Origin of the sequence: Peribacillus frigoritolerans (genome assembly GCF_004358755.1) — a bacterium.
In the GTDB taxonomy this organism is placed as follows: domain Bacteria; phylum Bacillota; class Bacilli; order Bacillales; family Bacillaceae; genus Bacillus_P.
Genome location: NZ_SMZY01000005.1, coordinates 115,344 through 173,014, shown reverse-complemented (window position 1 = coordinate 173,014; position 57,671 = coordinate 115,344). Strand labels below are relative to the sequence as shown.

50 protein-coding genes, 1 pseudogene and 1 other annotated feature (2 of these 52 cut by a window edge) are annotated in these 57,671 nt (G+C 39.0%); of the genes and pseudogenes, 12 read left to right on the top strand and 39 right to left on the bottom strand.

From position 1 onward, the window contains the following. The 3 genes and pseudogenes from E2R53_RS20230 to E2R53_RS20220 all read right to left on the bottom strand — a co-directional run. On the bottom strand, positions 1 to 130 hold the 5' portion of the coding sequence (locus E2R53_RS20230; RefSeq protein ID WP_286166330.1) for a DUF6440 family protein. The gene continues 80 nt to the left of window position 1, outside the view; the window shows 130 of its 210 coding nt (coding positions 1-130); it begins with the start codon at positions 128 to 130; its stop codon lies beyond the left edge, outside the window. A gap of 145 nt (positions 131 to 275) precedes the next feature. Then, entirely contained in the window at positions 276 to 764 is a 489-nt protein-coding gene (locus E2R53_RS20225; RefSeq protein ID WP_133313538.1) for a cyclophilin-like fold protein, read from the bottom strand. Positions 765 to 803: 39 nt separating this feature from the next. Then, positions 804 to 1,380, bottom strand: a pseudogene (locus E2R53_RS20220) (sugar O-acetyltransferase). A 224-nt stretch (positions 1,381 to 1,604) separates the two neighbouring features. Between E2R53_RS20220 and E2R53_RS20215 the strand changes: the two are divergent. Next, on the top strand, positions 1,605 to 2,000 hold the full coding sequence (locus E2R53_RS20215; RefSeq protein ID WP_133313537.1) for a MerR family transcriptional regulator: 396 nt from the start codon (positions 1,605 to 1,607) through the stop codon (positions 1,998 to 2,000). A gap of 84 nt (positions 2,001 to 2,084) precedes the next feature. Here the strand turns inward: E2R53_RS20215 and E2R53_RS20210 are convergent, their stop codons facing one another. Both E2R53_RS20210 and tyrS read right to left on the bottom strand, forming a co-directional pair. After that, on the bottom strand, positions 2,085 to 2,303 hold the full coding sequence (locus tag E2R53_RS20210; RefSeq protein WP_133313536.1) for a hypothetical protein: 219 nt from the start codon (positions 2,301 to 2,303) through the stop codon (positions 2,085 to 2,087). 126 nt (positions 2,304 to 2,429) lie between these two features. Continuing rightward, a complete protein-coding gene (tyrS, locus tag E2R53_RS20205; protein WP_133313535.1) occupies positions 2,430 to 3,695 on the bottom strand; it encodes a tyrosine--tRNA ligase in 1,266 nt (421 codons plus the stop codon). A gap of 50 nt (positions 3,696 to 3,745) precedes the next feature. Further along, positions 3,746 to 3,974: a binding site (T-box leader), on the bottom strand. A 132-nt stretch (positions 3,975 to 4,106) separates the two neighbouring features. Here tyrS and E2R53_RS20200 point away from each other — a divergent pair. Further along, positions 4,107 to 7,028: a transglycosylase domain-containing protein gene (locus E2R53_RS20200; protein ID WP_133313534.1), complete on the top strand. Its 2,922-nt coding sequence runs from the start codon at positions 4,107 to 4,109 to the stop codon at positions 7,026 to 7,028. A gap of 92 nt (positions 7,029 to 7,120) precedes the next feature. Here the strand turns inward: E2R53_RS20200 and acsA are convergent, their stop codons facing one another. Continuing rightward, a complete protein-coding gene (gene acsA, locus E2R53_RS20195; protein ID WP_133313533.1) occupies positions 7,121 to 8,839 on the bottom strand; it encodes an acetate--CoA ligase in 1,719 nt (572 codons plus the stop codon). Positions 8,840 to 9,002: 163 nt separating this feature from the next. Here acsA and E2R53_RS20190 point away from each other — a divergent pair, with 163 nt between their 5' ends. From E2R53_RS20190 to E2R53_RS20180, 3 genes are read left to right on the top strand one after another with little or no spacing between them, the layout of a single operon-like run. Beyond that, positions 9,003 to 9,635 (top strand): GNAT family N-acetyltransferase, encoded by a 633-nt coding sequence (locus tag E2R53_RS20190; RefSeq protein WP_133313532.1) that lies wholly within the window; start codon positions 9,003 to 9,005, stop codon positions 9,633 to 9,635. A 40-nt stretch (positions 9,636 to 9,675) separates the two neighbouring features. Beyond that, positions 9,676 to 10,320: an acetoin utilization AcuB family protein gene (locus E2R53_RS20185; protein ID WP_133313531.1), complete on the top strand. Its 645-nt coding sequence runs from the start codon at positions 9,676 to 9,678 to the stop codon at positions 10,318 to 10,320. Beyond that, on the top strand, positions 10,314 to 11,492 hold the full coding sequence (locus E2R53_RS20180) for an acetoin utilization protein AcuC (protein WP_133313530.1): 1,179 nt from the start codon (positions 10,314 to 10,316) through the stop codon (positions 11,490 to 11,492). Before E2R53_RS20185 ends, E2R53_RS20180 begins: the two co-directional genes overlap by 7 nt. A gap of 103 nt (positions 11,493 to 11,595) precedes the next feature. Here E2R53_RS20180 and ccpA read toward each other — a convergent pair whose 3' ends face one another. From ccpA to E2R53_RS23805, 28 genes are all read right to left on the bottom strand, one after another. Beyond that, positions 11,596 to 12,600 carry a catabolite control protein A gene (gene ccpA / locus E2R53_RS20175; protein WP_133313529.1) on the bottom strand — a complete coding sequence of 335 codons (1,005 nt, stop codon included), beginning with the start codon at positions 12,598 to 12,600 and terminating at the stop codon, positions 11,596 to 11,598. 575 nt (positions 12,601 to 13,175) lie between these two features. Then, the gene (locus E2R53_RS23385; protein WP_206197414.1) at positions 13,176 to 15,077 is read right to left on the bottom strand and encodes a PQQ-dependent sugar dehydrogenase; all 1,902 of its coding nucleotides are present in this window, start codon (positions 15,075 to 15,077) and stop codon (positions 13,176 to 13,178) included. Between the two features lie 287 nt (positions 15,078 to 15,364). Next, the gene (locus E2R53_RS20165) at positions 15,365 to 16,405 is read right to left on the bottom strand and encodes a GNAT family N-acetyltransferase (protein ID WP_133313528.1); all 1,041 of its coding nucleotides are present in this window, start codon (positions 16,403 to 16,405) and stop codon (positions 15,365 to 15,367) included. 318 nt (positions 16,406 to 16,723) lie between these two features. Continuing rightward, positions 16,724 to 17,512 (bottom strand): GNAT family N-acetyltransferase, encoded by a 789-nt coding sequence (locus E2R53_RS20160; RefSeq protein WP_133313527.1) that lies wholly within the window; start codon positions 17,510 to 17,512, stop codon positions 16,724 to 16,726. Further along, positions 17,481 to 18,089 carry a sugar transferase gene (locus E2R53_RS20155; protein WP_286166328.1) on the bottom strand — a complete coding sequence of 203 codons (609 nt, stop codon included), beginning with the start codon at positions 18,087 to 18,089 and terminating at the stop codon, positions 17,481 to 17,483. Before E2R53_RS20155 ends, E2R53_RS20160 begins: the two co-directional genes overlap by 32 nt. A 59-nt stretch (positions 18,090 to 18,148) precedes the next feature. Further along, complete coding sequence (locus tag E2R53_RS20150) at positions 18,149 to 18,850, bottom strand: cytidylyltransferase domain-containing protein (RefSeq protein WP_133313526.1); 702 nt, start codon at positions 18,848 to 18,850, stop codon at positions 18,149 to 18,151. Continuing rightward, the gene (locus E2R53_RS20145) at positions 18,843 to 19,502 is read right to left on the bottom strand and encodes an acetyltransferase (RefSeq protein WP_133313525.1); all 660 of its coding nucleotides are present in this window, start codon (positions 19,500 to 19,502) and stop codon (positions 18,843 to 18,845) included. Before E2R53_RS20145 ends, E2R53_RS20150 begins: the two co-directional genes overlap by 8 nt. After that, on the bottom strand, positions 19,499 to 20,578 hold the full coding sequence (gene neuB, locus E2R53_RS20140) for an N-acetylneuraminate synthase (protein WP_133313524.1): 1,080 nt from the start codon (positions 20,576 to 20,578) through the stop codon (positions 19,499 to 19,501). Before neuB ends, E2R53_RS20145 begins: the two co-directional genes overlap by 4 nt. Then, positions 20,579 to 21,247, bottom strand: a complete 669-nt coding sequence (locus E2R53_RS20135; RefSeq protein WP_133313523.1) for a PIG-L deacetylase family protein — start codon at positions 21,245 to 21,247, stop codon at positions 20,579 to 20,581. It lies immediately after the preceding gene. Next, positions 21,244 to 22,149, bottom strand: coding sequence for a methionyl-tRNA formyltransferase (locus E2R53_RS20130; RefSeq protein WP_133313522.1), 906 nt, complete (start codon positions 22,147 to 22,149; stop codon positions 21,244 to 21,246). The genes E2R53_RS20135 and E2R53_RS20130 overlap by 4 nt, the downstream gene beginning before the upstream one ends. Beyond that, positions 22,146 to 23,318 (bottom strand): UDP-N-acetylglucosamine 2-epimerase, encoded by a 1,173-nt coding sequence (gene neuC, locus E2R53_RS20125; RefSeq protein ID WP_286166327.1) that lies wholly within the window; start codon positions 23,316 to 23,318, stop codon positions 22,146 to 22,148. Before neuC ends, E2R53_RS20130 begins: the two co-directional genes overlap by 4 nt. A gap of 66 nt (positions 23,319 to 23,384) precedes the next feature. After that, entirely contained in the window at positions 23,385 to 24,005 is a 621-nt protein-coding gene (locus E2R53_RS20120) for a YveK family protein (protein ID WP_133313520.1), read from the bottom strand. Positions 24,006 to 24,107: 102 nt separating this feature from the next. Beyond that, complete coding sequence (locus tag E2R53_RS20115) at positions 24,108 to 25,694, bottom strand: glycosyltransferase family 39 protein (protein WP_133313519.1); 1,587 nt, start codon at positions 25,692 to 25,694, stop codon at positions 24,108 to 24,110. Positions 25,695 to 25,909: 215 nt separating this feature from the next. Continuing rightward, positions 25,910 to 26,332, bottom strand: coding sequence for a divergent PAP2 family protein (locus tag E2R53_RS20110; protein ID WP_133313518.1), 423 nt, complete (start codon positions 26,330 to 26,332; stop codon positions 25,910 to 25,912). Positions 26,333 to 26,348: 16 nt separating this feature from the next. Further along, positions 26,349 to 27,311, bottom strand: coding sequence for a lysylphosphatidylglycerol synthase transmembrane domain-containing protein (locus tag E2R53_RS20105; RefSeq protein WP_133313517.1), 963 nt, complete (start codon positions 27,309 to 27,311; stop codon positions 26,349 to 26,351). Between the two features lie 13 nt (positions 27,312 to 27,324). Then, positions 27,325 to 28,065, bottom strand: coding sequence for an SDR family oxidoreductase (locus E2R53_RS20100; protein WP_133313516.1), 741 nt, complete (start codon positions 28,063 to 28,065; stop codon positions 27,325 to 27,327). Beyond that, complete coding sequence (locus E2R53_RS20095) at positions 28,062 to 29,417, bottom strand: FAD-binding protein (RefSeq protein WP_133313515.1); 1,356 nt, start codon at positions 29,415 to 29,417, stop codon at positions 28,062 to 28,064. Before E2R53_RS20095 ends, E2R53_RS20100 begins: the two co-directional genes overlap by 4 nt. Before the next feature lie 109 nt (positions 29,418 to 29,526). Further along, entirely contained in the window at positions 29,527 to 30,402 is an 876-nt protein-coding gene (locus E2R53_RS20090; protein WP_286166325.1) for a decaprenyl-phosphate phosphoribosyltransferase, read from the bottom strand. A 124-nt stretch (positions 30,403 to 30,526) separates the two neighbouring features. Further along, entirely contained in the window at positions 30,527 to 31,996 is a 1,470-nt protein-coding gene (locus tag E2R53_RS20085; protein WP_133313513.1) for a GMC family oxidoreductase, read from the bottom strand. Then, positions 31,989 to 32,360, bottom strand: coding sequence for a hypothetical protein (locus E2R53_RS20080; RefSeq protein ID WP_133313512.1), 372 nt, complete (start codon positions 32,358 to 32,360; stop codon positions 31,989 to 31,991). Before E2R53_RS20080 ends, E2R53_RS20085 begins: the two co-directional genes overlap by 8 nt. A gap of 47 nt (positions 32,361 to 32,407) precedes the next feature. Further along, complete coding sequence (locus E2R53_RS20075; protein ID WP_133313511.1) at positions 32,408 to 33,175, bottom strand: metallophosphoesterase; 768 nt, start codon at positions 33,173 to 33,175, stop codon at positions 32,408 to 32,410. A gap of 37 nt (positions 33,176 to 33,212) precedes the next feature. Continuing rightward, positions 33,213 to 34,346 carry a glycosyltransferase family 52 gene (locus E2R53_RS20070; protein ID WP_165971049.1) on the bottom strand — a complete coding sequence of 378 codons (1,134 nt, stop codon included), beginning with the start codon at positions 34,344 to 34,346 and terminating at the stop codon, positions 33,213 to 33,215. A 44-nt stretch (positions 34,347 to 34,390) separates the two neighbouring features. Further along, positions 34,391 to 35,641 (bottom strand): lipopolysaccharide biosynthesis protein, encoded by a 1,251-nt coding sequence (locus E2R53_RS20065; protein ID WP_133313509.1) that lies wholly within the window; start codon positions 35,639 to 35,641, stop codon positions 34,391 to 34,393. A gap of 27 nt (positions 35,642 to 35,668) precedes the next feature. Continuing rightward, positions 35,669 to 36,826: a DegT/DnrJ/EryC1/StrS family aminotransferase gene (locus E2R53_RS20060; protein WP_133313508.1), complete on the bottom strand. Its 1,158-nt coding sequence runs from the start codon at positions 36,824 to 36,826 to the stop codon at positions 35,669 to 35,671. A gap of 86 nt (positions 36,827 to 36,912) precedes the next feature. Beyond that, entirely contained in the window at positions 36,913 to 38,172 is a 1,260-nt protein-coding gene (locus E2R53_RS20055; RefSeq protein ID WP_286166336.1) for an O-antigen ligase family protein, read from the bottom strand. A 14-nt stretch (positions 38,173 to 38,186) separates the two neighbouring features. Then, positions 38,187 to 40,133, bottom strand: a complete 1,947-nt coding sequence (asnB, locus tag E2R53_RS20050; protein WP_133313506.1) for an asparagine synthase (glutamine-hydrolyzing) — start codon at positions 40,131 to 40,133, stop codon at positions 38,187 to 38,189. A 96-nt stretch (positions 40,134 to 40,229) separates the two neighbouring features. Continuing rightward, positions 40,230 to 41,375 (bottom strand): glycosyltransferase family 4 protein, encoded by a 1,146-nt coding sequence (locus E2R53_RS20045; RefSeq protein WP_133313505.1) that lies wholly within the window; start codon positions 41,373 to 41,375, stop codon positions 40,230 to 40,232. Between the two features lie 2 nt (positions 41,376 to 41,377). Then, positions 41,378 to 43,732, bottom strand: a complete 2,355-nt coding sequence (locus E2R53_RS23805) for a nucleotide sugar dehydrogenase (protein WP_353653490.1) — start codon at positions 43,730 to 43,732, stop codon at positions 41,378 to 41,380. 276 nt (positions 43,733 to 44,008) lie between these two features. Between E2R53_RS23805 and E2R53_RS20035 the strand changes: the two genes are divergently transcribed. The 6 genes from E2R53_RS20035 to E2R53_RS20010 all read left to right on the top strand — a co-directional run bounded on the left by E2R53_RS20035 (position 44,009) and on the right by E2R53_RS20010 (position 51,151). Next, positions 44,009 to 45,850: a polysaccharide biosynthesis protein gene (locus tag E2R53_RS20035; protein WP_133313504.1), complete on the top strand. Its 1,842-nt coding sequence runs from the start codon at positions 44,009 to 44,011 to the stop codon at positions 45,848 to 45,850. 65 nt (positions 45,851 to 45,915) lie between these two features. Beyond that, positions 45,916 to 46,503, top strand: a complete 588-nt coding sequence (locus E2R53_RS20030; RefSeq protein WP_133313503.1) for an acyltransferase — start codon at positions 45,916 to 45,918, stop codon at positions 46,501 to 46,503. 249 nt (positions 46,504 to 46,752) lie between these two features. Next, on the top strand, positions 46,753 to 47,802 hold the full coding sequence (locus tag E2R53_RS20025; protein WP_133313502.1) for a nucleotidyltransferase family protein: 1,050 nt from the start codon (positions 46,753 to 46,755) through the stop codon (positions 47,800 to 47,802). Between the two features lie 111 nt (positions 47,803 to 47,913). Beyond that, positions 47,914 to 48,924: an NAD-dependent 4,6-dehydratase LegB gene (locus E2R53_RS20020; RefSeq protein ID WP_133313501.1), complete on the top strand. Its 1,011-nt coding sequence runs from the start codon at positions 47,914 to 47,916 to the stop codon at positions 48,922 to 48,924. Between the two features lie 465 nt (positions 48,925 to 49,389). Further along, positions 49,390 to 50,412, top strand: coding sequence for a polysaccharide deacetylase family protein (locus E2R53_RS20015; RefSeq protein ID WP_133313500.1), 1,023 nt, complete (start codon positions 49,390 to 49,392; stop codon positions 50,410 to 50,412). After that, the gene (locus E2R53_RS20010) at positions 50,399 to 51,151 is read left to right on the top strand and encodes a formyl transferase (RefSeq protein ID WP_133313499.1); all 753 of its coding nucleotides are present in this window, start codon (positions 50,399 to 50,401) and stop codon (positions 51,149 to 51,151) included. Before E2R53_RS20015 ends, E2R53_RS20010 begins: the two co-directional genes overlap by 14 nt. A gap of 417 nt (positions 51,152 to 51,568) precedes the next feature. Here E2R53_RS20010 and E2R53_RS20005 read toward each other — a convergent pair whose 3' ends face one another. Continuing rightward, a complete protein-coding gene (locus E2R53_RS20005; protein ID WP_133313498.1) occupies positions 51,569 to 52,645 on the bottom strand; it encodes a bifunctional 3-deoxy-7-phosphoheptulonate synthase/chorismate mutase in 1,077 nt (358 codons plus the stop codon). A 309-nt stretch (positions 52,646 to 52,954) separates the two neighbouring features. Between E2R53_RS20005 and pilM the strand changes: the two genes are divergently transcribed. Next, a complete protein-coding gene (gene pilM / locus E2R53_RS20000) occupies positions 52,955 to 55,075 on the top strand; it encodes a pilus assembly protein PilM (protein ID WP_133313497.1) in 2,121 nt (706 codons plus the stop codon). Positions 55,076 to 55,565: 490 nt separating this feature from the next. Here the strand turns inward: pilM and E2R53_RS19995 are convergent, their stop codons facing one another. From E2R53_RS19995 to E2R53_RS19980, 4 genes are all read right to left on the bottom strand, one after another. Further along, positions 55,566 to 56,174 carry a methyltransferase gene (locus tag E2R53_RS19995; protein WP_133313496.1) on the bottom strand — a complete coding sequence of 203 codons (609 nt, stop codon included), beginning with the start codon at positions 56,172 to 56,174 and terminating at the stop codon, positions 55,566 to 55,568. Positions 56,175 to 56,257: 83 nt separating this feature from the next. Beyond that, entirely contained in the window at positions 56,258 to 56,584 is a 327-nt protein-coding gene (gene ytxJ, locus E2R53_RS19990; protein ID WP_133313495.1) for a bacillithiol system redox-active protein YtxJ, read from the bottom strand. Positions 56,585 to 56,688: 104 nt separating this feature from the next. Then, entirely contained in the window at positions 56,689 to 57,207 is a 519-nt protein-coding gene (locus E2R53_RS19985) for a YtxH domain-containing protein (RefSeq protein ID WP_133313494.1), read from the bottom strand. A gap of 51 nt (positions 57,208 to 57,258) precedes the next feature. Beyond that, positions 57,259 to 57,671: the 3' portion of a DUF948 domain-containing protein gene (locus tag E2R53_RS19980; RefSeq protein WP_070876543.1), read on the bottom strand. Its footprint extends 34 nt past the window's final position; only the last 413 of its 447 coding nucleotides appear in the window; its start codon lies off the right edge, out of view; its stop codon occupies positions 57,259 to 57,261.

The following is a 57,671-nucleotide window of genomic DNA, read 5'->3' as shown; positions in this document are numbered from 1 at the left end:
ATGTGTATAAATAGTTAACACCTGTTTGACGATCAACCCATATAGATATTAGGCTCCCCTGCTGAGAAGTTTGTATCAACTTTTCATCAAAACGTTTATTAGCTTTTTTATCTTTTTTATTGAACATCATTTACTCCTTATAAATACTTTTAAATACTTAATCTAATTTCTCCTTTATTGATTAAATAATACTGCATGTCCACTCTGTTCTATCCAGTAAATTTTTTTCCTGCAGTTAACTATCTAATCCATTTTTCTTCTTTTATCCATGCATGTTACTTCCTGTTTTCAGCCAGATCAAAAGCAACAGTTACACCTCCCGCTCCTGCAGCTTGAGCAAAACGCTCTGCGTCCTCAATAAATCCCATTCTTGTATAGCGATAAGTACTTGAGAAACTTTCATAGAACAGCACAAGACAGTTATCTCCATACAGCATAATATCTCCTGCGTGAATCTCCCCTGGCCTTACGGAATCTTCAGGGAGCGCATATGGAAAGTTGTAGAATTTTTCATTGCGATTATGATCGTTCATATTAATACTCAGGGGCAGTTTCTCGACGAATGCCAGGGCCGTTTGATGATGATAAAGCTTTGCAGAAAATACCTGGTCGCCAATTTTCAGTGTCACATCTATCATTTGATCTGTCATGTCACTTTTCCCTGTTTCCTGAAGTGAATTTTCTCGGCTAAGCTCCCTTTCACTGCCGGTACAGGCAGTCAGGGCAAAGCTGCAGAGAAACAAAAAGAAGAATGCGATTCTCATATTCCGGCACCCCATATAGAAGAATTTCACAGGTCTGATTTAATCATGATCAGGTTCTATTTTCTTTATCCTTTTCGCAGGCACCGCCTGCAATTATATTTGGCGGAACATCCTTTGTTACAACTGCACCAGCAGCAATAATTGCGCCATCGCCTATGGTTACACCTGGAAGGATTGCAGCATTTGCACCTATCCAGACGTTGGTGCCAATTGTAATTGGAGCAGGATGCAAAGTGCTGCGTTTTCCGGGATCGATGTCGTGATTAAGAGTAGCCAGCACAACATTATGCCCAATTAGAGCCCCATCCCCAATAGTAATTCCTCCCTGATCCTGAAAGCGGCAGCCTGAGTTGATAAAAACGTTCTTGCCCACATGAATGTTTTTCCCGAAATCCGTATAAAATGGCGGGAACAATGCAAATGAAGGATCCACCGGTTTACCAATCAACTGCGAAAACAGTTCCTGAACTTCTTGGGGAGTACGGTAACCTCCGTTTAACTCAGTTGTTATCTTCATTGCGTCCTGAGAAAATGTATGCATCAGCTGATACATCTCAGATTGTCCCTCCACCGCTTCTCTCCGGTTTAAGTGCGCCAGAAAATCATGAATGTCCATTATAATCCTCCTTGTCAATACAATTGAATACGTTACGACTTCCTTATTTCTCCCCTGCTGTCTTCATGTTAATCCTTATAGTTAACTCTAGGTCAAGAGTAAAATATAGATCTGCACTGCACAATTAAATGACTTCTTTGACACACAAAACAGCTCGTGATACGATTCAATTCACAAATCTCAAGTTAACTATAGGTTTAAATTTATACTGGAGGAGATAAAGTATGAATACTTATTCCATTGGAGAAGCAGCACAGAAATTAAACCTTACCGTATATACTTTGCGCTATTATGACAAGGAAGGCCTGATGCCCTTTGTAGAACGAACACCCGGCGGTACAAGAGTGTTTAAGGAATCAGATATTGAAGCTTTAAGAATTATTGAATGCCTGAAATCTACTGGAATGCCCATAAAAGAAATTAAAGCTTTTATAGATTGGTGTTCTGAGGGAGATTCTACGTTAAAACAGAGGTATGAAATGTTTATGGAACGTAAAGCAAGTGTAGAGGCTCAAATGGAAGAACTGAAAAAGACAATGGTAATCATTCATCATAAATGCTGGTATTACAAGACTGCGATGGACGCAGGAACAGAGAATATTCATAAAGAGAAAGACTAGGTTTGCCTGAAAACTATCTTTATTTTATCTATTATTAAGATGGAACAAAGGCAGTTTTTGTTTGATTCGCCACCCGGTTTTTTTCTACGCAAAATTCACTCGTTTCCCCTTCACACCGGCGGACAAAATGTTTTCTATTTTAAAGATCCTCACCTGCTGCTTTGAAAAACAGTACGCCTTCACATAGCTGCCGCGAATTTCCCTAACAGCAATTGTTCTCTGGGTCAGAGCACCTTTTTCAGAAAGATAAATAAATTCAATCGGAAGCTTCTGATTTATCGACCTCTCAAATAATCCTTTCATGTTGTCAGCTCCTTTTCTCTCCCTATATTATATGCAAACACATGTTCGTTTACAACTTTTCGGGTGAGGATTTGGAGTGTAATTTTTGGAAAGAAAAAAAGCCCCTATAAAATAGAGGCTTTCTCATTATTTATACTGAATCAGCGTGTACTTCTTCTTCCCTCTGCGGATGACGGTGAATTTACCGTCAATACGGTCTTCGGCTCCGAGAACTTTGTCAGTTTCCTGAACACGTTCGCCGTTAATGTAAACCGCTCCATTTGACACGTCTTCTCTCGCCTGGCGTTTGGAAGGTGAAATTTTGGCGCTGACTAAAAGGTCAATCAGTCCGATTTCGTTCTCTTCTACTGTAAAGGCAGGAACGTCTTTGAAGCCCTGTTCAATTTCGTCGCCAGTCAGCTCTTTGATGTTGCCGCTGAACAGCGCCTGTGAAATCTTAATCGCCTGGTCGAGTGATTTCTCACCATGCACAAGCTTTGTCATTTCTTCAGCGAGTGCTTTTTGTGCTGCGCGTTTTTCCGGCGCATCTGTCAGCTGCTGCTCCAGTGAATCGATTTCTTCATGAGAAAGGAATGTGAAGAATTTGATGTATTTGATGACGTCGCGGTCATCTGTATTGATCCAGAACTGGTAGAACTCGTAAGGAGTTGTTTTTTCTTTATCCAGCCAGATGGCGCCGCCTTCTGTTTTGCCGAATTTCGTGCCGTCTGATTTTGTTACAAGCGGTACAGTTAAACCGAATGCTTTTGCATTTTCTTCTGATTTGCGGATCAGCTCAAGGCCTGCTGTGATGTTTCCCCACTGATCGCTTCCTCCAACCTGAAGTCTGCAGCCTTCTGTTCTGTAAAGGTTCAAAAAGTCGTATGATTGCAGAATCATGTAGCTGAATTCTGTGTATGAGATACCGGATTCAATTCTTGATGCAACCGTATCTTTAGCAAGCATGTAGTTAATGCCGAAGTTTTTGCCCACATCTCTCAGGAATGTAATCAGATCCATAGAACCAATCCAGTCGAAGTTGTTTGCAAGAACGGCAGGATTTTTGCCTGAAGGATCAAAATCAAGGAAACGTGACAGCTGGTTTTTAATTTTATCTGACCATTCTTTGACGATATCAGATGTATTCAGCGTACGTTCTGCTTTTTTGCCGGAAGGATCTCCAATCATCCCTGTTGCTCCCCCTACCAGAGCAATCGGACGGTGCCCTGCCTGCTGGAAACGGCGAAGAGTTAAGATTGGAAGCAGATGGCCGATATGCAGGCTGTCTGCTGTCGGGTCAAATCCGGTATATAATTTTACAGACTCCTCATCAAGAACCTTTTTCAGGCCTTCTTCGTCTGTCATTTGATTAATTAGTCCTCTGAACTGAAGATCCTTCAGTAATTCACTCATTCTGACACTCTCCTTTTTTTCATAAATATACAAAAACGCCCCTTCATAAATGAAGGGGCGTGATTACGCGGTACCACCCTACTTAGGAAAAAGACATACTGATTCCTATCTCGGCATATATAACGGCATTCTGACCGTCTTTCGCTATTTGGCCTTTCAGCCTTTCACAAAAGAAGCTCCTGGAGGTAATTCATGATTCATCTTTGTACTGATTTTCATCGGCCATCAGCTTTCTAAAACAGGGAGATGTTCACTACTTATTCCATTCAAAGCATTTAAAATTCTAATAAATCTTTTTTACCATATAGAATTACACTTGTCAAACGATTCATCAATATCTGACATAATCATACAAAAGTACTGTTTTTATATGATATAATTGAGAGGATTGTATAGGGGGATGATACATAAATGGATAAATTCAAAACTTGGTACAGCAAATTTATGCCTTACAAACATAGAACAGTTAAAGGGTTTAATATTACATACGGTGTCGTCTGGAACCTGATGCTGATCTTTTTTGTCATCGGTTTAATTGCCGCATCATTTGGCGGCGGAATCGGCGCAGGTTATTTTGCATCGCTTGTTAAAGATGAACCTCTCCGCACTTATAGTTCCATGAAAAAAGATATTTATAATTTTGAAGAAACCTCACAGATCTATTTTTCCGATTCTGTGTATTTAGGGAAGCTCCGTGCGGATATTGAACGGCAGGAAGTAAAGATTGATGATATTTCAAAGCATGTAAAAAATGCTGTCATCGCTACAGAGGACGAGTTTTTCTACGAACATGACGGGGTTGTCCCTAAAGCGATAATGCGTGCCCTTTTTCAAGAAGTAACAAATTCCTCCAACCGTTCCGGGGGAAGCACGCTCACTCAGCAGCTGATAAAAAATCAAATTCTTACAGATGAAGTTTCTTTTGACCGCAAAGCCAAAGAAATCCTGCTTGCTCTCAGACTTGAGCGCTTCTTTGAAAAAGAGGAAATTTTGGAGGCTTATCTGAATGTAGCAGACTTAGGAAGAAACGCTTCCGGCAGAAATATTGCCGGTGTACAGGCCGCTGCACAAGGGATATTTGGTGTGGATGCGAAGGATTTATCCCTTCCCCAATCCGCTTTTATTGCAGGACTTCCTCAGAGTCCATTCGGCTATACTCCATTTACAAACAGAGGTGAAATAAAGGAAAACCTCGATGCCGGCACATCCAGAATGAAAACGGTTCTTAGACGCATGTATGCAAAAGGCTTCATCACGCAAGCAGAATACGACGAAGCAAGCAAATTTGATTTAAGAAAAAGCCTGGCCAAAGCCAAGCCTTCCTCTATTGAACAATATCCTTGGCTGACTTATGAAATCGAAGAGCGCGCTACTGATATTATTTTAACGCAGCTTGCCGAATCAGACGGCCATAAAATGGATGAACTGAAAGAAAACAAAGAATTATACGCAGAATACAAAGCACTTGCTGACCGTAACTTAAGGCAAAACGGCTATAAAATCCATACAACTATTCAAAAAGATATCTACGACAAAATGAAAACCATCGCTGAATCGTATGAATACTACGGCAGCGATAAACCTGAAGTGAAAATAGACAAAGATACGGGGAAGAAAATACAAGTTCAGGAGCCCGTTGAGGTTGGTGCTGTTTTAATTGAGAATAAAACAGGAAAAATCATCAGTTTCGTCGGGGGAAGAAATCATAAAAGAGAACAGGTTAATCACGCGATGGATACGCCGAGATCGAATGGATCAACGATGAAGCCGCTGCTTGCCTATGCTCCAGCAATGGAAACCGGCGCCATCCAGCCTGGATCTGTTCTTGCAGATGTACCGATGCAAATCGGCGAATGGAACCCTAAGAATTTTGACGGCCGCTTCCACGGATTTACAAGTGCCCGCTATGCACTTGAAAAGTCATATAATATACCTGCCATCAAGTCATATATAAAAGTGATGGATCAGAATCCTCTCAACTATTTAAAGAAAATGGGAGTCACAACTATCTCTAAAGCCGACGGCGGTCCAGCTACTTCAATCGGGGGCTTGACTAATGGCATTACCGTCGAAGAAAACGTAAACGCCTATGCAACATTTGCAAATGGCGGAAAGTTTATCGATGCTTATCTCATTGAAAAAATTGAGACAAAATCAGGTGAAGTCATTTATCAGCACAAATCAAAAGCAGTAGATGTATTTACTCCTCAAACATCCTATTTAACAATCGACATGATGCGCGATGTTATCAAACAAGGAACGGGTTCATCCGCAAAGAACTACCTGTCATTCAGCGCAGACTGGGCAGGAAAAACAGGAACCAGCCAAGATTATAAGGATATATGGTTTGTAGGCACAAATCCGAATGTTTCATTTGGAACTTGGATCGGATACGATACTCCCAAATCTGTTCAAAAAGATTATAAGGGCATGTCTTACAGCCGCCGAAACATACTTTTATGGTCAAAACTGATGAATGCAGCTCATGATGTGAATCCGGGGCTCATCGCACCGAAAGAAACCTTTAAAATGCCCGGCGGAATCGTTCAAAAATCGTACTGCGCTCTCTCTGGAGATCTGCCGTCTAAAATGTGCCAGCAAGCAGGGCTAGTTGCAACAGACCTCTTTAATGCGAAGTTTGTTCCAACAAAAAACGATGACAGCTTAACATCAGGGAAATACGTATTTGTAAAAGACAGAGCTTATAAGGTACCTCCTTCTGCTCCTTCAGAATTCGTTCAGCAAGGTGTGATGCTGAAAAAAGAAATTCTGCAAAAGCATAATTTGAGCAGCTTCAGCGATTTAAAAGAATTGCTGCCAAATAAAACAAATTGGGGCAATATTGTTGTTACAGATGGAAATGAAATTCGGGACAACGGATCTGCTCCATCACAAGTATCCGGAGTAAGAATCGGCAGCGGCCGCCTGAACTGGAATTCAAGCGGTGATTCTGATGTTGTAGGCTACCGCGTTTATGCTGCTGGAAACTTCTCTAAGAACTTCAAAAAAGTAGCGAGCATTCCTGCTTCAAAAAGTCTTTCTGCATCAATAGGAGGTTCACCTGCTGCCTACTATGTAGTGGCAGTAGATGTAGCGGGAAGAGAATCACCTGCATCTGCTACTGTAACGAGCGGATCTTATCAAGCTCAAAAGCCCAAAGCATTGCCTGCTGATTCTAAACCTAAAGATCCGAAACCGGCTGAACCAAAGCCAGCGGATCCTAAGCCAAAAGATCCAAAACCAGCCGATCCGAAACCGGACCCTAAACCTCCGGAGAAGCCGGCGGATAATGAGGAAGAAACTCCTCCAAAAGAAGAAAAACCAAATGGCTGACCTGCAGAAACATCCTGAATCAGATTAAGAATGAAAGTGACCTATACTAAAAAAGCTTGCAGATATCTGCAAGCTTTTTTCATCTTATTCTATTAATCTTCCATTGTCGACAAATCGCCAGTCGGCAAATCGAGCTCCCACGCTTTTAAGACGCGGCGCATAATTTTTCCGCTTCGTGTTTTTGGCAGTTTATCGCGGAATTCAATTTCACGCGGTGCTGCATGAGCAGCAAGCCCCTTTTTAACAAAATTGCGGATTTCCTCTTTAAGTTCATCTGTCGCTTCGTACCCGTCCCGAAGCGCAACGAACGCTTTAATAATTTCACCGCGGACAGGATCCGGCTTTCCGATTACTCCAGCTTCAGCAATCGCAGGATGCTCGACAAGCTTGCTTTCAACCTCAAATGGACCAACGCGCTCACCTGATGTCATGATGACATCATCAATTCTGCCCTGGAACCAGAAATAGCCGTCCTCATCCTTGTAGGCTGAGTCCCCGGACACATACCAGTCTCCTGGCATAAAATAAGATTCGTACTTTTCTTTGTTGTTCCAGATAGTATGCATCATGGAAGGCCAGCCTTTTTTAATCGCCAGATTTCCCATGCGGTATGGCGGAACTTCATTGCCCTGGTCATCAACAATTGCAGCCTGGATGCCCGGAATTGGTTTACCCATTGACCCTGGCTTGATTTCCATGGACGGATAGTTGCAGATTACCTGTGCTCCCGTTTCTGTCATCCACCATGTATCATGAATACGGTTGTCAAAGACTTTTACGCCCCATCTGACAACTTCAGGATTTAACGGTTCCCCAACGCTCAAGATGTGTCTCAATGAACTGAGGTCAAACTGTTTCACAAGCTCGTCTCCAGCACCCATCAGCATCCTGAAAGCAGTTGGTGCACTGTACCAAACTGTTACTCCATAATTTTGAATTGTTTCATACCACTGTTCAGGCTTAAATCTGCCCCCTACGATAACGTTTGACGCTCCGTGCAGCCAAGGTCCAAAGATCCCGTAAACGGTCCCTGTGACCCATCCTGGATCGGCTGTGCACCAATAAACATCATCTTCTTTTAAATCAAGGACCCAGCTGCCTGTCTGATAATGCTGAATCATCGCCTGATGAACATGCAGAACCCCTTTCGGCTTGCCGGTTGAACCGGATGTATAATGGAGCAGCAGGCCATCTGTTTTTTCTACCCATTCTATTTCAAGCTTATTGCTTGCTGTCTTCATTCTTGTCAAGAAATCTATGTATGGACCATCTTCATGAACATTCTCCCCTACAAGCACAACATGCTTGAGAGCCGGAAGATCATTAAACGGAACTCTATCAAGAAGCTCTGGAGTTGTTACAATGACTTTAGCTTCGCTGTCCTGAAGGCGGTCGCTCACAGCTCCCTCCATAAACGCTTCAAATAAAGGACCGACAATGGCTCCGAGCTTTATCGCACCAAGCACCGTAAAATACAATTCAGGAGTTCTTGGCATAAAGACGAAAACACGGTCGCCTTTTTCTACATCTGCACATTGACGAAGAATGTTTCCTGCTTTATTTGAGTAATCTTTCATCTCTTTAAACGTATACTTTTCTTCTCTTTCAGGGTCACGGTAATACAAGGCAACCTTGTTTTTCCGAAAAGATTCTGCATGTTTGTCAATTGCTTCGTATGCAGCATTAATTCTTCCTGTTTCAGACCACGATAAATGCTTTTCTGCTTCTGCCCAATCAAAATTTTCATAGGCTTTTGCATAGTCTTCGAGATTGTGGTTCCCCTTTGCTGCTGGCAGCGCTTCCAACTTCATCTTTAACTCCCCCTTGTTCAGTATATACATTCTCTATTATAGAACAGATTCTATCTTTTCTCAATTTTTAAAAAAATCACAGTTTTTAAATGTAACCGCTTCATTCACCTGATTTTCTAGTATAATAGATTTAAATCCAGCATCAATAGAAGGCGGTGAATGAATGGAACATCCTAAAACCTATAACGCAAAAGAGATTAAAACTCCTTATGGGCCGCTCATTATCGAAGGTCCAATAAAAGCCGAGAAACTGGCAGGTCTTGAATTTCATCATGATCTGGTAGCTTTCAGGCAGCCAGAGCAGCAGCACAAAGCTTTGATTGAAATAGCTGCTCTTCCCGAAGGACGAATTATTATAGCAAGAAATCGCCATACCATTGTCGGGTATGTTACATATTTATATCCAGATCCACTGGAGAGATGGTCAGAAGGCAAGATGGAAAACCTAATTGAACTTGGCGCAATCGAGGTTATTCCTGAATACCGCGGTTATTCTGTCGGAAAAACCCTCCTCAGGGTCTCCATGATGGATGATGCAATGGAAGACTATATTACCATCACCACAGAATATTATTGGCACTGGGATTTAAAAGGCACAGGACTTAATGTGTGGGAATACCGGAAAGTGATGGAGAAAATGATGAATGCCGGCGGCTTGGAGTGGTATGCAACAGATGAACCCGAAATCAGCTCCCACCCCGCAAATTGCCTAATGGCTAAAATCGGAAAAAGAGTGAATCAGGATTCAATTCAGCAGTTTGATCAGCTCAGATTTAAAAACCGGTTTATGTACTGATCTTCTTTCGTTCACGTTTTAAAACAAAGGGGTTTTATGTATGATAGTTGAACAAATCATGAAAAAAGATATTGTGACACTGACACCTGATGCAACCATTGCAGAAGCAATTAATAAAATGGCTGAACACCGAATCCGCCATATCCCGATCGTAGCTGAAAATGACCTGCTGGCGGGGATTGTGTCCGACCGTGACATTAAAGATGCAAGTCCTTCAATCTTTCAGCTGAGTGAAAATAAAGACACCTTGAATAAACCAATAAAATCAATCATGAAAACAGATGCTATTACTGGTCATCCTCTTGATTTTGTCGAAGAGATTTCTTCTATTTTTTATGAGCACAAAATTGGCTGCCTGCCTATTATTAAGCACGGGAAACTTGTGGGAATTGTCACAGAAACAGATCTGCTCCATACCTTCGTTCAGCTGACAGGAGCGAATCAGCCCGGCTCACAAATCGAGGTCAAGGTCCCGAATGTTGCCGGCATGCTGTCTGAGGTATCTGATGTTTTCAGAAAAAGCAAAGTAAACATTGCCAGTGTTCTTGTTTATCCTGACAAAGACGAGCGGTTCAAAGTTCTCGTATTCAGAGTGCAGACAATGAACCCCATGGCCCTGATCGATGAGCTTAATAAAGAAGGATATACCGTTTTATGGCCTAACATCCCGGGGATTTCATCATGAAAGAAAATATTTTCATCTATTCTCCTCTTTTTCAGCAATATAAATTCAGCCAGGATCACCCGTTCAATCAGCTCCGGGTGGAATTAACATATGACCTTCTGAAAAAGATGAACGCATTGTCAGATGATGAACTGGCTGCACCAAGAATGGCGACGGATGAAGAACTTGCTCTTGTTCACGATAAAAAGTACATAGACGCTGTCAAAAAAGCAGGGTCTGGAGAACTGGATCCAAAAGAAGCGCTTAATTACGGCATCGGCACCGAGGATACACCTATTTTTAAAAACATGCACGAAGCAAGCGCACTGCTTGTCGGAGGCACTCTTACTGCAGTCGAACAAGTAATGGAAGGTAAAGCTAAACGTGCTCTTAATCTCGGAGGCGGTCTTCACCACGGCTTCCGCGGAAAAGCTTCAGGCTTTTGCATTTACAATGACAGCTCTGTCGCCATCAAGTTTATTCAGGAAAAATATCAGGCAAAAGTTTTGTACATTGACACAGATGCTCATCATGGGGATGGCGTGCAATGGACGTTTTATGATGATCCAAGCGTCTGCACGTTATCCATTCACGAAACCGGCCGCTATTTATTTCCTGGGACAGGCAATGTGACCGAACGGGGTGCGGGACAGGGATACGGCTACTCTTTTAACATTCCGCTTGATGCTTTTACAGAAGATGAATCATGGATCGATGCCTACAGACAGTCCATTAGGGAGATTGCAGCGTTCTTCAAGCCTGATGTCATTATTACTCAAAATGGAGCAGATGCGCATTTCTATGATCCACTGACCCATTTTGCAACGACAACAGCGATTTTCAAGGAAATTCCTAAAATCGCTCAGGAAGTCGCAGATCAGTACTGCGGCGGGAAATGGATTGCAGTTGGTGGGGGAGGCTATGATATCTGGAGAGTCGTCCCGAGAGCCTGGGCGATGATCTGGCTGCAGATGAAACAGCAGACTGCAGCCGGACCGCTTCCTGAGGAATGGATCAAACGCTGGCAGCCGGAAGCACCCGTTACCCTCCCCTCTGTCTGGGAAGACAGCAAGGATCAATATAAAGCCATTCCCAGGAAACTTGAAATCGAAGAAAAAAACGCTCAAACTGTGGCGAAAGCTCTTTATCCTCTCAGGCAAAATCAGGGAAAAGACAGAAAGAGCCTATCTTAAAGAGAAAGCATGGACCGAAAAAATCGATGCTTTTACTATTTGTATGGTTTTTTTGAAACATAACAAAAAGAGCATCGGCTAAGCCAATGCTCTTTTTGTGTTATTATGCTTTAGTTGATTGTCTGATTTCAATGCGGTGCGGAAGCTCAACAATATGATTTTCCACTTCTTCTTTGTTCATCAGCTTAGTCAGAAGACGCATAGCAACAGCGCCAATATCGTATGTCGGCTGAACAACTGTTGTTAATTGAGGACGAACCATCGTTGCTAATTTTGTATTATCAAACCCGATGATCTCAATATCATTCGGAATCACATAGCCATTATCCTGAGCTGCATGTACAACACCCAATGCCATTTCATCTGTGCCGGCAAAAATAGCTGTTGGTTTATCTGTTAATTCGTTTATCTTTTCGAATGCTTCAAGACCTGAATCATAAGTATAGTCGCCTTCAGTAATTAAATCTTCATCCACGTCAATGCCTGCTTCTGTAAGTGCGCGGCGGTATCCGTTCATCTTCATCTCTTTGTTGATTGGCTCTTCCATAGGACCGGTCACATATCCGATGCGTTTATGCCCTTTTTCAATCAGCATGGAAACAGCATCAAACGTTGCCTGTTCATAATTAATATTGACAGATGGAGTTACCTCATTCACATCAACTGAAGCTGCAAGCACAATAGGTACAGGAGAACGTTTAAATTCTTCTACATGCTCATCGGTAATATTTCCGCCCATGAAAACTATGCCGTCTACTTGTTTGCCGAGCATTGTATTAAGCAAGTGCAATTCTTTATCACGATTTTGATCAGAATTGCTCAAAATGATGTTGTACTTGTACATTGTGGCAATGTCTTCAATACCCCGTGCAAGCTCAGCATAAAAAGTGCTTGAAATATCAGGAATAATAACGCCTACTGTTGTCGTTTTTTTACTTGCAAGTCCGCGAGCAACTGCATTCGGGCGATAGCCGAGGCGATCAATTGCTTCTGATACTTTCTTCCGTGTTGTCGGTTTTACATTCGGATTGCCGTTTACAACCCGGGAGACAGTAGCCATTGAAACATTTGCTTCACGGGCTACATCATAAATTGTAATATTATTCATTTTATTACACTCCTTCAAATTCCTATCTATGTATAATTAGCATTTACAATTTTCAAAGTAAAATGTCACCAATTTTCAATTTATCCCGTAATTACGGGCAATAAACTCTCATCACAAAAGCTATGCATGTACATAATGATACGATACTATGAAAACGTAAGCAATCTATTTACAGGCTATTTACATATGTTTTCATAAGTTGTTTCATTTTTGTTCATAACTGAGCAATCAATACACAAACAGATTGACTGTATTTTATCTTAAAGAAGATTGATGGAAAGTGCAAGCTGTTTACACGCCGGTCAATAATTCCTCCAGACGATTTAACAAAAAAACAGACAATCCTAATCAAACATTCCGCTCTCCTATTAATCTTCTGCAGATAAAAATTCACTTCTTTTTAAAAAGACAATCTTCTAATTCTGATGTTGTCTGCTATAAAACAAAAAGCGAAACACGGTTTCGCTCTTTTCTACTTGCTGAAGATTAATACTATCAACTAAGGCTTAAAAAATGGAGCCATACTAGAACCATATGAACATGATTCTTTATTTTTTACCCCAAACCCATTTCATCTATAATCGATCTGTTGAAATTAACCAGTCATCACTTTTTCCGCTTTCAATACGATTATTGGTTAACACGTATGCCGTGTTACCTTTAAATGTGATGTTCCTTAGCCTGCCTAATCCGCTTAAAACAATTGACTCTTGTTTACTCAAGAGGTTAAATTTTCGGATTTGAGCTCCTCTTAGACCTGCCACATACAGACTTCCATTATGATAGGCAAGCCCTGATGGAGCCCATGTACTGTCGCCGGATTGAAATAACGGACTTTCCATCCCCGCTCTCTGCTGATCTCCAAAAATCAATGGCCAGCCATAATTTTTCCCAGGCAGGATTTTATTTATTTCATCATGTCCCCGCCAGCCGTTTTCTCCAGACGGTCCATGTTCAGAACTATACAATTGTCCATTATGATCCCAGGCTAAACCTTGCGGATTCCGATGTCCGTATGAATAAATATAAGATTCGGGAAAAGGGTTATCTGCAGGGATCGTTCCATCAAGGTTCATCCGTAAAATCTTGCCTCCCAGACTGTTTAAATCCTGAGCTAGTGCCCGAACTCCCGCTTCTCCAGTCGTGACATAAAGTCTTTCATCAGGTCCGATAGCGATTCTTCCCCCATTATGAGTTGATCCGCCGGGGATTCCTGCCAGAAGCTCTTTTTGCTCAATCCAGGCAGTACCGCTTAATTTCACTGAAATCACGCGATTATAAATCTTCCCTTGCACTTCATAAGTGTGATACAAATAAGCGGTTTGGTTTGTCACAAAATTGGGACCTAATACAAAACCTAATAAGCCGCCCTCACCAATAACCCTTATCGGTTTTGATAAAGCCAGTGATTGCCGTGTCACTGTTCCCCCCTTTATGGCTGCCAGTTTTCCAGGTCTTTCTGTCACATAAAAGGTATCGTTGTAAATCTCTAAAGCCCATGGAATAGTCAACCCTCTCGCTGCAATTTGATAGGGAGATTGACTTTGTTCAGAAACTGCAATTGGTATTGGTGTAATCCCTATTCCAATTGGACCTCCTTCAACCGGGATCGGACTTCCTGTTTTGATATTGGTTTTCGTATCGATCACTGAAACTGTATCGTCTAAACGATTCGTCACATAAGCAAATCTTCCATTTCTTGTTATCGCGATTGCGCCAGGACCGGCACCAACCGTTATCGGGCTCCCCACTACTGTGTTGGTCCTCGTATCGATTACTGAAACTGTATCGTCTAAATTGTTAGCCACATACGCAAATCTTCCGCTCGGGATGATTGCGATCGCACCAGGCCCAGCACCAACCGTTATCGGGTTCCCCACTGCTTTGTTGCTTCTTGTGTCGATCACTGAAATTGTATCGTCTAAACTGTTGGCCACATACACAAATCTTCCGCTCGGGGTGATTGCGATCGCACCAGGGCCAGCACCAACGGTTATCGGACTCCCTATTATGATGTTGGTTCTCGTATCTATCACTGAAACCGTATTGTCTAAACTGTTCGTCACATAGGCTCTTCCATTCGGGGCGATTGCGATTGCACTAGGTCCAGTCCCAACCCCTATAGGACTCCCCACTACGGTGTTTGTTTTCATTTGGATCACTGAAACCGTATCATCTAAACTATTTGTTACATAAGTAAACAATCCATTCGGTGTGATAGCTATTCCAACGGGACCATTACCAACCTCTATGGACCTCACTGCCAGGGTGTTTGTTTTCGTGTCGATGACAGAAACTGTATCATCACTAAAATTTGCCACATATACAAATTTTCCATTTCGTGTAATAGCAATCCCCTTAGGGTCGGAACCAACGGTTATCGGACTGCCCACAACTGTATTATTTTTCGTTTCAACCACAGAAACCGTATCATCAATCTCATTTGCTACATATGCTACATATGCATAGAACGCCATTCTCATTTCTCCTTTTATAAATTTCACAAGTACGAAGATCATTTAATGATTTGATTCAATCTTCTAACTGCTTTATAACAAAAAATAGACATAATCTTTTCCATAAACATAGACCATGTCTCACTGAATAAAAGAGGGTAAGTTTATAAGCTTATGCTATATAGTATTGAGAAAAGGGAAAAAAGGGTTGTGTGTTTTTAGGAGTTAATTAGCGGAAAATGAAAGAAAAAGAAGAAATGGACCCTATGCCGGAAAGATAGTCTTGAATAAAAGAATCAGTATCCGTATCAATTTTTCCTTCTATAAAGAGGGAAATAACTGCTATCGCTGATTGGCGAAAGGTTCTTTGCTGCAATTTGAGATAACTCTTTATAAATTTTTTCATTTAATATGTTTTTACCTAGAAAATAATTATAATTGTTATTATTTGTAAATGAAGTTTTGAATTTAAAGAGACTATCATTTTCTTGATATCCCCCTCCTAAATGCAGTAATTTTGATCCACATGACTTAGAGAACTCTATCATCGCGTCAAACAGCAAATTATTTGGCCTTAAAGATAAATATTCTGTTTTCGAAGCTCCTAAATGATAATGGGCATATTCATTGCCAATTAGTAATAATATTCCTCCTATTATTTGATTTTTATACTCTGCAAGTAAGAGATAGGGTTTACAAAGCAGCATTTCTTCCATCTGACGGTAAAAATAAGATCTATCGAAATAGTAATAACTTAAGCTGTTATTTCGATTCATTGTTTCATAGTATAAATCAATAAAAATATCTATATCTTTTTTATGATTGTTTGAAATAAAAACGTTAACTCCTTCCTTATTTGCTTTTTTGATATTCCTTTTATTGTTAGATGTGTAATTTTTTCTGATTTCTTCTAATGAAAGAGTTAAGTCTACTGCAGTTGTTTTTCTAATATATTCCACATGCATGACATCCTTCATATATGCATCATTTTTTAGTAAAGGATGTAATCTAACGGTCTCTGTAATGATTTTGTTATCTGTGCAATATTCATTAAATTGGCGATAAAACATTTTAATTGCATTTTGATCCCCCTCTAATACGGGGCCCCCATAACCATAAGGAGTTACGATATCTAAATACTCTTCATTTAAATCAATTTTCCTCTTAATATACGGATAGAATATTTTCCCATCATCGTTTTCATAAAAAACGGCTTCTGCAGCACCGTTTTCAATAGCAGAAGATAAATTACTGTATTCCTGTGAATAATACACATCTAACGTTGAAAATTGTTCAATAAATTTGTTCCAATTATCGTTTAAACTTAATTTCACCATCTTGGCAGACACCAGTGCTTCACCACCTAAGGTAATTTTTCATTGGTTACTAAAAAATAGAGTAATGATACAACAGTACTATTCTATGCACGTCCTGATTATATGTAAGCGCCATGTCCCAAATTCATACACACATTTTCATCATCTTGATTAATGATCTAATACAAAAACAGCAGGGATAACAGAGCTGCAGAAAATTCCAATGTGAGACAAAAATAAAAAAACGCCTTGTATTGCGATGATTAATTTAACCTTTATTAGGGAGAGGTGTGAAGTGGGGCCTAACGATTTAGTAAATGGACAAGTTTGATAGTTTTTGCCCCAGAAGCTTCACAAGCTCTGCGACATTCGCATAACACTTGCAATGAAAGATAAACCTCCTAGATCTTTTGGAATTTTATGCTCCTTATCTGCCACAATTAAGTAATCTCTTGTTGGATCTATGACAGATAGAGCATTTATTAAGCAGTTATCCAGTAAGGCATCAAATCCTTGAATTCTATAATATTGGCTCCCTAGCCTTCCGATCGAATATTGACCATTTTTTGCAGAAATTTCTAAACGGGAAAAACCGTAATCTTTATGCATACATTTGGCTTCGGGTAAATTATAAACATAAAACTCCTCTTGTATATCCACTTTATTTAGTGATTTTTTTATATACCAATTATCCGTTTTTATTGGTTTAAACCCTAAATTTACATACCACTTCATTGCTTTTTCATTCCAGCTAAATACATCTAATTCTATTCTGCACGCTTCATAGTTAGTTAATAAATACTGCTTCGTATTAATTAATTTCTTGCCAATTCCAAAACTTCTGTAGCCTGGCAGGATATAAATGTTATTCAAAAAAAGAACATCCTCAAGTTTTCTCCATTCAACGAATCCAACCAGTTTATTGTCGATATATGCTCCGTAAAATGAATAAGGCGAATAATTTGGCGCTTCAAGTAACGAATTAATAAATAAATCATATCCATGGCATGAACTTATTGTTAATGAAAAGATATTCTCGGGCATACCCTCTCTAATAATTTCCCCAAGCCTTTTACTATCAGCAGGTTTTAAACACCGAATATCCATATTAATCCTTAAGCATCTCCTTTCTTTCTTCATTTAAATCTTTCATTAAAGCTCTTGGATCAACCACTATATCCTCTCTGAGAAATACTTTAAGGATTGTCTTAAAAAGGATCTTAAAATCTAGCACTAAATCTTGTTCCTCAACGTATTTTGCATCCAATTCCAATCTTTCATCCCAGGTTAATTTATTTCTCCCTGAAATCTGTGCCAACCCAGTTAAACCAGGTTTGACTGTATGTCTTAGACGTTCTCTTTTAGAATAATAAGGTAAATACTGTTTTATAAGAGGTCTTGGTCCTACCAGGCTCATTTCTCCCTTTAAAATATTTACTAGCTGCGGTAATTCATCTAAACTTAATTTTCTAAGGACTGAACCGACTTTTGTCAGTCTATGGCTATCAGGAGCCAGCACTCCATTCTCGTTATGAGAAGTTTTCATTGTTCGAAATTTATATAATATAAATATCTTCTCATTTAATCCCACTCTTTCTTGTTTAAAAATGATCGGTCTTCCTAAGCTGAAAAATATGATGACAGAAATAATCAGCATAATAGGACTAGCTGCTATGATCATCAGTAAAGAAAAGGAAAAGTCGATAATCCGTTTCAAAAGAAATCACCCTATACGTTCTTTAATAGTTTTGATTATTTTTTAGTTATAGTTTGCTTTTACTCTTCCCCTATGTTTTGATCATTTTTTATAAGGGACGCTAATCTAAAATCCCACTCTGTATCGATATCTAACGAACGCTCCTTAGGCATTTTAAATCCAATTGTCTTCTTTGAAAGAAAACTTTTATTCCTTTTAAACCATTTACATTTAGCTAAATAAATGGCTCCATTTACGGAGAATACGTCCGGCAATTCTTGACGGTTCATTGCTGTTTTATTAGAATCAATTACTTTTTTTAATTTTGCATCCTGATCCATAAAATACATCCAAAAAGGGCTTTTTTCGGTTTCAGTTACAGATAAGCAAGCATCAGCCTTTTTCTTGATACAATATTCAATACATTGATCAATATCGTTTGCTGAACGGAACGGAGAAGTCGGCTGAAGCTGCATAACCCAATCGTATCCATCTAGATGCTGAAGGGAATGCAAAATAACATCAGCATTTGAAGATTGATCTAATGCCAGTTCTTTCGGCCGAATAAACGGGACTTCACACCCGTATTTTCTGGCTGCTTCAATGATTTCGCTATCTTCTGAAGATAACACCAGCCTGTCTATATACCTTGATTTTTTAGCTTCTTCAATTGTCCATGCCAATAGAGGCTTCCCTGCTAAAGGCCGTATATTTTTACCTGGAATTCCCTTTGAACCGCCCCTTGCCGGTATAATTGCCAATATACGTTCACCATTAATCATGTGGTTCCTCCTGATATCGAATTCCTTTAGCTCCTTCCTTTGCCGGTACTCCAATAACCTTTGTTCCTTTCTTTACATTTTTATTCACAAGAGCCCCTGCTCCGATTAACGCAGCTTCTCCAATATGAATTCCTTGAATAACGGTTGCTCCTGTTCCTACATGACATCGTCTTTCAACATGAACGTTTCCTGATAACGTAACACCCGGCGCCAAATGGACATGTTTTCCAATTACACAATCATGGTCAACGGACGTTTTCGTATTGATGATTGAATTCTCCCCAATAAACACACCCGGCTGAATGACTGTGCCTGCCATAATTTGCCCTCCCTCCTCTATGACAACCTTTGTTGCAATGATGGCTGAAGGATGAATAATAGTTTCAAAGGTATAACCTAATTTTTTAAACTTCCTAAAAATATATTCTCTTATTTTGGTATAACCTACTGAACCGATCCCATTTACCAGCTTGATTTGATCTGGCTGATATTCTAAAACTTTTTCCTGATTTCCTAAAATGGGGATAGAAGTATACTTGACCAGGGGCCTATCATCTGTATAGCCTAAAATGTATCGATTTTGAGAGATTAAGATATCTTCTAATACTGAAGCATGCCCTCCGCAGCCTATAATAATCAGCGGCTTATTCAAAAGAAAACCTGCTCATTTTTTTGATGCGTTTTGTTCGCCGTTCTTCCGATATAATCCCAATAATAAAATGGCGATAGCCCATCTCCCGGTCTTTTAATCGTTAAATTATCTGCTGTAAACGTTTCTCCTTTATTTATCTTTCTAGAAGTTACAATACTCTTTCGTATGACGGATTTGTTTTTTACTTCAGAAAATGAAGGAATTTTAAGGGATTGACCAAGAGAATCTTCAACCTGACGAATAGCGGCAACCATTTCAGCGAATTCTTCCATTTCAAGGGATGCCTTATGGTCAGGACCAGGGAGATTACAATCCAATGTAATATGCTTTTCAATGACAACTGCTCCCTTTGCCACAGCGGCTATCGGTACGGCAATTCCTTTCGTATGATCCGAATATCCAACGGGCAGGGAAAATGTTTGCCTTAATGTATCCATCACATTTAAATTCACCTCGTTAAAGGGGGCAGGATATTCAGAAGTGCAGTGCAGCAGTGTAACATTAGTCTGCAAAAGCTTCTGTCCTTCTTCACTGCAAAAAGCTTGTTCAAAAGCTTCTATTGATGGTGTATGCCGTTGCGGTAATTGGTAGCCGAAGGCCAGAACACCTAAAGCTTTCTCGACATCCGCTATCGTACTCACCCCGGTGGATAAAATAATCGGCTTGCCCGTCCTTGCTATCTTGAGTAATAGCGGTGCATTTGTAATTTCACCAGAGGCAATTTTCAGAATGGGGATATTAAATGTATTAACCAGGAGATCAACACTTGGTTCATCAAACGGCGTTGACAGAAATTGAATGTTGTTCTTTTTACAATGCCCGATTAGTTCTTCATGCATTTTGGGGCTTAACTCCAGCTTTTTCACCATCTCAATCTGGGATTCTGATGGATCTGTTGATTTTATTTGATAGTCAGCCTTTGCTGCTTTATCCGTTAAAATAAAATCTGTTACAAATGTTTGGAATTTTATAGCATCCGCACCTGCTTTTGCCGCGCCCTCAATTAATTCTTTTCCGAGCTGAATGCTTCCATTATGATTAACCCCCGCTTCTGCGATGATAAATGTTTTACACATTCAGATCACTTCCTTTATCAATATAAATCCTTCTGCAAACTGAAATCCTGAGGAAGCTCCCCTATAAGAAGATAGGGCTTTAATGGCCTGTTCGCTCCTCGGAAAAGGAAATTCTCCCATTTCACTTTGGAAAACCTTCATGATTTCAATTTTTCGATCAAGGAAACCGGTTATATCAACATATACATTCGGGCTGAACCTTATATAGGCTGGATTAATTCCAAGCTCTGTTTCTGAAAGAGTTTCATAGACGAGTATGCGTTTTACGAATGGATAACGAAACCATTTTGTACAGGACATGCCGCTGTCAAACACAAATTTATGATCGCTGTGAATATCTCCGGGATGTGGAAGATAAACGATATCAGGACAGATTCTCTGAATCGTTTCTCCAATTTTTTGAACCAGCTCTTCTAGCGGCACAGTATCTAACCGGGCTGTTGGAAAACCTAATTTAGAAACAGAATCAAACTCGTATAAATCAGCTGCTTGAGTGATTTCCTTTTCTCTTTTATCAATACGTTCCTTGGTAAATCCGCGCTCAGCGGTAATGGCCGTAACAATTAACCAATGGATGGCATCCCCATTTTTTTTATGCCTGAGCAGCGCTCCTCCACAGCCTAACGTCTCATCGTCAGGGTGAGGTGCTATAACCAAAATTGTACTCATAAATAACTCCCTTCCTTAAGAAGATCATTAAATTCATGCTCAATAAGCTGTACGGCACCATCCCCGCATTTAACAACGTTAACTGAATGGCCAAATTTCAATACCTTTCCGGGTTCCAGGTTTTTTATGCTGGATATAAAGGCTGAATCTTCCACAATTTTCACTTTCCATATTTTCACTTCTCTATCGTTAAACATACAATGGGCACCAGGATAAGGCCGGGTTAACGCCCTTACCAGGTTATAGATCCCTTCTGCACTCATTCTCCAGTCAATTTCCCCGTCTTTAACAGACCTTTTTCTCCAATAGTTCACATAGGAATCATTTTGAGGACATTTCACTATCGTTCCTTCAGCGAAATTCTTAGTAAATTCAGAAATTTGTACGAGTGCCGTCTCAGTTAACTTTTGGTACAATGTGCCTGCATCATCTGTTTTCTCAATCGCTACAAATCGTTGACTGATGATCTCTCCTGAATCTGCCCCTTCATCCATGACAAAGAAAGTGGAAGCTGTTTGTTCCAGACCAAGGGAGAGAGCCCAAATAATTGGATGCCTTCCTCTGTTTTGAGGCAAAGCGGCAGGGTGATAGCCAATGACCCCTAATTTAGGAATAGATAAAACCTCTAGTTTCAATAAATAAGACCATCCAAAGCAGTAAATGATATCCGGCTTCTTTTCCTGCAGCCAGCTTGCCATCGAGAGTTGATTATTACCCTCAGCAATAAAACAAGGAATGCTGTTTGCGTTTGCCAGCGGTTCTAACGAACAAAAATCAGAATTGATTTTTGATTGTCTTCTTGTAATGACTCCGATAATTTCGATTGCTGAACTTTGCATTGATAATAGCTGCTTAAGCACTTGGCAGCTGAACTGCACACAGCCAATAACAATCACTTTCATTCGTCATGCTCCATATCATAAAATTTTTTCATTAGTAAATCGTCAAGCGAAACTTCCTTCAGAATCTTTTTAATTTTTTCAGCTACATTTCCAGTGCCGTACGGAGAAGTAACATTTTTCAATTTTTGCTGAAAATCAGCGGATAATGCTTTGTTAATAGCTAGAACTATTTCATTAGAGCTCTCTATGCAATCGACAATAGAACTGGCTCTTAGTCTCCCTTTCTGGCGATCTCCTAAATTGACTGTTGGTTTTTGCAGAAAAGGAGCTTCGACCAATCCGCTCGATGAATTCCCAATCACTACATCCGAGTGTTTAATGGCGCTCAAATATCTTAATTGCCCCAAAGATGTAAATGCAATTGACCGTTCAGAATTCTGCAGGACGTATTCATCAATCATTTGGTTAATAACACGGCCTTCTGTATCAGAATTAGATTTGGTAAAAATCATATGCACATCCGTAAATGTGTCCAGCGCTTTAAAAAGTTCTTTTATGGCATTTAGAGGACCAATTTTACTTAATGTAATCGGATGGTAGGTTATGAGAAAGTTTTTTCTCCCTAATTTAAATTGAATAGATTTTTCAAATTCTTCTTTTTCTAAAAGTTTTAAACGGCGGATATTATCGATGGAAGCAGCCCCTGTATTCCACACCCGTTCTGGATGTTCCCCTAATTGAATAACCCTTTTGCGGTATGGGTCAGCCCCAACAAAATGAAAATGGGCCATCTTTGTCACTGAATGTCTTATTGCCTCATCGATTAATCCTTCTGTAGTTTCTCCTCCGTGTAAATGCGCAATTGGGATTCTTGCCACCATAGCTGCCTGAGCTGCAGCCAGAATTTCATAACGGTCACCCAGGACAACAACTATATCTGGCTTTAGCCTCTCAAAAGACGCGGCAAATCCCATTGTTGCAATACCCATTGATTTTGCAATTCCCACTGGTGTATCACTTGATAAAAGCATTTCCACCTTTTCATCAATCTTAAATCCATCTTCCTCAATCACTTTATAAGTTAAGCCGAATTCAGGTGATAAATGCATTCCTGTCACTATAGTCTGCAGCAATAAATCATGGTCAGCATCGATTTCTTTCATAAGCCAATATAACAATCCATATTCAGCTCTAGTGCCAGTAACCACGCATATTTTCCGTTTATTCAAATCCATCACTCATTTTTTTGGGATTAAGAAGCTAATTGTTATTCCATCACAATATATGAATGCATTTTATCCCCTATCACTGTTTTTCGTTTTCCTATCAGGTTTTCCAAGCAAAAAAACAATCAATGAGGATATCATGATTCCCAGTACAAAGCCAATGCTAATAATAAATAAGGGATTTGGATTTACCGGTGCATAATTGCTTTTGGCCTTGGAAAGGAGCTGTACGTTATCGATTTTCATTAACTCCTGAATATCCTTTTGGAAATACTCGGCATAGATATTGGCAATTTCAGCTGCTTTCTGAGGGGATTCGTTTTGAACTTTAATTTTAATGACCAGTGCATCTTCAGCACCCTCAATTTGCACTTTTTGTTCAAGGTTCTCCATATCACCCGTCTTGGCAAGTTCCTTTTCCACACCTTCAACAGTACGGGGGCTTTTTAAAATCTCTATATACGTACCCATTAAATCAAATTGATTGTCAAGATTGATGAGATGCTCTTCGTCTTCATCATTTACCTCGTTTACTAAAATTTCAGCCTGTGCTTGATAAATCGGTTTAATCACGTAAAAACTCATAACAGCACTTGCAGTGGTGAAAAGCAAAGTGATTAATACAACCATCCAGGAATATTTCCACAACATTGAAGCGTAATCCTTAAAAACGATTTGCTTATCTTCCATTTTATTGTCCTTTCTATTTTCTTTATCGATTTATGAAATCTTAAAATGTATTTACACTTACTAAGTGATAAGTCTTTGATTTAACTCATTTTTCAGACGGGATCACTCTTCTAATTCATAAACTACAACTTCTTTCGACTGATAAACTAAATGAAAATTAGACGGGACTTGACTAGAGTGCGGATTAAATAAAAAGGAAAACTGAGGAAGGTAATTTACCGTAAATCGATCAAAAATAAGATAGTCACTTTTTACAGGCGGAATGAACGGGCTGCCATAGGTGTTTTGTGCATGCTGAATGACTTTTTCATCAAGAGCTTCGTAGGAATAAATTCCAGCTACCTCTCCTTCATAATACAAAGGCATCATTATAAATTGTGATCCTAAGTAGTAGGCCCATGCAGGATTTACTGCCATCACTGTTTTATGCTCGATATCGGGATCATAGGCTTTAAGTGTCTCAGTGATAGCTTTGTAATCTGCCAGCTGTCCGCCATCGTAATCGTCCCCTTTAATGTATTGATGCGTTAAATAACCCGTAGTCAAAAATCCACACCAAAATAATATACTTATTACACTTTTTAACATCATCTTTAAAAACGAGTGCCTTCTTTCATACCGGACTAAGAATGTGATGATAAAATGAATGGATAAAATAGTGAACACAACAGTCCAGCTAAGAAAAACCTGTGGAAACACAAACGCTTGTGAGACTAGAATAATAAATAAAACCACACCAGTTAACAGACTTACTGAGTATATCCTCTTGATCCTAAATGGGCTGCTTATCCAGGCAGGCAGAACAAAAGGACTTAAAGCCGTGCAAGTTCCTACCATTAAAAGGAGACTTATCAGCATATTTGAAAATACATGCTGGATAAATGCCCAGGGATTCGACATAATGATATCTGAAATCCCGTTATAGTCTGCATGCCATTTCCACCACCATAATGGATTTCGATCAAACAGCCCATACCCGATGTTAATATATTGCCATGTAGCAAAAGGTGACCCATTCAGAAGTGTGTTATGGAGCCACCATGGAGATGAAACAACCGAAAAAGAAACAACAAATAATATTAGCGGTTTCCATGCCTTTTTCCAATTAAATGCAAGTAAGAGGGTTAATATGATTAATGGAACAAGGATATAACTCGTATACCTTGTTAATCCTGCTAATCCAGCCATCACGCCTAAAACAATAAATTGTTTAGATCCAGGGAATTTCAATGATTGAAATAATAATAAAATGCTTGATACAAAAAAAAGAGAATCCAGCATATGATTTTCAGCCTGAAGGGAGGAGAGCAAATAGAGCGGATTTACTACTAAAAACAGTTGTGACAGAAAGGCGGTCGACTTATCCTTCGTTAGTTCCATGGCTAACTTATAGACCACATAAAGAAGCAGAACCCCGGCAGCATGCGAGATGAGCTTAGATGCTAAAAATCCAGGCATAAATAAATCAAGGAAACCTGCAAGCAATGAATACAATGGCGGCCAATAGTGGGAGGGCCATCCTGCATACCCTTCTCCGTCAAAAATAGCGCGGCCGGCAAATAATTGCATGACGCCATCCCATTCTTCGAATGTATTATGAAAATATGATAGTGGAACTAAAAGGATAGCAAAGAGAATGGGAATAACAAATTCATTTCTTGATTGAATAAATTTCTTTATCTTTTTCAAAACCTGATAATTCTCCTTTCCTTTACAGTATCTTTTTATAATACGAAAGTTACATCATTTGGGATTTTCGATGCAATGCAGCGAAGACGTAAGGAAAGCAGCCGTCTTGCTTACAGATCATAAGCGCACTTAGGAAACTCAGACGCCGTGCAGCTGGACCAAGTGCAGACCTTATCTTTTGACCTGAGCTTAAACAAGCGGCGAATCTCAAGAAGCTAATTTCCAAGAGTATTTATTAGCAAACCAAGCAGAAAACCGAGGATGATTCCACCAAGAACCTCTATTTTTGAATGGCCAACCTCTTCTCTCAGTAATTTGTTTAGATCTTCAGCTGCAAATCTTCGATTCAAGGTGTTCAATCTTTTTGCATGTTCACCGACATATCTTCTTAAACCTGTTGCATCAATGAATACAAGCCATAGGATCGTTATTCCTAATCCAAAAAGAGGACTGAAAAACCCTTCGTTTAGCCCAATCAATGTTGTTGGAGTCATTACAACCGTTGTATGGGTGCTTGGAAATCCGCCATTTCCAATTTTCCTTAATGCATGCTTATAGCCGTATTGATAATAATGAATAAGAAATTTCATTGATCCGGAAACGAGCCATCCAAGGAAAGGTGCCAGGAAATACAACATTCTTATCATCCTCCACTTAAAGCAGATACCTTTTTCTTGTTCTTAAATAAACGAGTAAGCCGACAAAAAAACCCAGCCACAAGGTGACTAATCGAACCATTAATGTCACGGAAACAGCGATTGACTTATCAAGTCCGAAATAAAGCAGCATCCCTGTTAAACTGCCTTCTGCAATCCCCAACCCGCCGGGAATCATCGATAATGCTCCCGCTAACGTTGAAAACGAGAAAATGAAAATCGAATGGAGAAGATGAAGGTCTATGCCCAGTCCATTGAGGATAATAAGCATGGACACGCATTCCATAAACCATGCAACTAAACTTAGTCCAAATGAAATCAATGAATTTTTCAGGCTGATTAACCGGTAAATACTGTCATAAAACAGTTCCATTTGTTCCTTGTACTTTCGGAAGGCAGAAAACATAGATATTTTTCCGATGATCCAGCCAACCGTTTTCTTCGACTGTAAAATGACGAGCAGCATGATACTGCCAATCAGAACGGTAAGAAAAAAGAGAAAACCAAACTGAAAAATAACAACTCCCAGCGAAGCCAATAAAACCATTGCAAGAAAATCAGTCAATAAATCCGTAAAAATAACGGGAGCAGACACATGTACCTCTACCCGAAAACATTTTTTCAACGAATACGACTTTATGAATTCCCCTATTTTTCCAGGTGTCATAGACATGCAATGGCCAATAAACCAAATATTGAAACTGTCTTTGACATTTAATTCGATTTTTTGCTGGTTAAGCAGGTAATGCCATTTGATGAACCGAAAAACATAACTAATTAAAGTGCATACAGTCGCAAAAATGATAACGGACCATTCGATTGACAGCACCGTTCCTTTTATTTTCTGAACATCTCCCCAAAGAAGAAAGACGGAAAGGGTTATAACCCCCATTATGAAGCCTGTGACAATTTTGGATGAAAGGTTTTTTTTCCTATCCAGTTCTTTTTTTTGTTTGACCATGGCTGCAGCATCCTTACCATTTCATTAGTTTAAATAGTTTTTCAGGAATCAATCGAATGATGTTCATAATATAAAGCCAAAACCACGGAGTATAGAGAATCTCTTTTTTCTTTATAATAGACTTGTAAATCGAGGCGGCTATTTTTTGGGGACTGGCTACTAGAATGGTTGGCTTGAGTAAACCATAGGTCATTTTTGTGTCTACAAAACCGGGTTTCACGGTAAGTACATTTACCTTTGAATGAGCAAGCCGATTTCTTAACCCCTGCAAATAAACCGTCATGCCCCCTTTCGAAGCACCATAAATGTAATTGCTCCGTCTGCCGCGATCTCCGGCAACGGAAGATATGGCACAAATAAAACCGTCTTGTTTCTTCTCAAAATACCTGGCTGCTTCTTCAAGAAGTAAAACGGAAGACGTAAAATTAACGTACATCATTTCACGGATCAGGGAACCGTTTTGTTCCATTTCTTTTTGGTCAGACATGAGCCCATAGGATAGAATCATTCCGTCCAAATGTCCTCCAAGTTCTATGCATTTATTAAAAAATCCCGAATAGTTTTCTTCTTTTAAAGCGTCAAAATAGATGGTCTTTGAATGGATTCCATACCGGATTTCCAGATCGGCTGCAAGCCTCTCCAGTTCTTCCATGTTTCTACCCGCAAGAATGAGGTTTACCTTGTTGGAGGCTAAATGATAAGCTAACGCTTTTGAGATTCCAGACGTTGCACATGCAATAAGTACCTGGTTCATAGACCTTCCCCCGTTATCGCAAGTCTTCTGGACATGGAAGATGAAAATATGCCTTTTGGATCGATTTCCTTTTTTATCTTTTTGAACTTATCCAAATCAGGATACATCGCCTCAAAGGTGCGTTGATCTAATACTGAATCTTTAGCAAGGTATATTCGGCCATTGTAACGAAGAACCAATTCATCCAGTTCCTTTAAAAATGGAAAAATGGTGCCGTCTTTAACCGGAAAATCAAGAGCCAGTGTATGTCCTTTATAAGGAAAGGACAGCAGACCCTCGTTTTGTGATCCAAAACTTTTTAGTACTGCCAAGAAAGAAGCTCTTTTAGATTCGCTCAGCTTCTTTAGCATCTCTGTCAATCCTGCCATGCTGGTCTCTTCCGGAAAGACGGCCTGATACTGGACAAACCCTTTTTTCCCATATAGGCGATTCCAGTTCAGAATGGAATCCAAAGGATAAAAGTAGGAATTATAATCGATGGTTTTATGAGATCCGTCCTTGAAAGAGCTGTAATAGAATTGATTAAATCCTTTAATAGTCAATGGGTTTAATAGAGAAGGAGGCATTGAAGCCGGTACATTCCATTTGAATGCAGTCTTTGTTTCGAGTGAATGTGTGTTTATTTTTGTACGAGGAGAATGATTCCCTAACATCAAAACAGAACGTCCAAGCGCTTCTCCAGCTGCCAAGCAATCAATCCAAGCAACAGAATACTCATACTTATGATCATGCTGACGGAACAACTCGAATGCTTCCTCAAGGTTCTTGGCTATGAGATAGTCAACATCGATCATGGCACTTTCGATTTGGATCAGTCGAATACGTGCGCTTAGGATGATTCCGGTAAGTCCAATTCCGCCTGCCGTTGCCCAAAATAAATCCTTGTTTTGCACTCTTGAACATGTCAGGATTTCTCCTGAGGCCGTCAGCAGCTTAAAATCCAAAATGTGTTCAGAAAGACAGCCCCCACGGTGATGATTTTTTCCATGAACATCATTCGCAATAGCTCCGCCTAAAGTAACGAATTTTGTCCCTGGAGTGACGGGCAGGAAATATCCTCTCGGCAAAAAGAACTCAATGATTTCTTCGAGCATCGTTCCGCCTTCACATTCCAAAATCCCTTTTTCAGAATCAAATGAGAGGAACCGATTAAATTTTGTCAGTAAGAGAAGCGAATGACCCCCGTTTAAGGCTGTATCCCCATAGCTTCTGCCATTTCCCCTTGAAATTCTGCACGAATCATCCTGCCATTCAACCAGTTCCCTTAAATCACTCAGATTTTCAGGCCGATAAACGAAACATTCTTCTATGGGGTAATTCCCCCATCCGCCTATTTTCTCTTTACGAAACATTTTTTAGTTCCTTTCATCTGTCGTATTTTTGACAAAAGCTGTTTTGGGCATAAAGACTCCTGGTATGAGGGAAATTCTCACAAAATCTTGTTGCCTCACTGATTTTTATTCAGGTAAGAGTAATAAAAATATAAAGAACATATATGATAGTCGTTATTAATATTGGTTTATCTTCCAGTAAAACTTGTTCCGGTTTGCCTCCTTTTCCCTCCTGATGAATTAAATAAAGGTAGCGGCAGATCCCGTAAAGTACCAATGGAATACTCCACATCAATATTTCTGAGTGTTCCGAACTAAAAGCGAAGAGAGCGTAACTAATGATAGTGGCAGTAGTAAAGATGCTATTATATTGGTCAAGCAGCGCGATGGAATAATTTTTTAAGACTTTGCGATGTGTTTCTTGTGTTTTTTGCAGTAAAAAAAGCTCATGTCTCCTCTTACTGACAGCCAGGAACATCGATAACCATAAAGCACAAAGTAAAAACCATTCTGTTAAAGGCACATTAATAACAAGAGCGCCACCAACTGCCCGCAATACAAAGCCTGATGCAATTAATAAAATATCCAGCAAGACGATATGTTTTAACTTCAAGGAGTAGAGCACATTTATAATGAAATAAATGGATAGGCATATCGCAAATAAAGAATTAAATATGTTTGCTGCCCATATGGAGGAAATAAGAAGGAGAAATCCGAATGTCAGTGCCAAAAGGGGATTTAGAGCACCAGAAGCCATCGGGCGATGTTTTTTTTCAGGGTGCATCCTGTCAGCTTTCCGGTCAACAAAATCGTTCAGGATATATACGCAGCTCGAAACGAAACAAAATAAAAAGAAACCGATTAAGGACTTTAAAAACACACCTTCATGCATAAGCTGCATCGAGAAAAGGGGAGCTGCAAAGACAATGAGATTTTTGGTCCATTGTTTTGGACGTAATTGTTTAAAGAGAAGATACGCTCCCTTTGGTATACTAGAGAGTTCCATGATTAACCACTTCATTGTTATAGATCATCAGTAATCCTCCATAGATGAATTTAGTCCATCATATGATTGTCTGCATAAACTGTGAAGTGTTCTCAGGAAAATAGGTATAAGCTTACTGTTATTTTTAAAGCTTACCCAAGAACTTAAGGACATTCCTTCTTGAAACTGCCATGATGGAACCTTGAGGATTTACCCCTGGTGCAGAACATAACAAACTGGCGTCAGAAATGTATAAATTTGAAAAACCATGCACTTTCCCGAAAGAATCTGCGGCGCAAATTTCTTTCTTTTCGCCCATTGGGCAGGATGAAAACAGATGAATTGTCATTAAATTTGTTTTCGTTTTTGAAAGGATCTCCGGGATATCCTTCAAATGTGATGGGTTACTGAACCTCCCCATCCCAGCTACACTGGGATGAACAGCTGATGCGCCCCCTTCAAAAAGCAAGGAAGAAATCTTATAGAGACCTTCAGAAAGATCCCTTAAATCTTCTTCTGTCAGATGATAGCGTATAACCGGATCTCTAAAGCCCGGAATGGTTCGGATTGTTCCTCTTCCATGCCCGGTTATCATCGTATAATAAACAGCCATCTTCTCCCAATTCGAGACGATTTCATTTAAAAAATCAGGGTGATCAATCATTCCTGCCGCTAAATAGGAAGGCGAGCTAATAGAACAGCCGAAGCTAAGTCTGGGAGCAAAGTTTTTAACTTGATAAACTGGTACCCCAAGTTCAAAATCATTCACCTTTTCTTCAAACTGCCCAATTACTTTAAGGGTCGGATGGATCTGCAGCGAGTTACCGATGTTCTTTTTGATTCCGCTTCTTCTTAAAAGTGCAGCAGTTTGTACAGCGCCGCAGCAAATGAATAAAGTTTCTGTTTCAATGACTATTTCTTTTTTGTCTTGATGTTTCCCGCTTAAAATCCATTTTGCTCCATTTTGCCTGATTGACTTAATCCAGGTATCATGAAGAAGTTTACAGCCATGTTCAATGGCTTTGGGGATAAACGTTTTTGACATAGACTGTTTATGGCTGAGATATCGGCCGTATTTGTCACGCTCCTGACTATAAGTAAACCACCTTGGCACTTCTACTGCTTCCCACCCCATCTTTTCTGCCCCCTGTTTAAGCTTTAAGGATGGTTTTGAGGGTTCATGGGGCAGAGAGGATACCGATAACGCCTCTTCACAAGCTTCAAAGTGAGGAAGCATGTCCTTTATAGATAATGCATCGACGTCAAACTTTTTTTTCCATTCTTCTAATATATGTTCCGGGGTGCGATGGTATAAACCGCTGTTTACTTCACTTCCGCCTCCAACAACACGACCTTCCGCATAAACAATTTTGGGAGAACCAAACATTGGAGTAATACCTCCATTTCGGTATTTCTCAACCATTTCCTCAATTGAATACGATTTTGTTGATTCCAGCCTCTGCAGAGATCCTTCTTCTATCAGCAAAACATCCCTGCCGGACTGAGCCAGATAAAACGCTGTCAATGCCCCTCCTGGTCCAGAGCCAATGACAACAATTTCACTTTTTAACTCTTCTGCGGGATCAGGTGAGGCGGTCAGCGTTTGATCAATCATGATGATTCCCCCTCATTTCTTCTTCTAATTTTGAAAACAGCCTTAAAAAAATCAGACTTTCATAAAAACGGATAAAATCTCTAAAATAACTAATCTTAGAATTTTTCCACCTTTTTATTTGGTTAACTTTCAACTCTTCAGGAAGATTTTGAAACAGTTTACCGCCAACAAATAAACCATAAAATGCAAAAAATATGGTGGCCATAAATAGCGCAGCCTGTAAATAAACGGCCATTCTATGAAATTGCTCTATTACAAAGTCTGTTAACTCTTCAGTGATGTGATTTACCTCGATTGTTCCCGTGATTGGGTATGGAATTGACTGTGATAAGGCTGAAACCACTTTATGAAAGAAAACCTTCATCCTTCATGTCTCCCTTTAAATCATTCTTCCACTAGTTTAATAGACTCTTAAACATTGTGAATCGTCATCTCGCTTCGGACTAAAAAACGGATATTCCATCTTGTTTGGCCAAGGCCATTTGAAATGTATAGTTCTCCTGCAGCTAATTGGTGCTTGCCGGTAAAGATCCCTTTTTCAGCGAAAGGACCCATTGGCTTCAATTTAAAAAGAAAAGGAATGTTTATTTGTTTACCATGAAAATGTCCTGCAAATGCAAGTTCATATTTTGCCTTGATGTATTCAAAACAATTTGGATCATGACAGAGCACGATTAGCGGTTCGTTATGCCGCTGTGCCATAATCTTTTCCGTGACTTGATTCCATCCTCTTCTATAAGGGTCAATGCCCAGCAGGAAAAAGCCGTCCAAAGAGACAGCCTCATTTTCAAGAAGGCTGATTTGATAATTCTCGAATAACAGCTTCAAAGAACCAATGTCAGGGAGACGGTAATCATGATTACCTAAAACAGCAAATACAGGAATAGACGATTCTTTCAATACGTCTAAATAAGCAGCGAATTTAGGAAGTGCCCACGCCTCATCAAGATAATCCCCCGTTAAAAAGATGTAATCGATTTTTTCTTTCATGATGAATTTTTTTAATCGTTTAGGGGATATCCTTATTTTCTCAACGTGAAAATCGCTGAGTTGGAGAATCGTTTTATTAAGTCCTAAAGGTGTATCCACCCGAACGATTTTGACCCACCAGGTTGGGAACACAAATAACAGGTGACAGGCAATAAAAAAAAGCATGGCTCCTATTAATATCCACATCATTTTTCATTCTCCTTGCCATATATCATTTCTGCAAAGGCTAGTGAAGCAATGCGGCCACGAACTGCTGATAGTCAAGTTCACTTTCTTTCTCTGTATAAAACTTTTGAGAGTCCATACTTTGACACGAATATTTTGCAATCAAATCATCTAGTTCAGTGTGATTTTTTACAAAAGATCCTTTTAATTCATAATCGATGATTAGTTGTCGTTTTAATAACAGATCATGTACATAGAGCACAGGGGTATGAAACCATGTGCTCATATTGTCAGCTGCTGAAGAATAAGGGGTGACAACGCAAGTTAACGAAAGAAAGAGAGGAATTATTTCGGCGGGTACACTATGTGACAGCAGCGTCAATTCATTTTTAAAACCATCATATATATCCAAATCTTCATAAGGGTGCGGTTTAACCAAGAGGTTGAGATGATTCTTTTTCGTAATCAAAAGGAGGGTCTGAAGAAATGCTTTTTCCTCCTCTGGCTTCAGTATCCCAAGCTTTGATAAAGGCTGCCCGATATATAAAAGGCTGGCTGAATGATGTCCTTTTAAACTTTGCAGTGTTTGATCGGGAAGTATTTTAGAGTATTCATATAATAAATGACGAGGAGGTGCTTGCTTAGGAATTTTTATTACCTCTTTTAATCTGGTTTTGACATCAGGAAGCATGTCAGGTTCCACAGCGGCAATTGCTTTCACTTTTGGATGCATTCCCTGTATGAAACTGTATACCCAGGGATATCCCAAAATGACTGGAACTTTCATTCTTAACCATTGTTTATAATTTCGTTCGGGGTATCTGTAGATGCCAACACCTTCTTGAACAAGTGTAATTTTAGCTTCTATTTGTGCCGCTGTTTCAATCACCTTACAAGTTAAAAAATCATTGTCTTTAAATAAAATAACCGTCGTCGGTGATTCCTTCCTGATAATATCAGATACATGTTTAAATAAAGTTTTATTATCAAAAACCAAGTCTTTCACCGTGTTCTTCAAGCTTGGAATCAACCAGGCTTTGTTATTGCCTGCTGCTCTAATAGAAATATCGTTCACTTCTGAATTTTGCGAATCCAGGATTAAATATTGGACTTCTCCATTCATATATTTGCTTAGAAAATAAGCGAACATCATCTGGAAATTAGAACTGACGACAAATAATACCTTTGTATTCATCAAGTTGAGCCTCCGCATTTTACAGAATATCCATTTGACATTAACTAAGTACGGCTGATCCTTTTAAGCCATATTACATTCAAACAAAACCGTATCCCTTCAGCTGCTATTGTCGCAACAACCGCCCCCCATACTCCAATAAACGGAATAAGGGCAAGAAGCACAACAATGTTTAGAGCAGCCGCTATAAAACTGCTGGCTGAAACACTCCCTGTTTTTTTATAGTACAGAAGTTTAGCTGCAATGATAAAATTGACTCCCTGAAACATTTCCCCGATTAATAAGAAAGGGATAAATCTCTGAGCAGGATAGAATGATTCGGACGCCAGCAGCCGTAATAAAAAGCCTGAACACATCATGGCTAAGATTCCCGTAATTAAAATAACGGCTAAAAAATAAATATTCATTTTTTCAGCAGAAGCTGTTTTGCCTGATTTTTTCAGCAAGTTATATCTTGGAACATAAGCACTGTTAATACTCATATAAAGCATTCGAAGGACAGTAGATATCTGGGCAGCTAAAGCATAATAACCTAATTGATCCAACGATATAAATTTTTCGAGGATAATACGATCTGAAGCAACAATAAACCAGTTGCTTAACGTATGCGGCAAAAGCGGAATACTGTACACCAAACTCATCCAAATATACGATTTCGAAATGGAAAACGTGATATCTTTTTTGCAATTGAAGAAATAAAAAACCAGAACGGCACCTTCAGCAATAAGAATGGCAAGGAGCGCACCGGAGGCTCCCATTTCCATTTTGATAATGACAAAAAGGGAAATAAAAAGCAGCAGAAGACTTTTTAATGCGTACCCTAAAACCAGAGACCAAGGCCGCTCTTTCACTCTAATAATGGAAAGATAGATAGAAGAAAGAGATGTAAAAAAAGAGATTAGTATAAAGTAAACATAAAATGGATCAAGAGGAATACTTCCAAATAGTAAATTCCCAATAAATAGTTTAAAAACAAGCAGAAAGATAGATAGAGCACTTGAAAAGAGGAGAACGAAAAGGAAAATGGATCCCAAATACTTTTCCTGCTCTTTTGGTTTTCCTAAAAACTCGTAATACAGCCTGCCAATGGCTCCATGCAGAGACAGCAGCATGATCAGCTGCAGTACACCCGCAAGTGCTTGAATTGTTGTGATGATTCCATATTCTGCAGGTGTCAAATACGACGTGTAGACTGGAAGTAAAATTAGTCCCATTGCAGGGGTAATCATGGAACCTATCGTATATATAAGAGCATTTCCTAAGAAAGAGTAGCTTTTCGAGTGACGTTGCTGCATCTTTTTCTATTCTCTCTTCCGCATTTTTTATGGTGCTTCCTGATTTTTATTAAATGAGTTCATGCAATTAATAACCCGGCTTTGCTGATCAATTGTAAGATTAGATCCCGATGGCAAACAAATTCCTTTTTCAAATAAAAGGTCAGATACACTTTCATTTGGATGATGGGGATAATATCGATAATTTTTAAACAAAGGCTGCAGATGCATAGGTTTCCATACCTGCCGGGCTTCAATGTTTTCTTCTTCAAGCCGATTAATTAATTCCAGAGGAGTAACGCCAGTAAGCTGCTTATCCATTGTCATTACGGTTAACCATCTAGTGGCTCTCCCGTACAATGCTTCTGGCATAAATGTTATACCTTTATAATCAGAAAGAGCTGAATAATAATTTTTATATACTTGCCTTCTGGCATTGACGCGATCTTCCAGAACGCGGAGCTGAGCTCTTCCGATACCGGCTGATACATTGCTTAACCGATAATTGTACCCAATTTCCTGATGTTCATAATGTTTGGTCCGCTCTCTGGATTGGGTAGCCCAAAAACGGGCTTTTTCAAGAGCTTCTTCATCATCGGAAACTAACATGCCGCCGCCTGAAGAAGTAATGATTTTATTCCCGTTGAATGAATATACTCCGAATTTCCCCATCGTTCCGCTTGCTTTTCCTTTATAAGTCGCACCAAGTGATTCCGCTGCATCTTCGATGACAGGCACATGGTATTCCTCGCATATGGATAACAATGGATCCATATCTGCGCTCTGTCCATATAAATTGACGATAATAACAGCTTTCGGCAACTTCCCTTCCCCTGCTGCATCTTCAAAAGCTTTTTTTAACGCCTGAGGAGACATATTCCATGTAGAAGGCTCTGAATCTATAAATACAGGAGTTGCACCCTCGTATAATATAGGATTGGCACTTGCAACAAATGTAAAGGTAGAGCAAAACACATGATCCCCATTCCCTACATTTAAAAGCTTTAGTGCAAGGTGGATTCCTGCTGTGCCTGAATTTACCGCGACTGCCCCTTTAGATCCTGTGAATTGAGATAACTCTTTTTCAAACAAATTGACGTGCGGCCCTAAAGGTGCAATCCAATTTGTAAGAAACGCCTCTTTTACATAATCAATTTCTTTCCCGCTAATATGAGGAGAGGACAAAAAAATTCTTTCATTTTTCATTAACGATTCTCCTAACAAATGGTTATCCCTAATTTATTCAATAAAAAAACAATTGTGATGATGAATTTGTCTTTAAGGTACTCTGGCTATTTTTTTTTGGAATTGTAGATGGAGGAGTTTATTCCTGATAACATCGATTTTGCTTGATCCATACAAATCGAAATCATAAAAAACAAATAAAACCAAAACATTGGATGTCGTAAGGTGAAATGAAATAAAGTATAAAATATGACAGTCACTAAGCCAGTAAATAAAATAAACTCTTTTTTTATAATTAATAAATAGCCAATCCAGCATAAGAAGCCAAGAAATAAACATATTCCTACAAGCCCCACATTCATCCCCATATCAATAAACGTGTTATGAGCTTCCATGCCCTGAAAGGGCGCATCCTCTCCTGAGTACGCTCCTGGGCCCAGACCGAATAAAGGGGAGGATTCAATGGCTTTTATTCCGTTTTCCCATAATATGAACCGATGTTCTCCTTGGTCCCCCTCTTCAGAAATTGCTGCAATATCTTGTTTTAATCCCTGATAGATTAATGGACTAAATATCACTGCCGTAAAACAAAGCAATGCAGGCAGCAATACTTTTAGCCATGCCCCTGACCAATATCCAATTTGTGTATCAGCAGCCTTTCTTATCCAAAAAGAGATGAAGAGAATGACGAATCCACTTGATAATGCGACAGACATTGCATCGCTTTTCGTTTCAATTCCAATCCAAACACAAGCCGCCGATAAACTGATATACCAGGCTTTACGCAGAGAAGTTTTTGCAATCGAACTTAAATAAAGACTCATATAAAGAAAAATAGTAACATTCATGGCGACTTGATTTGGGTTTTTCGACCACCCTAAAAACCTTATGCTGCCATTCCAGCTATCAATCGGTCCAATAGTAGAATATCGGGGATTAAATATAAGCAAAAACAGCAGCACGCTTACGGTTACTGAAACGGTTATTTTCGCTATCATTAATACTTGCGTTTTCCAATTTTTTTCGAATGATAAAACAATAAACAGGAGGCTTGAAAATAGATAAGCCAAAAAAGTTCGACCGAATCCCGGAACCAATACTCCTAGATATATAGAGACCATCGTGCCAATAAATAAACATAGAAACATAAAGAACCAAAAGGGGACAAGTTTTCTTGATAACGATGTGATAAATATGCCCCTATATTTGAATTGAATAGTAAAGGTCATCATCATCCAGAGAAGAAGAATAATCTCCCCTGGTCCAATAGGTGATCCTGGTATTCTAAGCTGTGTGGCTGTTGATAAAATTAACCCGGCTGAAAACCAAATAACCGAAAAGCTTACCTTTTTCTGCAATTTTTTCACCAACTTCATATCTCTTATTCCCAAGACCGTTTTTCATTTTCCAGCCATGATTGAAACATTAATATATCCCATAGCTGATGATGCCAGTTGCTTTTCCCTGTTAAATGTTCTTCCCATTTTTGCCTGATGGGCGCTGGCTGAAAATACCCTTCGGTCAGCAATCGATTCCCGGCAAGAAGTTCCTCAGCCCATTCCTTTAATGGACCGCGAAGCCAATGGCCGATTGGTACGCCAAATCCATGTTTAGGACGTTCAATTAATTCCTTTGGAACATAGGTATATAGCAGCTGTCTCATTAACCATTTGCTCTGATTTCCTTTTAATTTCATGGATAATGGAATACGCCACGAGAACTCGACAACATTATGATCTAAGAATGGAGCTCTCGTTTCGAGACTGACACTCATGCCGGCACGGTCTACCTTTACAAGAATATCGTCCGGGAGATATTGAATCATATCCAGGTACATCATCATTTCGGTAGCCGATGGAAAAATAGAGGATGAATGATTAAGAAATGGTTCCAGTAATATGCGGTCCTTTACTACAAGTTGAGGATTCTTCCAATGAGAGGTGAGTGAGAGGTACATTTCTTCCACCGAATCGGCTTTTAGGATATCTCCAAATTTATGCAAATATTCCCCGAGAAATCGATTCTTGTACTTGGCTGGAAGGAACCTGCTGTTCTCCAGCTTTTGAGGAGATATTTTATTAAGAGGCACAGCAGCCAGATGCCTTATGCTTTTAGGCAGATGATGAATATTATTCCAAATTTTCTCTCCCCAGAGATGTCGATTATAACCTGCAAATAATTCATCTCCTCCGTCTCCGCTCAGAGAAACGGTTACGTGCTGACGGGCAAGCTGCGATACCAGAAAAGTAGGAATCTGGGAAGAATCAGAAAATGGTTCATCGTATATGAAAGGCAGCTTCGGAATCACTTCCATGGCCTGCTGCTCTGTCACATACAGTTCTGTATGGTCGGTATCCAGATGCGAAGCAACTTCTTTAGCATACCCTGCCTCATTGTATTCGGTCTGGTGAAATCCGATTGTAAAGGTCTTAATTGGTCTGCTGCTCTCGCTTTGCATGAGTGCTACGATCATCGAGGAATCAATACCTCCTGATAGAAACGCTCCAAGCGGTACGTCTGATACCATCTGCTGCTTTACTGCCGTCCGCAATACTTGATCTAATTTGGAAACCGCTTCTTCTTCCGAGCAATGAATCGGATACCGAAAACCGTTGTCTGCTGCTTTTTCAGCTGACCAATATTTAATTGGATCTGAAACATGAGAAGATTTTGCAGGATTAATGACGAGATACGTTGCAGGCATTACTTTGAATATATTTTCATAAATGGAAAAAGGGGCGGGGATACAGTTATAACGTAAATACAGCGGTAATACATCCCGGTTTACATTCCATTCAAAAGCAGGATGTGATTTTAACGCCTTTAATTCGGATCCAAATAAAAAAATTTTTCCTGCCCAGCCGTAGTAAAGTGGTTTTTCACCTATACGGTCTCTGGCGAGATATAATAATCGTTCTTTCCTGTCCCACAAGGCAAAGGCAAACATCCCTGTAAATTTTGTTAGTGCCCTATTAATTCCCCACATCTCAATACTCTCTATCATCACCTCTGTATCGGAACTTCCTTTAAAAACAATGCCTGCCAGTTCAAGTTCTGAACGAAGTGAAAGGTAATTGTAAATCTCACCATTAAAGACTAAAACATATCGTCCGCTCTTTGAATGCATTGGCTGATTACCTTCAGGAGATAAGTCAATAATTGACAGCCGGCGGTGGCCAAGAGCAAGACCCGTTTGTTCATCCACCCAAATATCTCCATGATCCGGTCCCCTTGAATGGAGCATGTCAGTCATCCGTGAAACTGTGGATTGCAGCTGTTCGTTTCCTGTTTGAGATAATGAATCGATAAACCCTGCTATACCACACATAATATCCTCCTTCTGATCCTATCCATCGGTGTACTGCTTGTTTTTTATCTTCATTTTGCAGGTATTTGTTTTTTCGTTTCCGCAGCAGATTAGACCTTATTTTATCTGATTGATCAAATCACATTGTTTTTTCAAAATGACATTTTCATCATAGTCCTGTATTGCCAGCTCCCGGCTATTTGCACCGAAAAGCTTTCGCTTATCTTCATTTACAACAAGATCATTCAGCTTTTCATAAAGATCTATATGATTTCCTTTTTCAAACAAGAACCCGTTAACTCCATGTTGAACCTCTTCTCTGCATCCCCTGATATTACTCGCAATGACGGGTTTTCCCATCGCCATTGCTTCAATAATAGAACGAGGAAGTCCTTCACGATAGGATGGCAAAACAAAAATATCGCTTATTGCCAGCAATTCTGGAATATCTTTTCGATAACCTGCATTAATAATTAATGGATTTTTTTTGAATATATCTTCGAGGGCGCTATTACTTTCTAAATCTCGTTCACTTTCAGAAATGCCCCCTATCATTAACAGCTTTACATTATTGTGCTCTCCCTTTAACAACTGAAAACTGTCAATTAAATCGAAGATGCCTTTTTCCTTAACAAACCTTCCTATAAACGTAATCACAACTTCTTCCTTTTCGATGGAAAATTGTTGTTTTAATTCCTCTATTCGTTTTGAACAGAATCGATCTGGGCTGAATTTAGCCGTTATATCTACACCGTTCCCAAGGTGAATGATATTAGAAGGCTTAAATGAATGAGAGATACTTAAATCGTAGTCCTCTTTACTTTGAAGAAGAAGCCAATCCGTGAAAAAACGGGCAAAGATTTTTTCAATCCAGTAAAAAATCCTGTATTGAACAAAATCCATCCCTTCATGAAAATAATATCCATGGGCAGTATAGATAATTGTTTTTATTCCTGCAAGTTTAGCAGCCATTCTGCCCAGTATCGAAGCAACTGGGGTATGAACATGCACGAGATCATATTTTTCTTTCTTCATTAAAGCTGCCAATCTGCTAATCGTCTTTAAATTCGACCAAGGCTTTATTTTCCGCTCAACAGGCACTTCTATCACATTCAGGCCCTGTTCCCTTAAATCTTTTAGTTTGCCAGTATCAGAACAAGCAATATGAACAATGTGCCCTTCAGCTTCAAGTGATAAAATAAGCGGTTTTAATAGATTTTCAACAGACAAGTCCACCGCACAGAGCTGTAAAATCTTCTTCATTTTTACAATCTCCACAACTTAATCGTTTCAGGACAGGTGTTCTTATCTAATACACCTTTAATATCTACGAAAAATCCTTGCTGGTTATTCAAAAGTTGAGTGAAGTCATGCCAGCTCTTTTCGATATATTCTAAATGAGGAACAGCCAAAATGACGGCATCTGATTTTTGTAATTTTTCCCACGGGGTAATTTTCAAATCATAGACTTTCTCAACCTCTTCTTCATCTGCCCTGGGATCGCTCACCTGAACATTAAGCCCAAAGTTTTTAAGCTGCTGGATTAGATCTATTACCTTTGTATTTCTTATATCTGGTACATTTTCTTTAAAAGTTAATCCTAAAACTGTAACTAGCGAACCCTTTATAAGATTTCGACTTTCAGCCATTAGTTTAATTAAGGACGTAGCAATGAAAGTCCCCATGTAGTCATTGATGTTTCTTCCTGCTAATATGACATTTGGCGAGTAACCTAATTTTTCTGCTTTATATGTTAGATAATATGGGTCTACTCCGATACAGTGACCTCCCACCAGTCCCGGTTTAAAGGGAATAAAATTCCATTTTGTGCTGGCAGCTGATAACACTTCGTTTGTATCAATTTTTAATCGATTAAAAATAATGGCCAATTCATTCATCAGAGCGATATTTAAGTCTCTTTGAGTATTCTCGATGACTTTAGAAGCTTCCGCCACTTTAATTGATGAAACAGGATACACTTCTGCCTTCACCACACTTCTGTACATTTCAGCAATTATATTTAAAGCTTCTTCATCCTGACCCGCTACTACTTTTACAATATTTTCAAATGTATGCTTTTTATCTCCCGGATTAATCCGTTCGGGTGAATAACCAACCTTAAACTCCCTGCCTGCTTTTAATTGGGAATGCTTTTCAAGAAGCGGCAAACAAACTTCTTCTGTTGCCCCTGGATAAACGGTCGATTCATAAACCACAATACTCCCTTTTGACAGGTTTCTCCCTACCGTTTCTGACGCTTTTATCAGCGGTGTCAGATCGGGTTTTTTGTCTTTATCAATCGGTGTGGGTACTGTAACGATAATGAAATTACATTCTCTTAGCTTCATTTCCTCAGTAGTAAATTCAACATTTGTATTTTGCAGCTCATTAGAGGCAACTTCACCTGTACTATCGATAAACTGTTTTAACTCTTCTATTCTCTTGGAATTAATATCAAAACCTACTACAGGAAATGTTTTCCCAAAGGCAAGCGCAACTGGCAGGCCGACGTAGCCAAGACCGACAAGCCCTACTTTCCGATTACCCGCTGGAATATTATAGTAAGATTTATACCAATCCACAAATTGTTCGATTCCTGTTTCAATCGGGGTATTTGGACGATATCCCAGGTCCTCCATTAAATCGTCAATATCTGCATAAGTCTCCGGTACATCTCCAGCCTGAATGGGCAAAAAGTTTTTTTTCATTTTTCTTCCCAATTTGTCTTCAAGCACTGAAATAAATTTCATTAATTCGACAGGGTGATTATTTCCGATATTGTACACCTTATAAGGTACTTCATTTTCTCTATGCTGCATTTTTTTGCCGCTTTTTTTAATAAGACGAAATATACCTTCTATAATGTCATCAATAAATGTAAAATCACGTTTCATTTGTCCGTAATTATAGACATCGATTTCCCTGCCCTCAAGAATGGCCTGGGTAAATTTAAATAGGGCCATATCTGGCCGACCCCATGGTCCATACACTGTAAAAAAACGCAGCCCTGTGGTTTTCAGGTTATATAAATGACTGTAAGTATGAGCCATCAATTCATTCGCTTTTTTGGTTGCTGCATACAAACTGATCGGGTTATCCACTCGATCATCAACGGAAAAAGGCATTTTTGTGTTGGAGCCGTAAACAGAGCTTGAAGAGGCGTATATTAGGTGCTCAACATGATGATGACGGCAGGCTTCTAATATATTCATGAAACCGACCACATTAGAGGAAATGTAAGATTCAGGGTTTTCTAAACTGTAACGAACACCTGCCTGCGCTGCCAGGTTAATAACAACTGGGATTGAGTTTTTTGAAAAGAGTCTTTTGATTGCTTCATTATCTTCTAGTGAAGCTTCAATAAAAGTAAAGTTTTCATCTCTTTTTAAAATGTCTAATCTTGAATGTTTTAAAGAAACATCATAATAATCATTTAGATTATCCAAACCGATTACTATTTCGCCTTCTTTTAATAACCGCTTGGCGAGGTGAAATCCTATAAAACCAGCGCAGCCTGTCACTAGTATTTTATTTGAACTGGACGTGGACATAGCACAATTCCTTTCTAATGGAGTTAGCATAATAATTGATATATGAGGACGCTCAAGTTGTTGTTCCATAAGAAGGGAAAGATAGGCAAGGAATAAACCATTTATTTACAATAATATTTCTAGTTTAAGTACACACACCCATACACAATTCAGATATTCTCATAGACTATCATCGAATGATCAAACAAAATAAACTCCTGACATACGAACAATGTTCATATTCTCACGCAATGGCCTATTTCGGTTTATTAATTTCTTATAAATAAAGATGCTGATCATTTTTAATCTTTATCCCTTGTAACAATAAATCCATATTTATTAAAGGCAGTAATTGGAGGAATAAAATTGAATTACCGCAATGGAAAAGTAATTTTACCTTTAATGGATGCATTCATCATCCCAACTTCTATCGTTTTCAGCTCCCTGATCATATTTAACGGGGATGTTTCAAATATTCATTTTCCTGGGATACTTTTCATCTTTTTTGGCACCTGGCTGATCCATCTTATCGTCTTCTATTTCTTTAAGATTTATCAGCGAATATGGATCTACAGCGGCCCCCGTGATTTTATTTCCATTATAAAAGCTGCATTGATTGCAAACGCTGCTGGAGGAATTTTGTTTCTGTTTCTTTCCAAGTATGAGTTTATGCCCTCTCTGCCCCTTTCCGTCTTCATCATGACCTGGATGAGTATTTCGATGGCCACGGCTGGCGTCCGATTTCTCCTGAGATTTAACCACGATCTAAGTCACAGCCTCCCTCCAACTCATAAGCGGGTTTTGATAATTGGAGCAGGCAATACCGGGAGCTTTGTTGTAAAGCTGATTCGAAATTCACCAAACACGCCGATGAATCCGATCGCATTTATCGACGATGATCATTGTAAACTCAATAAAAAAGTCTTTGAGCTTCCGATAGTCGGAACAAGAGATGATATACCAAGAATTGCAAGAGAATTAGGGGTCCACATGATCATTATCGCCATGCCCTCTGCTCCAAAAAAGGAAATTTCAGACATCATCAAAATATGTAAAGAAACAAAAACAGAAATTAAACTTTTTCCCCACTTTAGTGAAATTCTGCAGGGGGAAATATCTTTAAATATGATCCGGGACGTTAAAGTAGAAGATCTTCTGGGAAGAGAGCCTATCGAAATTGATTTGGAGGAAGTGGCAAGCTTTCTTTCAAATAAAACGATCCTTATCACTGGTGCAGGAGGTTCAATCGGAAGCGAACTTTGCAGACAAATTGCAAGGTTAAGCCCTAAGAAAATGCTATTGGTTGGTGCTGGAGAAAATAGCATTTTTACCATTACAGCAGAACTGAAGAAAAAGTATCCGTCCATTCAGTTCTATAGCATAATTGCTAACATTCAAGATCAAAGAAGAATTGAAACTATTTTTGCAGCCTATAAACCAAACATTGTATTTCATGCTGCAGCCTATAAACATGTACCTTTAATGGAAAATAACGTATTAGAAGCTGTAAAGAACAATGTATTTGGTACAAGAAATGTAGCCGAAAGTGCTCATCGCCATAAAGTCGAGCGATTTGTCCTTATTTCTACCGATAAGGCCGTCAATCCTTCGAGCATTATGGGCACCACCAAAAAAGTGGCAGAAATATTGATTCAGCAAATGAACGATATCAGTGATACGAAGTTTACCGCTGTGCGGTTTGGAAATGTATTAGGCAGCAGGGGAAGCGTTATTCCAGTATTCAAAAAACAAATTGCAGAGGGCGGTCCAGTAACAGTCACTCATCCTGAAATGGTTCGTTATTTTATGACAATACCTGAAGCTGTGCAGCTTGTCATTCAGGGAGCTGCCATGGCAAATGGCGGAGAGATTTTTGTTCTGGATATGGGGAGGCCCGTTAATATCACCAAACTTGCAAACGATTTGATTCGATTGTCCGGCTTTGAACCCGGTGAAGATATTAAAATTATATACACCGGCGCACGGCCAGGCGAAAAACTAAGCGAAGAATTGTTTACCTCTGAAGAAAACCGGTCAACCACTAAACACAACCTTATTTACATCGCTAAACAAATCTCTTATTCTCCTGAAGAATTTTCTGCAATTCTCACTAAGCTTCAACAGCTGACCCTCAATGAATCAATTAGAGAATCAATAGAATTAAAATCATTATTAGCAGATATTGTGCCATTTTATTCTGACTCTTGAGTGCTGCGATATAAATAATTGAGATGTTTTAAAAAGGACCATTTCAAATGCTGGAGGGATAATAAATGGATAATATTTACACCGAACAAGAACTAAAAGATATGGGTCTTAGAAGTGTTGGAAAAAACGTTAAAGTCAGCAGAAAATGCAGTATTTATATACCAGAAACGATTTCAATCGGTGATCATTCAAGGATTGATGATTTTTGCTGCTTAGTCGGCGGCGAAAAAGGAATAAATATTGGTTCGAATGTGACCATTGCTCATTATTGCCTTTTAGGCGGGACGGGAGGCATAACATTAAAAGATTTTTCAGGTATTTCATCCAGAGTAACTTTATATAGTGCAAATGGTGATTATTTAGGAGAAAGTTTAACTGGCCATACCGTTCCAAAAAAATATTTAAATATCATTTCAGGTGAAATCATTTTAAATAAACATGTTCTTATCGGCACGAATACAACAGTCCTCCCTAGTGTCGTTATTGGAGAAGGCACAGCTGTAGGAGCTCATAGTTTAGTAACAAAAAGCTTAGATTCCTGGGGTGTATATGCAGGTGTTCCTGTAAAAAGAATAAAAGAGCGTAAAAAGGATTTACTGTTATTAGAGAAAGCGTACTTAAAAGAATTGGCTGAAGAGCAGTCAGAAGATTGAATCCTGATTTTTCTGGTTTCAGACCTCTTTTTCTCCTCTCTCTCCTTTTTTTACACTTATTCCACATTATTCCCAGATATCTGACCATTTCCCTGTTCACACGGGAATCGTAATCGCATCTTCAAATATCGTTAGCTTTCTCCCTATAATGCCCTCTTTCACACCCATTTTGTTGGAAGATACACAAGCATTGGTTTAAAAAGAATATGAATATAGAAACCTTTCACATTTTTATATGAGGTGAGATTTTTGAATGACTACAGAAAAATATTGGTACCTCCATCTGCATCCATTAAGGAAACCATAAAAATCATTGATGAAGGAGCTCTCCAAATCGCGCTTGTTGTCAATGAACAAAATAAATTGCTGGGAACGATTACAGATGGTGACGTTAGAAGAGGCATTTTAAAAGGAATCTCTTTGGATCAGTCTGTCCTTCACATTATGAATTCAAATCCTGTAACCGTTTCTCCTACAATTGACCCTAAACAGCTGCTGTCCTTAATAAAATCAAAAAAACTGCAGCAGCTTCCTGTTGTAGATAATGATGGCAGTGTAGTCGGCTTAAAGCATCTGAATTCTATTATTCAAGCTCCTGCCAGGGATAATATCGCAGTTATCATGGCAGGGGGACTTGGAACGAGGCTCCGGCCATTAACTAATGATACGCCTAAACCTTTGTTGAAAATAGGAAACAAACCGATTCTTGAAACCATTTTAGAAAGCCTGATTGAACATGGATTTACTCGATTTTATATTTCTGTAAATTATAAGTCTGAACTGATTCAAGACTACTTTAAGGATGGTTCGAACTGGGGAGTAGACATCAAATATATACATGAGGATAAACGGATGGGAACTGCAGGTGCTTTAGGGCTGATCCCAGAAAAACCAGATAAACCTTTTCTTGTGATGAACGGGGACATTCTTACAAAAGTAAATTATCAATATTTACTGGACTACCATGAAAATCTTAAAGGCCAGGCCACTTTGTGTGTACGGGAATATGATTTTCAAGTCCCTTATGGTGTGGTCAATGTTGAAAACCATCGAATGCTTTCAATTGAGGAAAAACCGGTACACCATTTTTTTGTCAGTGCCGGAATTTATATATTTGAACCTGAAGTATTAAATATCATACCAAAAAACAGGTATCTGGATATGCCGGATCTATTGAGAAATTTGGTTGACCAAAAAGAAGACATCTCCATTTTCCCAGTTAGAGAATACTGGCTTGACATAGGAAGAATAGATGATTTCGAACGGGCCAACGGAGAATTTGATCAAGAATTCAAGTAGTTGATTTACAGAAATATTCGGTATCGATGCAACAAGTCCGTTTACATGCTGTATTACAAAATGACTTCTATGCATAATATGAAATTGTGATAAAAGAGGGAGGGAATAAGGATGGAGCTGCGAAACAAAAAAATTCTTGTAACTGGTGCGGATGGATTTATCGGTTCTCATCTGACTGAAGAGCTAGTTAGAAGTGGATTAGATGTTCGTGCATTTGTCTATTACAATTCGTTTAATTCCTGGGGTTGGCTTGATCATTCACCAGACGATATAAAAAAACAGTTAGATGTGTTCGCAGGTGATATACGGGATCCATATGGTGTAAAAAACGCTCTCAATGGCTGCGATATTGTTCTTCATTTAGCTTCATTGATTGCAATCCCATATTCATACCACTCACCGGATACTTACATTGATACCAATATAAAGGGCACCTTAAACGTTCTCCAGGCAGCAAGAGAACTGGAAATTGAAAAGGTAGTTCACACCTCTACAAGTGAAGTATATGGAACAGCACTGTTTGTTCCTATAACAGAAGATCATCCGCTTCAAGGACAGTCCCCTTATTCTGCATCAAAAATTGGAGCAGACCAAGTTGCCATTTCTTTTTATAAATCCTTTAATACCCCTGTCTCCATTATTCGCCCATTTAATACTTACGGGCCAAGACAATCAGCCAGAGCCGTAATCCCTGCCATTATTACGCAAATTGCCAGCGGAAGAACTAAAATCAAGCTGGGTGCTTTGAACCCTACTCGAGATTTTAATTATATTAAAGATACTGTCAAAGGCTTTATAGCTATAGCCGAGTCCGATAAGTCACTTGGAGAAGTTATTAATATTGGAAGTAATTATGAAATTTCTATCGGTGAGACGGCTGAACTCATTGCTGAAATCATGGGTAAAGAAATTGAAATTGAAACAGAAGACCTCCGATTACGACCTGAAAAAAGTGAAGTTGAACGCCTCTGGGCAGATAATTCTAAAGCCAAGAGACTATTAGGCTTTGAACCTTCTTATGGAAACCGTAATGGATTTAAAAAAGGTTTGACTGAAACCATTGAGTGGTTTACAAACATAGAAAATTTAAAACATTATAAGGCAGATATTTATAATAAATAAACAATTCTTTTATGAGGATTTATTGAGTTTTAAGCATGCAAAATAATGTCCGGGAAGTTTATTTCTAAAGCTTCTCGGGCCCTTCTTTTTTCTTTGGTATATCCAGTAATTCTTCAGGCTATTCCCTCCAAATTTGTTTTTCCACATAGATTGAAAGTGAATCATGTTGTCCGTTCTTCGTTGCCCTGATTTTGTCCCAGCTCTATATCTATTGAAAAATTGCTTCTGGATTTCTGCCCAGCGACGGTCTTTTTTATCTGTTGATTCTATAAATATTAATTTCATCCAGCTTTCTAAACCTTCTGAGAAATTGGCCGCGGATGTGGTCTTATATGTAATTTGGTACTTACTCCATTTAATCAGTTTTCGAATAAACTAAAAGGTCAGAAAGAACTTAGAAAGACTTAGCGCGGTAAACTGTAAACTGCTTAGTGATGGAGGATTCCCGGAAGGTAGGAGTTTTAATTGTCTGAAAAAGGTAAATTAGTTATTTCATTAGATTTTGAACTTTATTGGGGTGTAAGAGATAAAAAAAGTTTATTAAGCTACAAAGAAAACTTACTGGGGGTTAGGACTGCAATTCCTGCTATCTTAGAATTATTCGATAAATATGAAATACATGCCACTTGGTCTACTGTAGGATTTCTTTTTTTCAATTCGCGTGATGAATTAATAGAAAATTGTCCTGAACAAAAACCGGAATATCTAAATAGCCATTTGTCACCATATAAACATATTTACAATATAGGTCTTAACGAAGAAGAAGATCCCTATCATTTTGCTCCGTCATTAATTCAAAAAATAATTTCATATCCATATCAAAGAATCGGAACACATACTTTTTCTCATTATTACTCTTTAGAACAAGGTCAGCAATTCAACTCTTTTAAAGAAGATATTATCGCAGCTATAAAAGTTGGCGAGAAATACGGTTTAAAAATTGAAAGTCTAGTTTTCCCAAGAAACCAGTGTGAAGAGAACTATTTATCAGCATGTAAAGAATTAGGGATCACTTCTTATAGAGGAAATGAACGTTCTTGGCTATATAAAGCAACTGATGAGAAAGGACAACATGGATTAAAAAGGATAGCCAGATTAGCTGATGCCTATATAAATACATCTGGTCACAATTGCTACTCTATAAAAGAGATAAAGAATAGTAATTTACCTCTGAATATTCCATCCAGCCGTTTTTTAAGACCTTATTCCAAAACATTAAAATATTTGGAGCCGTTAAGACTAAAGAGAATTATCTCCGATTTAGATTACGCAGCAAAAAAGAAATTAGTTTATCATTTGTGGTGGCACCCTCATAATTTTGGGATTAACCTAAATGAAAATTTATCCTTTTTGGAGAGCATATTGAAACATTTTTCTTTTTTGAGACAAAATTTTGATATGGAAAGTTTAAATATGGAGGAATTTTCGAAACATCTATTAAGGAGTGAGACGGTTGAAGAGTCCCACGATCATCATGTTAGCAGGTAAAGGGGAATCTACTAATATTGTTCATAATTACTTAATAGAAAGCTTCAACATTCAAAAAGTAATTATAGAGGAACCTGTGCCAAGATCCAATTTTCTAAAAAATAGAATTAAAAAACTTGGCTTTTTTAAAGTATTGGGTCAAGTTTTGTTCCAAACCTTTACTGTTTCATATCTAAAAAAAAGGTCAGTTGAACGTACTAATGATATTAAGAGAATGCACCAATTAAATTGCAGCTCTATTAATGAAGGTGAAATCATTAACGTAAAATCTGTCAATGATAATGAAACAGTAAATATACTAAGAGAAATAAAGCCAGATATAGTCATTGTAAATGGTACTAGAATTATTTCAAAAAAAGTTCTTAATTGTGTTCCTGCTAAATTCATCAATATGCATGCAGGTATAACTCCTATGTATAGAGGAGTACATGGAGCTTATTGGGCGCTAGTGGAAAACCAAAATGAGCTATGCGGAACCACAATTCATTTTGTTGATGAAGGTATAGATACAGGAAATATATTAAAACAGGGAATCATTCAGACGAATGAAAAAGATAATTTTTATACTTATCCTTTACTTCAGCTTGCTATAGGCTTGCCTTTATTAAAAGAAGCAATATGGGAAGTATTAGATAATAAATATCAAATAATATTGCCGCCAAAAGGAGAATCTAAATTAAGAAGCCATCCCACTTTATTAGAATATTGGTCGTATAGGCTGCATCGTAATGTAAAGTAAGCAGTCCAGAAGGAATTTTGGATGTTTGTCTATATCAATAAGAAATTTTCAACATATGATATTCAGAACATATGAAGACTTTTCATACCTCATCATACCATTCTTAGAAAGTAAAGCGCTCCATGACAGCTTAGTTTGCTTTCTATCCTCTTTTTCTTTCCTCGTTTTATTTTCTAAGAAGCCTCAATTAAATTGCGTTCAACGAAATAATCAAATCGTATTAAAAAGAAATCTATCCTTTCTAAAAAACAGCACTCCTTGAGCTTCAAGGGGTGCTCCTCGTTAAGCGTGATCTGAATGGATTATCCAATATATAATTGAAACACCCAGTAATACATAAGATGAATTCAAAAAAAACCGCCAACACGATCCCGAAATCTGGATGCATGCAGGCGGCTCTTTCATATTCCAAAAAATTTATGCCTTTACTTTTGCTAACGGTCTAATCTCATTCATGAACTCTGCGAACTGATCGAAATCCATTTGCTGAGCTGAATCCGAAAGCGCAACCGCAGGGTCAGGATGAACCTCGGCCATAACACCGTCAGCACCAATCGCAAGCGCTGCTTTAGCACAAGGAATAAGCAAGTCGCGGCGGCCGGTTGAATGCGTAACATCAACCATTACCGGCAAATGCGTTTCTTGTTTCAAAATCGGCACAGCTGAAATATCAAGCGTATTTCGAGTAGCTGTTTCGTATGTGCGGATACCGCGTTCACAAAGGATGATTTGATCGTTTCCTTGAGAAATAATATACTCAGCTGCATTTACGAACTCATCGAGTGTAGCAGCAAGGCCGCGTTTTAATAATACAGGCTTTTTAACTGCGCCCGCAGCTTTTAATAATTCAAAGTTCTGCATGTTGCGGGCTCCGATTTGGATAACATCAATGTATTGAATCGCTGTTTCAATATCAGCCGGATTCACAATTTCACTGATAACAGCCATATCATATTCATCTGCAACGCGTTTTAAGATTTTTAAGCCTTCCAGACCAAGACCCTGGAAATCATAAGGGCTTGTGCGCGGCTTGAATGCTCCTCCGCGCAATAAGCGGATTCCTTGTTTTTTAGCCTCTTCTGCAACAGCAGCTACCTGCTCATAGCTTTCAACTGCACATGGCCCAACAATCAATACTTGGCTTCCATCACCAATTTTGACGCCTTTAACGTCAACAATTGTATCTTCAGGCTTCTTTTTGCGTGACACAAGAAGCGCTTTGCGGTGATCGTCTTCCTGAAGCTCTAAGCTTGCTTTGAAGATTTCTTTAAAAATATGCTGCAATGTGGAGTCTTCAAAAGGTCCATCATTGTTCTCTTTGATTTTATTAAGCATTCTTCGCTCACGGACGGGATCATATCGATTAACGCCCTGCGCTTCCTTGGCTTTACCTATATCCTGTACTAACTTTCCTCGCTCATTAATCAGCTGTAAAATCTGCAGATTAATCTCTTCTGCTCTCTCTCGCAATGCTTCTAACTCGGCGTTACTCATCTCACTCATCCTTTCGCGTTTTTTAAAATTGAAGAAACTCTTATGAAAAGCCAAAATCCGGCTTGTACATGCATCCCTTCAAAACTAGTGTTCACTTGTGATGCAAACCTGCATCAGCTTTCTTAAAAAAAGAAAATATGATACATTTTCTTTAGTAATTAGTGATAATTATATACAAAATCCTTCACGTTGTCACGCATTTTTCTTTAACATTTAAACGCTTTTAAGTGATAAAGCGTTTTTAAGCGCTAACAATACTGTTTTATAGGATTATTTAAGTTTTGGAGATTAATAAACGAGGTGCTCATTTTGATAAAAGAGACTTATACATTTGCATTAGATATTGGCACCCGGTCTGTAGTTGGTTTGCTGTTATCCGAAAAAGACGGCGCCTATGAAGTCATTGATACGGTCATACAGGAACATGGAGAGCGCTCAATGCTCGATGGACAGATTCACGATGTCATCTCTGTTTCTAATGTGATTTCTTCAGTCAAAGAAAAGCTTGAAGAAAAACATGGAACTCTTCAGGAAGTTTGTGTGGCTGCTGCAGGGAGAGCTCTAAAAACGATACGGGCAGAAGCTCATATCGATATAGAAGGCAAGCCCATTATTCAGACAGAAACCGTCTTTCATCTTGAGCTGATGGCTGTTCAAGAAGCTCAGAAGCAGCTTGCCTTAAAAGAAAAAGCTATGCAGGAGTATGATTGTGTCGGCTATTCTGTGATTCATTACAACCTTGATCATCAAGAGATCGGCAGTTTGGTGGATCAGCAGGGCAAGATTGCCTCTGCAGAAATCATTGCGACCTTTTTGCCTAAAGTTGTTGTAGAATCTCTCCATGCTGCCTTAAGTAGAGCAAATTTGGAGATGAAGGCTTTGACACTTGAGCCAATTGCGGCAATAAACGTGTTAATCCCTCCATCGATGAGAAGATTGAATGTAGCACTTGTAGATATAGGGGCCGGTACATCCGATATCGCGATAACAAATGAGGGAACTGTTACTGCGTACGGAATGGTTCCAATCGCAGGAGATGAAATAACAGAAGCCATTTCAGATCAGTTCTTGTTGGATTTCCATGATGCGGAACAGGCAAAAAGAGAGCTGAATACATCTGAGAGCATCCTTGTGAAAGATATTTTGGGATTTGAAAATGAAATTTTAAAAGAAGATGCAATTGCGCAGATTCACGATTCAATTGATAAGCTGGCAAGTGCGATAAAAGAAGAAATTTATTCTTTAAACAAGGAGGCTTCCCCAAAGGCAGTCATGCTGATTGGAGGCGGCAGCTTAACACCTAAGCTCCCTGAAATGATTGCTGAAAAACTGAACCTGCCATTAAACAGGGTTGCGATAAGAGGCATTGACGCCATCAAGCAGCTCAAGTTTGCCGGGCATTTAAAAAAAGGGCCAGAACTGGTTACCCCAATTGGAATCGCAATTTCCTCCAACCAGAATCCGATTCAGTATGTCAGTGTTAAAGTAAATGAACGCTCAGTCCGGCTCCTGCATATGAGAAAACTGACAGTTTCAGACAGTTTTCTCTCTTCCGGGATTCAGATGAGCAAATATTATGGAAAACCTGGTCTCGCATTTATTGCCTCTTTAAACGGACAATCAATAACAATCCCCGGCACTTATGGAGAAGCACCTTTGCTTTTTAAAAATGGGAAAGTATGTTCAGTTGAAGATGAAATTCATAATGGGGATGAAATCATCATTGAAAAAGGAAAAGACGGCAGGTCACTCAGTGTCGCCCTCTCTGATTTGATTGATGCTGTTCCAGCCACACACATCCTCTTAAATGGAGAACGGATTCAAGTTGAAGCAAAACTTGCATTAAATGGGAAGCCTGCCTCTTTAACGGACCTGGTAGCTGACAGGGATTCCATTACTTATTCGTTTCCTGATCAGATAAAAGACATTTTGCCAGGTGGAGCCTCTTTTGCGCCATTTCACCTTGTAGTGGATGGCAGCAGGGTGCAGCTTGATGCATTCTCTGGAAAAATTCTGATTAATCACGTTCCCGCTTTGCCATCCTCACCATTTGAGGAATGGGATCAAATAACAGCTGTTCCAACGGAATCGCCATCTATCAGCCAAGTCCTGTCTGAGCTTAAGATAGCAGCATATGATTCCCTGCAAGTTCTCTATAACAAGGAGCCCCTGACAATTAAGAAGATGACCGCTGAAGTTTATAGAGATGAAAAGCTTCTTTCCTTAGGGGATAAAATTCATAATGGCGACCGCCTTACCATTAAGAAGCAGCCTCCAAGCTCATTTATTTTTCAGGATGTCTTTACTGCTGTCGACATAAAGATCCCCACTGAGGGAAGCAGAAAATTTCTCCTGTTAAAAAATGAAAAAGAAACAGCCTTTCACGAAGAATTGCTGCCTGGGGACAAGTTAAGTATTAAATGGATTTAGGAATAGCTGAACCGGCTGTTCAGCTCTGATAAGCATAGTGATTCTAAAAAAATCTGCTATGATTTCACAATCTTGTCGGATCTCGGGATTTGATTCCACTATCTCGTCTGGTCTAGGGATTTTTGGAATCATAGCACTTCTTTGATTCCACTATCTCGTCTGATCTCGGGATCTTTGGAATCATAGCACCTCTTTGTTTCCACTTTCTTGTCTGATCTCGGGATCTTTGGAATCATAGCACCTCTTTGATTCCACTTTCTTGTCTGATTTCGGGATTTTTGGAATCATAGCACCCCTTTGATTCCACTATCTCGTCTGGTCTAGGGATTTTTGGAATCATAGCACCCCTTTGATTCCTCCATCTCGTCTGGTCTGGGGATTTTTGGAATTATAGCACCTCTTTGTTTCCACTATCTCGTCTGGTCTGGGGATTTTTGAAATCAAAGTATAATAATTGCTGTTCAATAGGATTCAAGTTCCGTCCTTGTAATTAATAATCAAGTCTATAAATCAAAAATCGTTCAAACGGATTACGGTCATGAAGCCCAGGCAGAATGACTTCTTTTTTAAATTCAAAAGCCGTCTGGTTTTCTAAGAAATAAATATACTCTTCTGAACAATAATACAAAATCAGCTCGATCTCCCGCCTTGCCACTTCAACCGACTGAAGGATATTGTTTATGACATTCATAAAAATTTCTTTTGAAAAAGGATTAAAGAAATAAAAACGATTATCTGCCGGATCGATTTTGTATTCTTCGGCCAAGCAGCAATAAAACTGGATTTGCCCTTTTTGGCTCTTAGCTTTTTTTACATAACGATCACGGTTTTGGATGGCTTCCTGATAGAATTCCTCGTTCATTTCGATCCCTTTGACAGCAGCTTTGCTTAAATAATGAATATAAAAGTTCGTTCTGCCTTTTCCGCAGCCAAAGTCAACTACTTGATCACTGCTGTTCAGTTCATATTCATGAAACAATTTCTCCAGTGCAGCATATGGAGTCGGTTCATAGCGGTGATAATGCATTGACTTGCCAAATCCTTTTTGCCCCCCTTCAGTCTTTATATTTAATAACTGATCAAAAGAACGTTCGTTCATTTTACACCTTCTCCTATTCATGCTTCATTGAAGTCACAAAAAAAAAGGAACAGAGCTTTAAAGCCTCTGTCCCATCCTCTATTTTATAAGACGTTTTTAGTTAATGAGTCTTTTGTAATTTTCCAATGTGACTCGTTCCATGCAACTTGTTTGTCTTTGAAAAGAAGAGCCTGCGGTGATTCGTGCTTCACACCGTAAGTTTCTGCTATATAATTTGAAAGCGGTCTTGCTTCCTGGACATTCAAGTAATAGGCATGAACCGTATCATTTTCCTCAGCAAAAGCTTCGAATTTCTCGTAGGCTGCCTGAGCAATAGGACAAGTTAAGCTATTTTTGAAAAATAAAAAGGGTTCTCCGCTGTCAGCGATTTGCTGGAATTCTTCAACTGTATCAATCTTTGTTTTGGCCATCTTATTCCATTCACTCCTAAATTTCATTGGTTCATTTATTGTACATGATTTTCTTTTAAAATAAAAACAATCGGCAAAGCGGTTAACTTTGCCGATTCATTTTCTTATTTTTTTTCTGAAAATGCTTCTTTGGATTCTTCAATTTCTTTGTTTACTTGCTTTTTTAATTCTTCAGCATGCTGTGTAGATCCAGAAGCTTGATGTACTGTTTCGTTAACAGGGCTTTGAACGGAAGCGTTCAGCTGAGGATCATCACTTGATGCCTCTGGCGCTAAGTTAAGCTTTACATCTTCAGGATTGTTTTCAGATTGCTCCCCGTTTTGGTCTTTAGAGCTTTTCAGATCACGGACTTTATTCATGATTTGAGTAGATTGCTCTGATACAACCTGAGTTAGATTAGCTGACTTTTCTTTTGCAAGTGCTGCAAATTCATTGCTTTTCTCACGAGCATCATTTGTGATTTTACCAGTTTTTTCTTTAACAATGACTGCCTGCTCACCAATGTTATCACGAAGTTCTTTACCAGATTTAGGTGCAAGGAATAATGCAGTAGTTGCTCCTACAATTCCTCCAATTAGTGTTCCGATAAGAAAATCTTTACTGTTGATTGAATCTTTACTCATGATAAATTCCTCCCTATTGCGATTCTTATTTTATATTTTTTTAAAACGAATTCATAAACTTGGCTGTTTCTGCTGACGCTCATATTTCTGCTTTTTCAGCTTCCATTTTCCCCAGACATCCATTGCAACGTTGCTCCATTGTACAACCTGGTTGATTTTATCCTGGTTTTTCTCAAGATTTGTACTTACTGATGCTGATACTTTCTGAACAGAATCATTAAAATTCTGAAGAGATGAACCAACACCCTGAACCGCGTAGACAACAGTGTTCAGCTTTTCTGATTTTTCCTGAATATCCTCTGCCAAAGCATTTGTCTTATGTAGCAGCTGAGTCGTTTCAAGCGTTATCCCCTGGATTTGATTCTCAAGCCCAGCCAGTGTTCCGGCAACATTGTTTAAGGTTGAAGAAAGGGATTTTAACGTCTTAGACAAGAAAACGACCAGTACAGTGAATGCAATTGCAA

Coding starts and splice junctions, on each gene's coding strand:
- E2R53_RS20225 (WP_133313538.1), bottom strand. CDS start 764: ATGAGAATCGCATTCTTCTTTTTGTTTCTCTGCAGCTTTGCCCTGACT.
- E2R53_RS20215 (WP_133313537.1), top strand. CDS start 1,605: ATGAATACTTATTCCATTGGAGAAGCAGCACAGAAATTAAACCTTACC.
- E2R53_RS20210 (WP_133313536.1), bottom strand. CDS start 2,303: ATGAAAGGATTATTTGAGAGGTCGATAAATCAGAAGCTTCCGATTGAA.
- tyrS (WP_133313535.1), bottom strand. CDS start 3,695: ATGAGTGAATTACTGAAGGATCTTCAGTTCAGAGGACTAATTAATCAA.
- E2R53_RS20200 (WP_133313534.1), top strand. CDS start 4,107: ATGGATAAATTCAAAACTTGGTACAGCAAATTTATGCCTTACAAACAT.
- acsA (WP_133313533.1), bottom strand. CDS start 8,839: ATGAAGTTGGAAGCGCTGCCAGCAGCAAAGGGGAACCACAATCTCGAA.
- E2R53_RS20190 (WP_133313532.1), top strand. CDS start 9,003: ATGGAACATCCTAAAACCTATAACGCAAAAGAGATTAAAACTCCTTAT.
- E2R53_RS20185 (WP_133313531.1), top strand. CDS start 9,676: ATGATAGTTGAACAAATCATGAAAAAAGATATTGTGACACTGACACCT.
- ccpA (WP_133313529.1), bottom strand. CDS start 12,600: ATGAATAATATTACAATTTATGATGTAGCCCGTGAAGCAAATGTTTCA.
- E2R53_RS23385 (WP_206197414.1), bottom strand. CDS start 15,077: ATGGCGTTCTATGCATATGTAGCATATGTAGCAAATGAGATTGATGAT.
- E2R53_RS20160 (WP_133313527.1), bottom strand. CDS start 17,512: ATGAAGAAAGAAAGGAGATGCTTAAGGATTAATATGGATATTCGGTGT.
- E2R53_RS20150 (WP_133313526.1), bottom strand. CDS start 18,850: ATGATTAATGGTGAACGTATATTGGCAATTATACCGGCAAGGGGCGGT.
- neuB (WP_133313524.1), bottom strand. CDS start 20,578: ATGTGTAAAACATTTATCATCGCAGAAGCGGGGGTTAATCATAATGGA.
- E2R53_RS20135 (WP_133313523.1), bottom strand. CDS start 21,247: ATGAGTACAATTTTGGTTATAGCACCTCACCCTGACGATGAGACGTTA.
- E2R53_RS20130 (WP_133313522.1), bottom strand. CDS start 22,149: ATGAAAGTGATTGTTATTGGCTGTGTGCAGTTCAGCTGCCAAGTGCTT.
- E2R53_RS20120 (WP_133313520.1), bottom strand. CDS start 24,005: ATGGAAGATAAGCAAATCGTTTTTAAGGATTACGCTTCAATGTTGTGG.
- E2R53_RS20110 (WP_133313518.1), bottom strand. CDS start 26,332: ATGTTGTATTTCCTGGCACCTTTCCTTGGATGGCTCGTTTCCGGATCA.
- E2R53_RS20105 (WP_133313517.1), bottom strand. CDS start 27,311: ATGGTCAAACAAAAAAAAGAACTGGATAGGAAAAAAAACCTTTCATCC.
- E2R53_RS20100 (WP_133313516.1), bottom strand. CDS start 28,065: ATGAACCAGGTACTTATTGCATGTGCAACGTCTGGAATCTCAAAAGCG.
- E2R53_RS20095 (WP_133313515.1), bottom strand. CDS start 29,417: ATGTTTCGTAAAGAGAAAATAGGCGGATGGGGGAATTACCCCATAGAA.
- E2R53_RS20090 (WP_286166325.1), bottom strand. CDS start 30,402: ATGGAACTCTCTAGTATACCAAAGGGAGCGTATCTTCTCTTTAAACAA.
- E2R53_RS20085 (WP_133313513.1), bottom strand. CDS start 31,996: ATGATTGATCAAACGCTGACCGCCTCACCTGATCCCGCAGAAGAGTTA.
- E2R53_RS20080 (WP_133313512.1), bottom strand. CDS start 32,360: ATGAAGGTTTTCTTTCATAAAGTGGTTTCAGCCTTATCACAGTCAATT.
- E2R53_RS20075 (WP_133313511.1), bottom strand. CDS start 33,175: ATGATGTGGATATTAATAGGAGCCATGCTTTTTTTTATTGCCTGTCAC.
- E2R53_RS20070 (WP_165971049.1), bottom strand. CDS start 34,346: ATGAATACAAAGGTATTATTTGTCGTCAGTTCTAATTTCCAGATGATG.
- E2R53_RS20065 (WP_133313509.1), bottom strand. CDS start 35,641: ATGCAGCAACGTCACTCGAAAAGCTACTCTTTCTTAGGAAATGCTCTT.
- E2R53_RS20060 (WP_133313508.1), bottom strand. CDS start 36,826: ATGAAAAATGAAAGAATTTTTTTGTCCTCTCCTCATATTAGCGGGAAA.
- asnB (WP_133313506.1), bottom strand. CDS start 40,133: ATGTGTGGTATAGCAGGGTTTATCGATTCATTATCTCAAACAGGAAAC.
- E2R53_RS20045 (WP_133313505.1), bottom strand. CDS start 41,375: ATGAAGAAGATTTTACAGCTCTGTGCGGTGGACTTGTCTGTTGAAAAT.
- E2R53_RS23805 (WP_353653490.1), bottom strand. CDS start 43,732: ATGGAACAACAACTTGAGCGTCCTCATATATCAATTATTATGCTAACT.
- E2R53_RS20030 (WP_133313503.1), top strand. CDS start 45,916: ATGGATAATATTTACACCGAACAAGAACTAAAAGATATGGGTCTTAGA.
- E2R53_RS20020 (WP_133313501.1), top strand. CDS start 47,914: ATGGAGCTGCGAAACAAAAAAATTCTTGTAACTGGTGCGGATGGATTT.
- E2R53_RS20010 (WP_133313499.1), top strand. CDS start 50,399: ATGTTAGCAGGTAAAGGGGAATCTACTAATATTGTTCATAATTACTTA.
- E2R53_RS20005 (WP_133313498.1), bottom strand. CDS start 52,645: ATGAGTAACGCCGAGTTAGAAGCATTGCGAGAGAGAGCAGAAGAGATT.
- E2R53_RS19995 (WP_133313496.1), bottom strand. CDS start 56,174: ATGAACGAACGTTCTTTTGATCAGTTATTAAATATAAAGACTGAAGGG.
- ytxJ (WP_133313495.1), bottom strand. CDS start 56,584: ATGGCCAAAACAAAGATTGATACAGTTGAAGAATTCCAGCAAATCGCT.
- E2R53_RS19985 (WP_133313494.1), bottom strand. CDS start 57,207: ATGAGTAAAGATTCAATCAACAGTAAAGATTTTCTTATCGGAACACTA.